The 57,671-nt window shown below is 48.3% G+C and carries 36 protein-coding genes and 1 rRNA gene (1 of these 37 running past the window's edge); 27 read left to right on the top strand and 10 right to left on the bottom strand.

The window, feature by feature from the left end; genetic code table 11:
• Positions 1 to 2,210, bottom strand: partial view of a SusC/RagA family TonB-linked outer membrane protein gene (locus HMPREF9431_RS09390; protein WP_004381023.1) — the 5' portion only. 994 nt of this gene lie to the left of the window's left edge; the window shows 2,210 of its 3,204 coding nt (coding positions 1-2,210); it begins with the start codon at positions 2,208 to 2,210; its stop codon lies beyond the left edge, outside the window.
• Positions 2,211 to 2,632: 422 nt separating this feature from the next.
• On the opposite strand from HMPREF9431_RS09390, the gene HMPREF9431_RS09385 reads away from it, so the two are divergent.
• The 16 genes from HMPREF9431_RS09385 to HMPREF9431_RS12525 all read left to right on the top strand — a co-directional run bounded on the left by HMPREF9431_RS09385 (position 2,633) and on the right by HMPREF9431_RS12525 (position 21,677).
• Positions 2,633 to 3,868: an ROK family transcriptional regulator gene (locus HMPREF9431_RS09385; protein WP_004381022.1), complete on the top strand. Its 1,236-nt coding sequence runs from the start codon at positions 2,633 to 2,635 to the stop codon at positions 3,866 to 3,868.
• Between the two features lie 143 nt (positions 3,869 to 4,011).
• A complete protein-coding gene (locus HMPREF9431_RS09380) occupies positions 4,012 to 5,097 on the top strand; it encodes a DUF4434 domain-containing protein (protein WP_004381021.1) in 1,086 nt (361 codons plus the stop codon).
• Between the two features lie 28 nt (positions 5,098 to 5,125).
• Entirely contained in the window at positions 5,126 to 6,523 is a 1,398-nt protein-coding gene (locus HMPREF9431_RS09375; protein WP_040561515.1) for a sugar porter family MFS transporter, read from the top strand.
• A complete protein-coding gene (locus HMPREF9431_RS09370; protein WP_155813011.1) occupies positions 6,520 to 7,875 on the top strand; it encodes an alpha amylase family protein in 1,356 nt (451 codons plus the stop codon). The genes HMPREF9431_RS09375 and HMPREF9431_RS09370 overlap by 4 nt, the downstream gene beginning before the upstream one ends.
• A gap of 23 nt (positions 7,876 to 7,898) precedes the next feature.
• Positions 7,899 to 8,102, top strand: a complete 204-nt coding sequence (locus HMPREF9431_RS09365) for a Sec-independent protein translocase subunit TatA/TatB (protein ID WP_004381018.1) — start codon at positions 7,899 to 7,901, stop codon at positions 8,100 to 8,102.
• Complete coding sequence (tatC, locus tag HMPREF9431_RS09360) at positions 8,086 to 8,859, top strand: twin-arginine translocase subunit TatC (protein ID WP_004381017.1); 774 nt, start codon at positions 8,086 to 8,088, stop codon at positions 8,857 to 8,859. The genes HMPREF9431_RS09365 and tatC overlap by 17 nt, the downstream gene beginning before the upstream one ends.
• A gap of 217 nt (positions 8,860 to 9,076) precedes the next feature.
• The gene (locus HMPREF9431_RS09355; RefSeq protein ID WP_004381016.1) at positions 9,077 to 9,655 is read left to right on the top strand and encodes a DUF488 domain-containing protein; all 579 of its coding nucleotides are present in this window, start codon (positions 9,077 to 9,079) and stop codon (positions 9,653 to 9,655) included.
• Positions 9,648 to 10,136, top strand: a complete 489-nt coding sequence (locus HMPREF9431_RS09350; RefSeq protein ID WP_004381015.1) for a DUF488 domain-containing protein — start codon at positions 9,648 to 9,650, stop codon at positions 10,134 to 10,136. The genes HMPREF9431_RS09355 and HMPREF9431_RS09350 overlap by 8 nt, the downstream gene beginning before the upstream one ends.
• A gap of 2 nt (positions 10,137 to 10,138) precedes the next feature.
• The gene (locus HMPREF9431_RS09345; protein ID WP_004381014.1) at positions 10,139 to 10,762 is read left to right on the top strand and encodes a dual OB domain-containing protein; all 624 of its coding nucleotides are present in this window, start codon (positions 10,139 to 10,141) and stop codon (positions 10,760 to 10,762) included.
• Positions 10,763 to 11,429: 667 nt separating this feature from the next.
• On the top strand, positions 11,430 to 14,501 hold the full coding sequence (locus HMPREF9431_RS09340; protein ID WP_404827960.1) for a SusC/RagA family TonB-linked outer membrane protein: 3,072 nt from the start codon (positions 11,430 to 11,432) through the stop codon (positions 14,499 to 14,501).
• A gap of 18 nt (positions 14,502 to 14,519) precedes the next feature.
• Positions 14,520 to 16,457 carry a RagB/SusD family nutrient uptake outer membrane protein gene (locus HMPREF9431_RS09335; RefSeq protein WP_404827959.1) on the top strand — a complete coding sequence of 646 codons (1,938 nt, stop codon included), beginning with the start codon at positions 14,520 to 14,522 and terminating at the stop codon, positions 16,455 to 16,457.
• A 22-nt stretch (positions 16,458 to 16,479) separates the two neighbouring features.
• Positions 16,480 to 17,391, top strand: a complete 912-nt coding sequence (locus HMPREF9431_RS09330; protein ID WP_040561513.1) for a discoidin domain-containing protein — start codon at positions 16,480 to 16,482, stop codon at positions 17,389 to 17,391.
• A 495-nt stretch (positions 17,392 to 17,886) separates the two neighbouring features.
• The gene (locus HMPREF9431_RS09325) at positions 17,887 to 18,087 is read left to right on the top strand and encodes a hypothetical protein (RefSeq protein ID WP_004381009.1); all 201 of its coding nucleotides are present in this window, start codon (positions 17,887 to 17,889) and stop codon (positions 18,085 to 18,087) included.
• Positions 18,088 to 18,134: 47 nt separating this feature from the next.
• Entirely contained in the window at positions 18,135 to 19,868 is a 1,734-nt protein-coding gene (locus tag HMPREF9431_RS09320) for a hypothetical protein (protein WP_004381008.1), read from the top strand.
• Between the two features lie 376 nt (positions 19,869 to 20,244).
• Positions 20,245 to 21,132 (top strand): DUF6261 family protein, encoded by an 888-nt coding sequence (locus HMPREF9431_RS09315; protein ID WP_004381007.1) that lies wholly within the window; start codon positions 20,245 to 20,247, stop codon positions 21,130 to 21,132.
• A 332-nt stretch (positions 21,133 to 21,464) separates the two neighbouring features.
• Positions 21,465 to 21,677 (top strand): hypothetical protein, encoded by a 213-nt coding sequence (locus tag HMPREF9431_RS12525; RefSeq protein ID WP_040561510.1) that lies wholly within the window; start codon positions 21,465 to 21,467, stop codon positions 21,675 to 21,677.
• Positions 21,678 to 21,807: 130 nt separating this feature from the next.
• Here the strand turns inward: HMPREF9431_RS12525 and HMPREF9431_RS09305 are convergent, their stop codons facing one another.
• The 5 genes from HMPREF9431_RS09305 to HMPREF9431_RS09285 all read right to left on the bottom strand — a co-directional run bounded on the left by HMPREF9431_RS09305 (position 21,808) and on the right by HMPREF9431_RS09285 (position 34,192).
• Entirely contained in the window at positions 21,808 to 23,109 is a 1,302-nt protein-coding gene (locus HMPREF9431_RS09305; RefSeq protein WP_196794592.1) for a GDSL-type esterase/lipase family protein, read from the bottom strand.
• A 46-nt stretch (positions 23,110 to 23,155) separates the two neighbouring features.
• Positions 23,156 to 27,814, bottom strand: coding sequence for an alpha-N-acetylglucosaminidase TIM-barrel domain-containing protein (locus HMPREF9431_RS09300; RefSeq protein WP_004381004.1), 4,659 nt, complete (start codon positions 27,812 to 27,814; stop codon positions 23,156 to 23,158).
• 27 nt (positions 27,815 to 27,841) lie between these two features.
• Entirely contained in the window at positions 27,842 to 28,747 is a 906-nt protein-coding gene (locus HMPREF9431_RS09295; RefSeq protein ID WP_004381003.1) for an endonuclease/exonuclease/phosphatase family protein, read from the bottom strand.
• Between the two features lie 174 nt (positions 28,748 to 28,921).
• On the bottom strand, positions 28,922 to 30,700 hold the full coding sequence (locus HMPREF9431_RS09290) for a RagB/SusD family nutrient uptake outer membrane protein (RefSeq protein WP_004381002.1): 1,779 nt from the start codon (positions 30,698 to 30,700) through the stop codon (positions 28,922 to 28,924).
• Positions 30,701 to 30,712: 12 nt separating this feature from the next.
• Positions 30,713 to 34,192: a SusC/RagA family TonB-linked outer membrane protein gene (locus HMPREF9431_RS09285; protein WP_231287810.1), complete on the bottom strand. Its 3,480-nt coding sequence runs from the start codon at positions 34,190 to 34,192 to the stop codon at positions 30,713 to 30,715.
• A 1,036-nt stretch (positions 34,193 to 35,228) separates the two neighbouring features.
• Between HMPREF9431_RS09285 and HMPREF9431_RS09280 the strand changes: the two genes are divergently transcribed.
• The 8 genes from HMPREF9431_RS09280 to HMPREF9431_RS09245 all read left to right on the top strand — a co-directional run bounded on the left by HMPREF9431_RS09280 (position 35,229) and on the right by HMPREF9431_RS09245 (position 48,443).
• Positions 35,229 to 35,798, top strand: coding sequence for an RNA polymerase sigma factor (locus HMPREF9431_RS09280; protein WP_004381000.1), 570 nt, complete (start codon positions 35,229 to 35,231; stop codon positions 35,796 to 35,798).
• Between the two features lie 41 nt (positions 35,799 to 35,839).
• Positions 35,840 to 36,763: a FecR family protein gene (locus tag HMPREF9431_RS09275; protein WP_004380999.1), complete on the top strand. Its 924-nt coding sequence runs from the start codon at positions 35,840 to 35,842 to the stop codon at positions 36,761 to 36,763.
• A gap of 128 nt (positions 36,764 to 36,891) precedes the next feature.
• A complete protein-coding gene (locus HMPREF9431_RS09270) occupies positions 36,892 to 40,119 on the top strand; it encodes a SusC/RagA family TonB-linked outer membrane protein (RefSeq protein WP_081463337.1) in 3,228 nt (1,075 codons plus the stop codon).
• 22 nt (positions 40,120 to 40,141) lie between these two features.
• Positions 40,142 to 41,713: a RagB/SusD family nutrient uptake outer membrane protein gene (locus tag HMPREF9431_RS09265; protein WP_004380997.1), complete on the top strand. Its 1,572-nt coding sequence runs from the start codon at positions 40,142 to 40,144 to the stop codon at positions 41,711 to 41,713.
• A 482-nt stretch (positions 41,714 to 42,195) separates the two neighbouring features.
• A complete protein-coding gene (locus HMPREF9431_RS09260; protein ID WP_004380996.1) occupies positions 42,196 to 43,632 on the top strand; it encodes a DUF4832 domain-containing protein in 1,437 nt (478 codons plus the stop codon).
• 2 nt (positions 43,633 to 43,634) lie between these two features.
• The gene (locus tag HMPREF9431_RS09255) at positions 43,635 to 44,777 is read left to right on the top strand and encodes an acyltransferase family protein (protein ID WP_004380995.1); all 1,143 of its coding nucleotides are present in this window, start codon (positions 43,635 to 43,637) and stop codon (positions 44,775 to 44,777) included.
• A 12-nt stretch (positions 44,778 to 44,789) separates the two neighbouring features.
• Positions 44,790 to 46,544: a hypothetical protein gene (locus HMPREF9431_RS09250; RefSeq protein ID WP_004380994.1), complete on the top strand. Its 1,755-nt coding sequence runs from the start codon at positions 44,790 to 44,792 to the stop codon at positions 46,542 to 46,544.
• A 318-nt stretch (positions 46,545 to 46,862) separates the two neighbouring features.
• The gene (locus tag HMPREF9431_RS09245) at positions 46,863 to 48,443 is read left to right on the top strand and encodes a glycoside hydrolase family 31 protein (RefSeq protein ID WP_004380992.1); all 1,581 of its coding nucleotides are present in this window, start codon (positions 46,863 to 46,865) and stop codon (positions 48,441 to 48,443) included.
• Between the two features lie 166 nt (positions 48,444 to 48,609).
• On the opposite strand, the gene HMPREF9431_RS09240 is transcribed toward HMPREF9431_RS09245, so the two are convergent.
• Together HMPREF9431_RS09240 and HMPREF9431_RS09235 are read right to left on the bottom strand one after the other, a co-directional pair.
• Complete coding sequence (locus HMPREF9431_RS09240) at positions 48,610 to 49,020, bottom strand: type II toxin-antitoxin system HicB family antitoxin (RefSeq protein ID WP_004380991.1); 411 nt, start codon at positions 49,018 to 49,020, stop codon at positions 48,610 to 48,612.
• Positions 49,021 to 49,066: 46 nt separating this feature from the next.
• Entirely contained in the window at positions 49,067 to 49,261 is a 195-nt protein-coding gene (locus HMPREF9431_RS09235; RefSeq protein ID WP_004380989.1) for a type II toxin-antitoxin system HicA family toxin, read from the bottom strand.
• Positions 49,262 to 49,926: 665 nt separating this feature from the next.
• On the opposite strand from HMPREF9431_RS09235, the gene HMPREF9431_RS09230 reads away from it, so the two are divergent.
• Together HMPREF9431_RS09230 and HMPREF9431_RS09225 are read left to right on the top strand one after the other, a co-directional pair.
• Positions 49,927 to 53,097 carry a SusC/RagA family TonB-linked outer membrane protein gene (locus HMPREF9431_RS09230; protein ID WP_004380988.1) on the top strand — a complete coding sequence of 1,057 codons (3,171 nt, stop codon included), beginning with the start codon at positions 49,927 to 49,929 and terminating at the stop codon, positions 53,095 to 53,097.
• A 39-nt stretch (positions 53,098 to 53,136) separates the two neighbouring features.
• Complete coding sequence (locus HMPREF9431_RS09225) at positions 53,137 to 54,624, top strand: SusD/RagB family nutrient-binding outer membrane lipoprotein (RefSeq protein ID WP_004380987.1); 1,488 nt, start codon at positions 53,137 to 53,139, stop codon at positions 54,622 to 54,624.
• 504 nt (positions 54,625 to 55,128) lie between these two features.
• On the opposite strand, the gene HMPREF9431_RS09220 is transcribed toward HMPREF9431_RS09225, so the two are convergent.
• Positions 55,129 to 55,671 (bottom strand): RNA polymerase sigma-70 factor, encoded by a 543-nt coding sequence (locus HMPREF9431_RS09220; RefSeq protein ID WP_004380985.1) that lies wholly within the window; start codon positions 55,669 to 55,671, stop codon positions 55,129 to 55,131.
• Between the two features lie 492 nt (positions 55,672 to 56,163).
• Between HMPREF9431_RS09220 and HMPREF9431_RS09215 the strand changes: the two genes are divergently transcribed.
• Positions 56,164 to 56,787 (top strand): Type 1 glutamine amidotransferase-like domain-containing protein, encoded by a 624-nt coding sequence (locus tag HMPREF9431_RS09215; protein WP_004380984.1) that lies wholly within the window; start codon positions 56,164 to 56,166, stop codon positions 56,785 to 56,787.
• Positions 56,788 to 57,441: 654 nt separating this feature from the next.
• Here the strand turns inward: HMPREF9431_RS09215 and rrf are convergent.
• Positions 57,442 to 57,554, bottom strand: a 5S ribosomal RNA gene (gene rrf, locus HMPREF9431_RS09210).
• Positions 57,555 to 57,671 lie beyond the last annotated feature (117 nt).

The following is a 57,671-nucleotide window of genomic DNA, read 5'->3' as shown; positions in this document are numbered from 1 at the left end:
GTGGCATCAAATCCTAAGTTTGTGGTGCGCGTTTTCGACCAAGTAAGCTCTGGGTTAGCCACATTCGAGGTGTAAAGCGAACTATGAACGTTGCCGTTGAAGATGCGGTTACCCCCGAAAGTATAGGTGCTGAGGAACGAATAAGGCGAAACGGCATCATTACCCAACAGACCTACCGAGGCACGCAGCTTCAAATCGCTCAACCACGACTGTGTTTTTTGCATGAACGACTCGCCGGATAAACGCCAAGCTGCCGAGAAAGAGGGGAAGAAACCCCAACGTTTGTTCGACCGGTTACCATTGAAGTTGTAACTACCATCATAGCGACCGCTGAACTCTGCCAAATAAATATTGTCGTAATCATATTTCAAACGGAACACATAACCGGCCGTTCGGGTGTGTCTGCTGTTGCCCGATTGCGAGCCAGCTGTTAAGGGAGTACCATAAGATAGCTCGGGAAGTCGCCCAAAAGGAACATTATCTGCGTAGGCAGCAAAGTTGGAAGACTTGAAGTCGCGCGCCTCAACTAAGAGCAAAGCATCGACATGATGGCGGTCGAACTGATGGATATAGCCTGCGCTGAGTTGACCAATGAGCTGCTCAGTGGTATAGGAACCCTCGCCCACCTTATTCTTATTGATGCTCTCAGGGTCTTGATTGAGCCTGAAAGTTGCCGTAGCCAAATCGCGTGTATAGGTCTGATAAGCCGACCTTAGCTGCTTGTTACGCGAAGAAAGATAGTCATACGACCCCGTAGCCTTCAGCGTTAATCCCTGCAACCAGGGCGCATCATAACTGAAGGATACGTTGGTGTTGAGGTCGGTTCCACGCGTTTTCTGATAGCCCGACTCATAGATGGCAGCCAAAGGACTGTAAACAACCGACGCATTGTTGGGGATGGTACCCGTGTAAAGCCCTTTCCATTTCTCAGGAAGATAAGGCCTCATCATGATTGCTTGGTGGCCAATAGAGAGCCAACCGGTCTCCTCTTCCATGCCCAACGCATCAGAACCGCCCGAATTGAAGCGCGGTTGCGACTTTCGAGTGATGGTAGCCACGGTGCCAATAGCGATGTTCCAATCTTTACTCGGTTTGAAATTAAGGTTGGAACGCAGGTTGTAACGGCGGTAATCAAAGTTGGCAATATTACCTTTTTGGTTCATAAAACCGCCACCGACATAATAGTTGCTGTTGCTGCTTCCACCCGAAACGGCAACATTATGCTTGATGAGCTGACCCGTTCCAAACACCTTGTCGATGTAATTCACGTTGTCCCAGCCATCGTTGGGGTCGTCGTTGAGCATTTTTTCAATATCGCCTTGCTTAAAAGTGGGCACATAATCCTCACGACGGCGAATGGTTCCGTTGGCTAATTGGTCCATCATTTGCGCCATGTTATAGTAGTGAGCATATTCAGGACCATTCATAAATTCGGGGAAGTTGGCATTGAGCGACACGCCAAACTGGCCGTCATAGGCCACGCGAGGCTTGCCTGCTGTGCCCTTTCTTGTCGTCACAATAATCACGCCTCCGGCCGCATTCAAACCATAAACAGCCGCAGCCGCACCATCTTTGAGCACCGAAATGCTCTCAATATCATTGGGGTCAACGTCGTTAATCGAGCGTGGAATGCCGTCGACAATGTATAAGGCTTCCATGCGCGAACCACGAATTCGAAGTGCCGCCTGGTCGTTTCCGGGCTCTCCCGAAGTCTGAACCGACGTCACACCGGGCATCTTTCCGCCCAACAAACTCGACACATTGGTAGAGGGTCCCTTCAGCAATTCGTCACCTTTCATGGCGGTTACGGCACCGGTGAGCGATTGCTTGCGGGCCGTTCCATAACCAATCACCACCACATCTGCCAAGTTAGTGTGGTCGTCTTGCAAGGTAACATCGATAGAGGTTCGGCCATTGCACTTCACTTGCAGCGGCTTCATGCCCACGTATGTGAACGTGAGTGTGGAGGCTTTTTGGCTTCCTCCATTCAAGACATAATAGCCTTCCAAATTCGTTACGGTGGCGTTCTTAGGATTATTGTTCATGATCACGGTTACACCAGCCAAGGGTTCGCCGGCAGCATCATGCACAAAACCTTTCACAGTCGTTTGGGCTTGTCCACGCAAGGCGGGGAGAGCCAACATCAATACCACGAGCCAAACGAAGCGGCTCACAGCACAACGGTACTCGTTTTTCGCTTTTTCTTTCATAGAACGTACATTGTTTAGACCGCACAAAGTGCAGAAATAGTCTTTACTTCATGACGCTGCAAATATAAAACAATTTTAAATATGTTCCAAATTAAATGCTATTTATTTTCATTAGCAACGATAAATAAATTATTTTAATTATTTTGATAGAAATAATAGTGAAATCATTTATTTTTAAAAAGCTGCTGTTTTATGCTGTAATCTCGTGCATATTACAGGGCAATCGCTATGCTTTTTGTCCCTAATTTGCATGCTTTTACGCGCGCGTACCTATTTATATTATCCACCAAATAGCGCACCTGCGCACAAAGCCCTTTGCAAAAAAGACGGCGTTTTTAAAATAATTAACAAGCAAAGCCATAGTAAAATTTATTTATTTATCTATATTTGCAAAATAAAATAAATTATTTATTACAACTATAGTGAAAGAAGTTGGCAACCCATCTGTCGCAACCTGGACCGAAGCTCAACGTGCGTTGCTCCACCAATTCATATTGCGTGGCCGGCAAACCATTGCCGAATTGGCGCAAAACTTAGCCGTCAGCGTGCCTTTTGTCACCAAAGCGCTCAACGAACTCATTGCCTTAGGCTGGGTTTGTGAGGTGGGACGAAAAGAGAATTACGCACGCCGCGCCCCGCGATTATACTATTTAAATGCCACCAAAGGCTACTTTTTGGGCATCGACATGGGGCATCATTGGCTCAGTCTTCGCATCAGTGACTTCTGCGGAACGATGGTCTATGAGCACACACGCGTGCCTTTTTACTATGAAGACAGCCCCGCTTGCTTCGACCATCTCCTGTCGATTGTCCTGGATTTTTTGCACGCAACGCCCCTTTCTGCACAGCAAATCTGCAGCGCCTGCATGACGGTTGGCGGGCGTGTTAACCCTGAAGCGGGCACGGCTTACAACATTTTCACCTCTTTAGATGGGGCATTAGCCGACGCCTTAACACAGGGTTTGGGCATCGAAACCACCATCGACAACGACACACGCTGCATGACTTATGGCGAATGGCTGCAAGGTTGTTGTCAAGGTTTGCGCCATGTGGTGTTCGTAAACGTGAGCTGGGGCATCGGTATTGGCATCATTATCGATGGCAAGCTCTATGCCGGCCGGTCGGGTTATGCCGGCGAAATGGGCCACATGCACTGCTATAACAACGACATTATTTGCCATTGCGGCAAGACAGGCTGCATGGAGACCGAGACTTCCGGCGTTGCTCTTCAGCGCAAAGTGATGCAACGTTTGCGCGATGGGCAGGTGTCTATCCTGTCGAACACCCCCGAAGACGAGCTCTCTTTGCAAGCCATTTTGGAGGCTATTCAGCGCGAAGATGTAATGTGTATCGATGTGTTGCAGGAAGTAGCGGCCGAGTTGGGCAAGAACTTAGCGGGCATGATTAACATTTTCAATCCCGAAATGCTCGTCATTGGCGGCGAACTCTCGACGACGGGCGATTATCTTTTGCGCCCCGTTCAGATGGGCATTAAGAAATATTCGCTCAACAAAGTCAGCGAAGACTCCATCATTGCGCTGTCCTCCTTGACCGATTGCGCCGGCTTGGTGGGTGCTTGTCTCACGGCAAGAAGCCGCTATTTGCACATTGACAACTATCCGTCGCATCCCAAACAACGTCCCACTCACAGCACATAAGATGAAGAAGGGCACAGCAGCTACGCAGCGTGGCCATGCAACGTCCCATTCATTTCCATATAGTATCTATCAAAACAGGTCAACATGGCAACGGCCCATTGGGCAAAAGCTGTGGAAACCTTCAAATCAACAACAAGTAACACATGGTTAACCGCAGAGGTTTTTTAAAGCAGTTAGGTTTAGGGTGTGCCGCATCATTGCTCGCCCCCTCTTTGTTATGGGCTAAAAACAAGCGCCCATCGTCAGCATCTGTCGGCGCATTGTCGACCGACAACAGTCATTATCTCGTGCCCAAAGCCAACGGGTTGCCCATCACAGGCACCTTCTTAGACGAGATTTCGCACGATATTCCCCACCAAAACTGGGGCGAACGCGAATGGGATGCCGATTTCAAAAACATGAAAGCCATCGGCATTGACACCGTCATCGTGATACGTTCGGGCTACAGAAAGTTCATCACTTACCCCTCAGCTTATCTGCTAAAGAAGGGATGTTACAAGCCATCGGTCGATTTAATTGACCTCTTTTTGCGCTTGGCCGATAAATATAACATGAAGTTTTATTTCGGACTTTACGACTCCGGGCACTATTGGGACACAGGAGATATGTCGCATGAAATACGCGATAACCGCTACGTTATCGATGAAGTGTGGAAGAGTTACGGCCACCACAAGAGCTTTAAAGGTTGGTATATCAGCACAGAAATCAGCCGAAAGACCAAAGGAGCCATTGAAACATTCCACACGATTGGCAAACAATGTAAAGACATTTCCAACAATTTGCCGGTGTTTATCTCGCCATGGATTGACGGAAAGAAGGCCGTTATGCCCACCGAAGGGCTCACAAAAGAGCAGGCTGTGAGCGTAGAAGAGCACGAAAGAGAGTGGAATGAGATCTTCGATGGCATTCATGATGTGGTCGATGCCTGCGCTTTTCAAGACGGACATATTGATTATGACGAGTTAGACATGTTCTTTTCGGTCAACAAAAAATTGGCCGATCGCTATGGAATGCAGTGCTGGACGAACGCAGAAACATTCGATCGCGATATGCCTATACGCTTCCTTCCGATTAAATTCGACAAACTCCGTCTGAAATTAGAGGCGGCTAAACGGTGCCATTACGATAAAGCCATCACCTTTGAGTTCTCACATTTCATGAGTCCTCTGTCGGCTTATCTGCAAGCCGGGCACCTTTATGATCGCTATAAAGAATATTTTAATCTCTAACCCTCACCTTATTCTATTGCATTGCACTATGAATTCAAGAACCGTACACATGGGCTATCTCTTCTTTTTAGCCCTCATCGCCGCCTTAGGTGGTCTGCTTTTTGGCTACGACACGGCCGTTATCTCGGGCACTATCGACCAAGTGAACACGCAATATCGCTTAGACGTGGTGCAACAAGGCTGGTATGTGAGCAGCGCTCTTGTAGGATCGATTGCCGGAGTGGCCGTTGCCGGCTGGCTAAGTGACCGCTTTGGCCGCAAACCCATCATGTTTTTATCGGCCTTTCTCTTCACCACTTCGGCCTTAGGTTGCGCCGTTGCCGCCAATTTCTCCATGTTAGTGGTGTTCAGAATCGTTGGTGGTGCAGGCATAGGCATCATCTCTATCGTCGCACCTATTTATATATCGGAGATTGCTATTGCGCAATACCGGGGTCTTATGGTGTCGTTATATCAGTTAGCCATCACGATTGGCTTCTTAGTTGCCTATGCCATGAACTATGGTTTGCTGCTCATTTCGCAGCAAGGCGCAATAGAAACGGGCTGGCTTCGCTTCATTTTTGTCGACGAAGTGTGGCGCGGCATGTTGGGAATGGAGACGCTTCCGGCGCTATTCTTCTTCATCATTATCCTCGCTTTGCCCGAAAGTCCGCGCTGGTTGGTGGTGAAAGGCCGACTAACCGAAGCCGAAACCATCTACCAACGCATCTATGTGGCGCGTGAAGCCATTGCCAAACAGATTGCCGAAACGCAGGAAACCATTGCCAAAAGCGTCGAGACATCGTGGCGTTCACTCTTGCAACCGGGACTGTTGAAGGCCATTATCTTAGGCGTTTGCATTGCTATTTTGGGACAGTTCATGGGCGTTAATGCCGTGTTGTATTATGGTCCGTCCATCTTTACCAATGCAGGTATGGACGATCCGCTCTTTTGTCAGGTGTTAGTCGGTAGCGTTAACATGCTGACCACCATCATTGCGCTGTTCATTATCGACCGCATTGGCCGCAAAAAGCTCATCTATTATGGCGTTTCGGGCATGATTTTGTCGCTCATTCTCATTGCCCTTTACTTCCAATTCCACGACCAATGGCAGCTTTCCTCCTACATGATGCTGGCGTTTTTCCTATTCTATGTGTTTTGTTGTGCCATCAGTATCAGCGCCGTTGTGTTCGTTTTGCTTTCCGAAATGTATCCCAATCACGTGCGAGGTATCGCCATGAGCATTGCCGGTTTAGCCCTTTGGGTGGGCACATTCCTAATAGGTCAGCTCACACCTTGGTTCCTTTCGGCCTTCACTCCCGCAGGCACTTTCCTGTTCTTTGCGCTGATGTGTCTGCCCTATCTGTTCATTATCTGGCGCTTTATCCCCGAGACGGCGCGCATGTCGTTGGAAGATATTGAGCGTTATTGGAGGAAAAACGCATGAAAACCATTGCGCAGCGGCCTCCACAACGGCAGCTCTCATGGCGCAGGCTATGGCAAAAAGGGCTGCTTATGGTGCTGCTTTTAGCACCGATGGGGAGGCTTATGGCGCAAAAGAATGCAGAGAAGCCAACCGACAACACCGCCAAACACATCATCATGTGGGTGGATGCGACGGCCAATTTCCAAACTTTCAGCCACCCCGACAGCATCGATTACTACGTCAGGAAGCTCCATCTATTGGGTTTTACCGACCTCGTTGTCGACGTTCGGCCTGTGAGTGGCGAGGTGTTGTTCAACACTTCGTTGGCTCCTAAGCTGCAAACTTGGAAACAATTCACACGCCCCGACTTCGACTACTTGGGGCGTTTCATCACCATTGCCCACGCTTTTGGCATGAAGGTGCACGCCGCAATGAACTGCTTTTCAGCAGGACATAACTACTTTGATCGCGGTCCTATTTACACCAAGCATGCCGAATGGGCTTCCGTTCAATACACGCCTGCCGGGCGATTGCCCATTACACAGCAGAAAGAGAAGTATGCTGCAATGGTCAATCCCTTGGCAAAGGGCTATCTTCCCCACATGAAAAAGCTGTTAAAGGCTTTGCTTTTGGCCTATCCAACAGTAGATGGTGTGGTGTTAGACCGCGTGCGTTATGACGGTATCGAGGCCGACTTCTCAGACACTTCGCGCCACGCTTTCGAAAAATATATTCACCATCGCGTGGAAAAGTTCCCGCAAGACATCTTCACTTGGGTGAAAAACGATGCCCAACAGTGGGTGGTTCGGCCCAGAAAGTGGTATGCTTTGTGGATAGAATGGCGCGCGAAAGTCATCCATGATGTGATGGTTGCGCTCCGAAAGCAGGTGAAACAAGTGCGTCCCGAGGCGCTTTTCGGCACCTATACCGGCGCTTGGTATCCCACTTATTATGAGGTTGGCGTGAACTTTGCCCATCCTTCTTATCATCCCGAGCGCGACTTTGCATGGGCCACACCACGCTATCACACGACAGGTTATATGCCTCTCATCGATTTTTACATGGCGGGTAACTACTATCCCACGATAGAACAGCCCAAGAATGCCACCGATGAGGGCGCGCAATGGTACTCTGTTGAAGGCTCATGCCGTCAACTACGCCGCCTTTTATGCGGTCATCCGTTCTATGGTAGCGTGCTCATCGACCAGTTAGCGCCACAACCTGAAAAGATCAGTCGCGCCATTCAAACGAACCTTTCGCTATCCGATGGCGTGATGCTTTTCGACATTAGCCATCTCATTGCCCATCCACAATGGTGGAACGAGGTGGAGAAAGGATTGCAAGGCTACATGCAACAACCCTCAAAAGAATAAAAATCATTCAAAATCAACACATTATGTTAGGAACACAAGAAATTATTATCATCGCCATTATCATTCTCATTCTGTTTGGAGGCAAGCGCATTCCCGAACTCATGAAGGGCTTAGGAAAGGGCGTTCGCTATTTTAAAGACAGCGTGAACGGCGTGGATGCGTCTGAAGAGCAGCACTCTTCAAAAGACAAACCAGCGGAGACGCAGCACGATGAGCCCACGCGATGAGATGACATTTTGGGAGCATTTGGAGGAGCTCCGACGCGTTTTCATCAAAATCATCTTGGCCATCGTTGGGTGTGGTCTCGTGGCTTTCTTGCTGAAAGACGAGGTGTTTCGCCTGATTTTAGCCCCCCATGCCCCCGATTTTCTGTCTTATCGCCTCTGCGAACAGCTCCATTTGCTGTCGCAAAACGACATAACCACCACGGCATCTGCCATTCAGTTGGTCAACACCACGCTCACAGGACAGTTTGCTATGCATGTGAAAGCGTCGGCCTATGTAGGTTTCATGGTGGCATCGCCCTATGTGTTCTATCAGCTTTTCGGCTACATTGCGCCCGCTTTCGAGCCCGCTACGCAACAACGTGTGGTGCCTATTGTGGTGAGTAGCTTTGTGATGTTCTGCACAGGTCTTGCGTTTAACTATTTTGTTATCTTCCCTTTAACGTTCCATTTCTTAGGAACCTACCAGGTAAGTGGCAGCGTTGAGAACCTCATCACGCTCAACTCCTATGTAGACACGCTGTTAGTGTTGAGCCTCCTGATGGGCATTCTCTTCGAGTTACCTTTAGTTTGCTGGCTCATGGGGCGTTGTGGGCTGCTCACAGCATCCACTATGCGCCGTTATCGCCGCCATGCGGTGGTAGCAATCGTGGTCGTTGCAGCCATCATCACCCCCACTTCCGATGTCTTCACCCTCGCGGTTGTCTCCCTCCCCATTTGGCTTTTATATGAAGTCAGCGTGCTGTTGGTGCCCAAATAACGGCACAATATCAGGCAAATGACTACAGATGCGCGTGCATGACGGGCTCTTTCGCCCCACATGTGCCGTTCACATGGCAACCTGATGGGGCTAAAATCGACCATAAAGGCTCAAAACGACAAGCCTTTTTACTTTTATTCTATGAAAAACAAAATTATCTTTCCAAGGGGAAGACATTTTGTTTTTTTTCTGTATTTTTGCTGGAAAATAGCCTGATATGGAATCATCCTACCTATTTTCTATCGGACATGGCAATAAAAGCATCGCGGAGTTTATTGCTGAGTTGGCGCAATTTGATATTCAATATCTGATTGATATCCGTTCAAAACCCTATTCAAAGTTCTATCCTTGGTTCAATCATTACGAACTAAAGCATGCTATCTCTGAAACGCATCAGATTACTTATGCCTACATGGGCGACGTTCTTGGAGGGCTACCCAAGGAGGATTGCGGTTGTTATACCGATGGAAAAGTGGATTATAGCAAGTTAGCACAGATGGATTTCTTTCAAAAAGGGCTGCAAAGATTAGTGAATGCCCATCAACAAGGCTATAAAACCTGTATCATGTGCAGCGAAAGCGATCCCTGCATGTGCCACAGAACGAAGCTCATTGGCGAGGAATTGCGAAAGTTTGGCATCACACTGCAACATATTTATCGCACCAAAGACGGACGAGTTATGCTGATTTCTCAGGCGCAAGCGATGGCCAATGTGCTCAACAATGATGGCAGAAAGACCGACTTATTCCATCAAGACGAAGAGATAAACCTCACTTCACGGAAACAATATGTCTGACCTCGCCCTCTATACCATGGGCGTTTATGGCTCTACCGAAGCGTCGTTCTTTAAGAAATTGGGGCAAAACAACATCGACACCTTTTGTGATATTCGGCAAAGGCGTGGCGTAAGGGGGAGTAAATATCGCTATGTCAACAGCTTATACCTGCAAGAGAAGCTCAAAACCATGGGCATTGCTTATCATTATGTGAAGGCACTTGCACCAACAAATGAGATTAGAAGCATGCAACATGCCGACGATTTTGCAAAGGGTGTTGTGAAGAAAGACCGCACAACATTAGGCACAGCATTCATCCATGCCTATCAATCGCTCATCTTGCAGCCCTTTGATTGCGAGGCTCTATTGGCCGATTTAAAAGCAGCGCATGCACAAAACGTTGTCTTTTTCTGCATAGAAGAATGGCCAGAGGCCTGCCATCGCTCGCTCGTTGCAACCGAACTACAGCAAAAATTTCATTTAAAACTTAAACACTTATAAATATGAACACCATATTAATCGTGTCAAGAACACAAATGTCGCATGGTGTTTGTGTGGGTGGCATCGTGGAAGAGACAAACGAATTTATCCGTTTGCACACCGATACTGGTGGCAACCTTCCCACAGAAGCACCTTATCAGATTGGCGACCGCTGGCACATGCTGGTTGAACCTGCATGGAATGCACGCCCGAAGCCACATGTCGAAGACCGACAAACCACCGCCGTTCAACATCTTGAAAATGTTGGCATGCAAGGCGTAGCCAACTTCATCAGGCAACATTGCAGCATCACCGAAGGCTGCATCACACAGTTATTCAATCACACACTTCAATTTTCCGGGCCTCACTTCTTAACGGGGTCTGTTGGAAAGGACCATGTTCCCGACCACAGTGTGGCCTTTTGGGTGGCCGACAAAGACCTCATGAAGCACGACAACTCCTTTCAAGGTAAGCCGGGAGTATACTATTTGTATGGCAGCTATCGCATCAAATACGTTGGTTTTCAAACGCCTTTAGACTGCATTCCGCAAGGAACAGTGCTTAGAATGTCGTTAGCCAACTGGTGGAAGAAAGGAGATAGCGACGAGGAACGATGCTATTTGCAACTGTCGGGCTGGTATGTATAGGTTTTATTTAGGGTGATAAGACTCCCCATCACCCAAGTTTTATCGCAGTCAGCCAGCCTGACCTTCAGCACACTCATTGCAGCCTTTCTGTAGTTTTATACCACCCTTGCTACCTAAAAGCATCGTAATTACGCCGCAATTAGCACCAAATTGTGAAGTAATCACCATGAGATTGCGCGGTAATCTATGCTATATTGTGTGAGCCTTTCTACCCCATCAGGGCGCGATGAAGAGAATATTCCGAGTTAAAATAATTTAAAATTATTGTAATGCTAAAAATATTGTATAGCTTTACACCCATATTACTAACTTAATTGTCAACCTTTAGAAAAATGAAAGGAAACATCATGAAAGGAACTTTCCTGCATAACGGGCAGTTCATTTGGATGGAAACAGACAGCAGTCCTTCTTAAAAGAAGCCTGATGTGGCACATCTGTGTCCAACATGGATTTGCCCCCAACACCCCACTAATCAACAACAAAGAACTATCCATCTGCCTAAAATCTAACGATGCAGTCAAAAGATCTTTTAAATCAGATGCTGTTCCGATCACTCTCGGGCGCAGCTTTTTTGCTCCTATCGCCCACTTTACCCGCTAAAGTGTACGCTTTTACGCCGCGATTGGATGCACATTCAACTATTATTCACGCCATTTCGCCTGCCGATATGGCCAGTTTATCATCAACTCCTCACAACACGGTGCCGAAAATTGTAGGTATTGTGACCGATTCAAGTACGGGAGAACCGCTCATTGGCGCTACCATTAAGTTGGTAGGCAGCACTACCGGCACTGTAACCGATACTGATGGGCGCTTTGAAATTCGTGCTGCGAAGGGTGCAACGCTCGAAGTTTCGTACTTAGGTTACACCTCCAAGAAGGTGAAGGTGACCGATGTGAAGGTGCTTTCGATCACCCTTTCAGACCAAGCGCAAGTGTTGGAGGGTGCCGTAGTCACAGCCTTTGGCACGGCACAAAAGAAAGAAACCGTCACAGGATCGATTCAAACCGTTCGCCCAAACGACCTGAAAGTGCCCGCAACCAACCTTTCTACGGCCTTTGCCGGTAGACTTTCGGGTGTGATAGCCTATCAACGCAGTGGCGAGCCCGGCAACAATGGCGCCAATTTCTTCATTCGTGGTATTTCAACCATGAGTGGTGCCACCTCGCCTTTGATTGTGATGGATGGCGTAGAGATTTCGCAAGGCGACCTCAACGCTATCGACCCCGAGATTATTGAGAGCTTCTCGGTGCTGAAAGATGCCACCGCCACCGCCATGTATGGTACGCGTGGTGCCAATGGTGTGCTGATTATTAAAACCAAATCGGGTGCCGACCTCGACCGTCCTATCATTGGATTGCGCGTGGAAAGCTGGGTTAACACGCCGACAAAACGCCCGAAGATTGTCGATGGCGTGACGTTTATGCGCATGTATAACGAGGCTGTGACCAACCAGCAGTCGGGCGATTTGCTCTACTCGGAAGACAAAATCAACGGCACCCTCAAAGGGCTTAACCCCTATGTCTATCCGAATGTGGATTGGTATAAGGAGCTATTCAAGTCGGCAACATGGAACCAACGTGCTAATTTCAATGTGCGTGGCGGAACGGCGAAGATTACTTATTTTATGAATATCAACGCCAGCCACGAGACAAGCATGCTGAAAAACGTGTCGAAGAAATATTTCTCGTATGACAACACGACGAGTTTCATGAAGTATGCTTTTCAAAACAACGTGGATTTTCATCTGTCGAAGCAATCGTTGTTGTCGTTACATCTGAACGTACAAATGAGCAACATGCACGGCATGCTCACCAATTCGAATGGCGGTGGTGTGCAACAAGTGTTTGGAGCTATCATGGGAACCAACCCTGTTGATTTCCCTATTATGTATCCGAAGGGCGATGATGATTGGTATCATTGGGGTGCTTTGCAAGCAGGCAATTACAATCCCGCGAACCCTATGGCCGCAGCAACGACAGGTTATAAAGATGTTTTCGAGAGTACTGTAGTGGCTAATTTGAACTTTGAGCAGAAATTGGATTGGCTGACCAAAGGGTTGGCATTCAAAACACTGTTCTCTTTTAAGAACTGGACGCAGAATTCAAAGTACAGAGTGCAAGACTACAACCACTATCAGCTCACGAGTTATGCTCCCAACCCTGCGGCAGAGGGTGGCTATGACTACACGGTTGCGCCTATTGGTGTGCCACAGAAATACTTGTTAAGTAATTATTTTTCCACGAATGGCGACCGCAAATACTATTTTCAGGCCTATTTAGACTACAATCGCACGTTTAACGACCACACGGTGAGTGCGATGGTGCTGTTTAATATCGACGAGTATAACCAGAATGTCAACAGCAACTTCCTGTCTTCGTTGCCCAAACGTCGCATGGGATGGGCCGGAAGACTCTCGTATGACTATAAGCATCGCTACATGGCTGAGTTTAATGCGGGTTACAATGGTTCAGAGAGTTTTGCCAAAGGCCATCGTTGGGGTTTCTTCCCCGCCGCTTCTTTGGGTTGGAATGTGGCCGAGGAGCCGTTCTTTAAGCCGCTTAAGAAAGTGGTGCAACAACTGAAACTACGCGGTTCTTATGGTTTGGTGGGTAACGATCAAGTGGGTAGTGCCCGCTTTGCCTATCAGGCAATCGTCAACTTAACAGGTGGTGCAGGCTACAATACGGGCTATGGTAACCAGCAAAGACTGTTGACAGGCCCATCATTTACGCGCTTTGAAAACAAGAACCTCACATGGGAAGTGGGTCGCAAACTTAATCTCGGTGTGGATTTAAGCATCTTTGATGTGCGCCTCACGGTGGATGCTTTCCGCGAAATACGCAGTCACATCTTCCAGGCCAAAGGCTCTATTCCTAACTATTTCGGCACGGCCAATACCGTGATTTATGGCAACTTGGCCAAGATAAAGAACTGGGGTGTTGACCTTGCAGTGGATTATGGCAAGCAAATCAACAAGAATTTGTCGGTGGAATTCCGTGGCACATTCACCTTTGCCCGCAACAAAGTGCTTGAATATGACGAGGCAGCCGACACGCGTCCTGCATTGCGTCAGGTGGGAAGAAGCCTCAACACCTATTTAGGTTATGCGGCTGATGGGCTTTATATCGATAAGGCCGACATTGCAAATAGCCCACGTTCGACCTTGGCCAATATCACAGTGGCACCGGGTGACGTGAAATATGTTGACCAACCCGACCAATATGGCGAGCGCGATGGGAAGATTGACGCCAACGACCGCGTGCAGATTGGCCACCCCTACGTGCCCGAAATTCTCTATGGTTTCGGCCCTTCTATTGCGTATAAGAAATGGGATTTGTCGTTTTTCTTCCAAGGTCAGGCCAACGTTAGCTTGATGATGTCGGGCTTTGAGCCTTTTGGTACGCAAAGCAAAAACAACGTGTTGCAATGGATTGCTGACGATTATTGGCGCAAAGACTATCAAAATCCGCATGCTGCTTATCCACGCTTGACGAAATACAACAACAATAACAACATGCAATGGTCGACCTATTGGTTGCGCAATGCTGCTTTCCTGCGGTTGAAAAACCTCGAGGTGGGCTACAAATTTAAATTTGGTCGTGTGTATGCCAGTGCCAACAACGTGTTCTGTTTGTCAGCCTTCAAGCTTTGGGATCCCGAGGCTGGCGGTGGCGCAGGCATGTCTTATCCACTGCAACGCACGTTCAACATTGGTTTACAACTAACTTTTAAATAACGCATTCTTATGTCTAAAATAAATCTATTCTATCGTTTTCTCATCGCCGCAACAACCGTTTGCAGCTTTACGGCATGCGACTTCTTAGATATTGTGCCCGATGAGAATGCTACAGAGAAGGACACTTACTCGGATAAAGACAAGGCCGAGAAGTATCTTTACTCTTGTTATGGCTTCTTGCCTCAATGCAACATAGCGCAAAACTCGCTCGACTTGCTCACGGGAGACGAGGTGGTTTCGTCGTTTGAGCACGAGACATTTGCATCTTTTCCGAAAGGAAATTTCACGGCCAGTAACCCTGTTATCTCCTATTGGAATTGGTTTTTCCAAGGCATTCGCCAAACCTATATGTTCTTAGACGCTATCGATAAGACCCCGGGATTGGACGATGCCATGCGCACAGACTACAAAGCGCAGGCTAAATTTCTCATTGGTTACTATCATTATTTGTTGGCACGCTGCTATGGTCCGATTATCTTGGTGAACGAAACACCTGATTTTGAGACCCCGGTGAAGAACTATGCACATCGCAGACCCTATGATGAATGTGTGGAATGGATATGCAACAAGCTCGACGAAGCGGCGGCTAACCTGCCCGCAAGCCGCCCACAAGTGCAATATGGATTGGCAACCAATGTGGCAGCCAAGGCGATAAAGGCGAAGATGTTGCTCTATGCGGCATCGCCACTCTTCAACGAACAGGCGCCCACTTTGTTTGGTAACATGAAAGATCCCGACGATGGTACGCCACTCATGCCCGCAGCTTACGACCCCAATAAATGGGTGAAGGCGCGCGATGCCATGAAGGAAGCCATCGATTTGGCCGAGGCTAACGGCTATCATCTCTACACCAAGCAAGACCGATATATCGGCGATGCGAGCAAAAATCCTTATCCTGTTGCCGGTCCCGAACGCTGCATGCGCTTGCTTTCGTTGGACTATCAGGAGGTGAACCCCGAAGTGTTGCTGGCTGAAACGCGCGGCGAGGGCTGGTATGGTGTGCAAAACAAGTCGATGCCTTTCAACAACTCGGGCTCGGCTTGGAATGGCATTTGTCCCACATGGGCAATGCTCAATCGCTTCTATACCAAGAATGGACTGCCTTGGGACGAAGACCCTGCCTATAAAAACAACGACAAATTGCAGGTAGTGACGATTGATGCGGCTCACGAAGACGAAGGGAAAGTGGGCGAACAGACCATCGCTTTCAACCTCGATCGCGAGCCACGATTCTATGCTTGGGTAGCTTTCCAAGGTGGTTATTATGAGCTTCAAAACGATCCTACTAACCCTGCTTACACCATGAGCAATGGACAAAAGAACACTTCTGACTCGCGTTTGGTGTGCGACTTCCTGTTAGGAGGCAACTGTAGCCGCGGAACTGTGTCACAACGTCGCCCGGGTAACTATTCACCCGGTGGTTATCTCAACAAAAAGTTTGTGAGTCCCAACACTGTTGTTGCCTCATCGGGTGGTGGATCGCGCGAATATGCTCCCTTCCCGGTCATTCGTTTGGCCGACCTTTACTTAGGTTATGCCGAAGCATGTGTGGAGACGGGCGATCTGCAAACCGCTAAAACCTACTTGAATAAAGTGCGTGTGCGGGCCGGTATTCCCACGGTTGAGACCTCATGGGCACCCACAGGCATTGCCCTTAACCAAGCCAAATTGCGGCAAATCGTGCGACAGGAGCGCATGGCCGAGTTCTATTTGGAGTGTCAAAACTTCTGGGATATGCGTCGTTGGATGTTAGCCGAGCAATATTTCAACGTGAAAGCAAAGGGATTGAACATTGATGCGACAACCATGCCACAGTTTGCTACGCTGAAAGATATTCAGTTTGAACGCAAATTCGAAGCGCCCACGCAATATCTTTTGCCCATCCCCATCGACGACATCAATAAAAATCCACACTTGGTGAATAACCCCGGTTACACGGGCGACCACCGAAAGTAATCACTTAAAGCAACGAAACAATATGAAAAAAATAAAACTTTCGCTCATGATGTTGTGCGTCGCAGCTTGCTTCTCGGCCTGCTCTGACGACGACAAAGGGCCTGCACCCACCAACATTGATGGTCAAACACTCACCTATGACAAGCGCCCCGGTGGCCTTGTCATTCGTTGGACCATCCCCGAAAATCCTACTTATAAATATATTCGGGTGACCTATCAGGTACCAGGTGAGTCCACACAGCGCATGCGTTTGGCGAGTGTCTATAGCGATTCCATTCTCATCGACAACCTTTTGGCACGCTATGGCGACATTGTCTATCAGCTGCAGCCCGTTTCTTCTGGCGGTGCTGAAGGAAATACCGTCAGCATCACAGCACAAGCGGGTGAGGCAAAGAAGACCATTCTCGAAACCTATAAAGACCGCATCGATTTCGATATTCACCACGTGTGGACCGATGATGCCGAAACAAGCGAAGGACCACTCTCGGCACTCATTGATGGAAACGAGAACAATTTCTTCCACATGAGCTGGACTGCACCGAAGCCTTTCCCCCATTACATCGTGTTTGACTTGGGCACACCGCGCAAAGCGTTGCAATTTCGCTACGTATGTCGCAAGGGAGGTGGCCGCGACAACCCCAAAGCCATCGATGTGTTGGTGAGTGATGCCTTCACCGAAAGCGCTGCTACCTATGCCAACGAAACGGGAACGCGCAAGTTAGCTTCGTTCACTAACCTGCCTGCTGATCAGCATGCGACGTATGAAACCAACCGAACTATTAAGAGCGAGACACCGTTCCGCTACGTGTGGTTCAAGATTAATGGTTCTACCAGCAACCAACAGTGGGTGGCTTTGGCCGAATGGCAGGTGTTCAAAGTGCGCGAAAAGGTGATCGACCCCGAGCTCAACGACACCACCATCATCGAATATTAAAGCGCGCCTATCAACAAATTACGTCGGCACTTGCAGTGAAGCAAGTTGTCGACGTTTTTCGTTTGCGCGAACCCATGAAAGCATTCCGTACAAAGATAAAACATGTTTTTGACCATTTTATTTGTTGTTTTGCGTAAAAGTTTATAACTTTGCACCCGATGGAGTTACACAACATAACATATAGTATACAGACGTCGCAAAGAAATCCAAAATTCTTTGCATCTTTTTATGCTATTTATTTGGTCAATCCAAATAATTGTGTAAACACACACACACACACACACACACACACACACACACACACACACACACACAGGAGCGAGACCAATATAAAGGTACGCGCGACGCGCGCGTAATATACAATATAATCTCTTATAAACAAAGGGCATGCAAGAAGTTTTTCATAAACTTTTTGCACACCTTTTTCGTGCCTATAAATGAACGAAAAAACAAGGAAAAGATAGTCGTAAATGAATCATTTAAAGCGAAAAGGAAATGAAAAAGAAACAAGTGTATGAGGCTCCTCGCAGCCAGATTGTGACCGTCGAAACAGAGTTTCATCTTTTAAAGAATTCGCCACATGTAACGGCGAATAAGCATAATTTATATTCTCCATGGGAGGATGGTGGCGATTATAATGGCACAGGAAATGGTGACGGAGACTGGTTTGGAGAAGATGCTGATGTCGCACCATAACACTTAACCGTAACTTGAAATAAGAAACGAAATTAAAACAGCAGAAAATGAAATATAAATTAATTTTAGTGACACTTTTTTATGCCATGTTATTATCCGTAATGACAGCTTGCAGCCACGACGACTCAGCCGGCAGCCCCCAAAAAGTAGACATTACCAAACGAACTCTCTTTAAACTCACTTTCGTCGACTACAACAGCGAAGACACCATTGAAGGAACGCGTGCTGCAACAATTCCGCCTAAGAAAACGATCATCCCTATGGGTGACATTTTTGCAGAAGTAAGCATTGAGCGCGACACTACACACTTCTCTGCTCAAAAGCAAGTTGTCAAAACGCGTGCTGATGAGGATAAACGATATAAAATTTTTGCCTATCAGGGCTCTTTGTTGATTGGTAGTATTAGTGGTACGTATGAAGGCGGCAACTTTACGCTTGATGGTGGGATCGACGGTTTACCACTTGATCCCGGCACCTACACTTTTATTTGTACCAATGGCTATGTAAACACCTCGGGGCCACTATGGACCGTTTCGCGTGAAAACATTTCAAATGCTCAAATCGGTATCGTCGAGAATTTAGTTATCAGTGCAACGCCAAAACTTAGAGAGATCGATTTTCCGATGAAGTATCTGGGAAGTCGAGTGACCCTATCAATTAATAACGAAGCTTTATCGGTTTCTCCTACCGTTAAATTCACATTTGCTTCAACAAAGAATATTGTGCAGCAAGCAACGTTCAATCCTTTGACCCATGCTTTTACCTATAGCAATGCGGCACCCTTTTCAGCAAATGAACAAGTTACTTCTTTCACTGGCGTAGAGGGCATGTTCTATAAAGCATACTATTTTTTACCGGAGACGAACCTCGCCAATTTGAAGTTGGCCTTCACCGAAGGCACACTCACCAAATATCATTATCCGCTTACCACACGCTATTGGACATTCCCGACGGCACCCGTAGCGAAAATGAACACATCGTACCGGCTTAACGTCAGTTTTCATTTTAACTATCTCTATCTTTATAGTGATGGCACAACCGGAAAATATACGGATGCCGATTTTGCTTCGCACACACCGGTTGGCATAGTGGTGAGCCGCAGCAAACGGTTGGCTGTAGCATTAAATGATGCTGCAAATACCGACTACGATGCAAGCAATATTAGACCCTGGGGACCCTCTTCGCAATATAGCAACACCACAGCAAGTAGCAATTTGGCCGACGCGCTGAATGATTTCAACGGAGAGGACTACACCTATAACACCACCTATAGCACGGACGGCTTGGTGAGAGCCAATGAGCAAACAAAATACAAAGCCTTTTATGTGGCTGCCCATTATAATCCCGGCGTGATACTCACGGGGACGCTTGCTGGCAAACGCTGGTTCTTACCTTCGGCTGGTGAATGGAATTTATTTCATAAGAATGTCCGGTTAAGTAATAACGATTTGACAACTAGCGCTACAGACGATTTGCATTCGTATGATGGAAACATTAGGCGTTTAGTATTTCCAGATGCTTATGGCATAGCACGTGGCGGCGGCGAGCCATTCCACTATCAATTCCGAGACTACATGTATGCAACAAACTGCTATCTCTCATCATCAGAATATAGCTACAATGAGTTTTGGGGATATTATACGAATGCAATGAGAATAGATAACGGAGTAACATTTGACTATTGGATTTCAAAAATATGGGGTATGCGATCTGCTGACAAAAACTTTCCCTATGATGGTGGTAGTAAGTATTATTTTGTTCGTCCGTTCATTCATTATTAATAGATGATGCACATGGTAAAGTCGTTGCCTATCAGAATCACGTTAGATACAGTGTTTCTAATCGTTTTTCAAGTAGAATCATGTTAGATACACTGTTTCTAATCGTTTTCAGAGCAGAATCACGTTAGATACAGTGTTTCTAATCTGTTTCAAAGAAAAATTGCGTTAGATACACTGTTTCTAATCGTTTTCAGAGCAGAATCACGTTAGATACAGTGTTTCTAATCGTTTTCAGAACAGAATCACGTTAGTTACACTGTTTCTAATCATTTTCAGAGCAAAATTACGTTAGATACAGTGTTTCTAAACGGTTTCAGAACGATACGTTTTAAAAGACTATTTCATTAACAACATGTATAATTAAATTCTAATAAAAATGAAGCAAATTAATTCAATCAGTTTGGAGCGCATGAGTAATGGCTCCCATTTTTTGTTCATCACCGACACGGTGGGGCTCGCCACGGCCGATACCAAAGTAAAAACAAAAGTGACGGCCGAGTTGACAGCCTTGCAAACGGCGCTGAAGGCCGAGGACGATGCGCTGGCGTTGTCGAAAGCCAACCTGCTGAGCGGCGAAATCAAAACGCTCGATACGGAGCGCGACAAGCACTACAAGGCGCTGCGCAAGGCCATCACGTTTTTTCTGAACCATCCCGATGCCCAGCTGGTGAAGGCCGCCGCGCGGTTGGAACAGTTGCTGAAGGACTACAACATCGACCCCAAGATGCAGTTGGACCGCGAGACGGGCCTGTTGCTCAATCTCATCAGCGATTTGGAAACGAAATCGGCTGCCGATGTCACGGCCCTGGCTTTGACGCCCGTGGTGCAGGCCATGAAGCAGGCCAACGATAAGTTGCGCGAGGTGACGCGGGCGCGTGCCAACGACCGTGCGGTGCAGATTGTGGGTCAGTTGAAGCAGGCGCAACACGCCTCCGACGAGGCCTATCGCACGTTGGTGCAAAAGGTGAATGCCTTGGCGGTGGTCGAGGGCGAGGCCGATTATGCCGATTTCATCAGCAAGATGAACGAGCAGGTGAAGCACTACAAGCAGGAGGTGCTGCCCAAAGCGAAGAAAAAGGACGGCGGCAAGCAGCCCGGCGACGGTGGGAAACCCGGAGAGGGGAAGAAACCTGGTGACGGCGGGAAGACGCCCGATGGCAAAAAGCCGGGTGACGGTGCTGCAAAGCCGGGCGACGGTGGCGACGGCAAGGATAAGCCGGGTGGCAAAGGTCAGGGCGATGCCACGGTGACACCGAAAGAATAACTTGTTTTAAAATAAATGACGTCATCCATGGTGACGCCAAAAGAATAACTTGTTTTAAAGCAAATGGCGTCATCTACGGTGATGCCGAAAGAATAACGATACACACACTTTTTTATTTTAAGAATGGGGGCGGGAGTGCGCGATGCATTTCCGCCCCCGATGTGTGTGTGGATTGTTTACGCGTTTCGTTTGGGTGGTTGATGTCGTTGGGGAGGATTGTATGCGGATGTATAACGGAGATTGGTAGGGGCGGTGCCTGTGTGCCCGCCCGTGTCGCCCTGCAAGGGCGCATCCATCGTCATCCCCCGCACACAATGCGTGTATTTTTGGGTATGGAAACGCCGCTGCGCGAACGTTCGGGCGGGCACATAGGCACCGCCCCTACGGCTTCGTTTGGGTGGATTGCGCATGGGACGGTTGATTTCGTTTGGATGGATTGTGTGCAAATGGTTATTTTGTTTGTGTGGAAAAATATGATGGAGATTGGTAGGGGCGGTGCCTATGTGCCCGCCCGTGTCGCCCCACAAGGGCGCATTCATCGTTAAATTCCCCGCACACAATGTGTGTGTTTTTGGTATGGAAACGCCGCTACGCGGACGTTCGGGTGGGCACACAGGCGCCGCCCCTACGCATTTTGCTTGAGAGAATTGCGCGTGGATGTTCGCCCCTACGGTTTCATTTGGGCAGATGGCGTGTGGATGTAGAATGGCGTTCTTGCTTGATGAATGGATAGATTGTTTCGGCGATGCGGGCGGCTCCTGTGGCTGTAGGATGGATGCCATCGGGCTGCACATCGTTGGGGGTGAGGCCTGCAAGCTGGTGCAAATCGATGAAATCGCAATGCTTTTTCCGTGCCACTTTGGCTATGATGGGCGTGATAGCATGCACGAGCACGCTGTCATTGATGTTCCATGTGGGTTTGAAGGCGGGGATAGGTGTGGCTAAGAGGATACGGGGATGCGAGGGAAGTTGCTGCAAGGTGTCGACCATGGCTTGCAAATCATGTTCAAAGGCAGCACCATGTTGCCAATTTTCGGGTTTACTATCGTTTGTTCCGAGCTTGATGATGACGATGTTCGGTGCGAAATCGCGTGCCATCTGCCAGGCCTGTTCACGCATATAAGGCCGATCTCCGCTATTGAGCAGCGTGCGAGCACTCACGCCAAAATTGCGCACATAGTAGTCCTTGCCCAATAGTTGCTGCAGGCGTGCGGGGTAGCTGTGCACATCGTTGAGGTCGATGCCCATGCCATCGGTGATGCTATTGCCAATGCAAGCCACACGGATGGCTCCGATTTGAGGTGAGGGAAGGGCTTTGAGCCAAGCCGAAAGGTTAGCGATGAGCTCGCTATGCAACGTGTCGGCAAACGCTTGCAGCAACGCTTTGCGCTGTCCCGGATAGATATGTAACGCACAAGGATTGCCTGCTTTTCGCATGGCTGTGTAATAAGCCACACCATTGTTAACAGGCGAAACCTCGGCATCATCGTTGGCTACCAACACAATAGCGGGCGGCGTGAGATGGTTTTGCACTGTGAACGGCAACTTTTTCTGCGGTGGTGTTGCCAACAGGGGTGACAGCATGATGGTGAAATTTGGTCGCACAGCCCACGGCGCTTCGCACGATTGGCGCGCCACAAGAGCGCCCTCTGCCCCGCAACCCATCATGCCAATGTCGTCGGGATTGAGATGCCACACGCGCGAACTATCGCATATGAGTTGCATGGCACAGTCGACATCAGCCGTGCTTTGGCTGTTGTTGAGCACAAAGAAAGCAATGCCTCGTTGCGTGAAATAGACGGCCATGTGGCGCTCTTCGGGTGTAAACACCGTCGTATGGGGCGCCGTTGTGCAATAGAGCACAGCACGTCCTGAGGGATGTTGCGGCAAAAGGAACGGCATGCGGAAGGACACTCCCTGATGAGCGCTCGCAGATAGACCCACCGCACACCATAGAATGATAAAAAGATGTTTCATTTGCATGGTTCAATCCTATTTAAATGGCGTTCGAAGTTCTATACGATCAAGGCGTTTCGGCCGAAAGTTCTACGTCGAAGATGCCGTCCTTGCGAAGGACAAGTGTCTCTGTGCGATAACCTTTCAGCGAGAAACGCAACTGCTCTCCCTCGTGGGCTGTGATGCGATAAACACCGCGTGCGTCGGTGAAGACCGTTTGTTTACCGGCCTGCACCTTGACACCTGCCATTAAGAAAGCTTGTACATTGCGCACCACACCCTGCACACTGATGCGTTTTCCCATGGGTTGTGGATGCGTGTCGTTCTTATTTTCTGAAGTTTTCGGCATATTGGCCGCCCCGACATGCAGCGTGTCGCGCAGCAGAATGTCGGCCGAAGAAGCCCCAATCTGCACTTCAAAATCGCCGGGTTCAACCACACGTTGCATGACAGCATTGTGCAAATAGAGGTCGGCAATGGGCAGTTGCTGCGTGATGGTTTTCGTTTCTCCCGGTTGCAACGCACACTTTTCAAAGCCAAAGAGCTGTTTGATGGGTGTGGCTACCGAACTCTTCATGTCGCGTATATAAAGCTGTGCCACTTCTTTTCCAGCGCGTTTACCCGTATTTTGCACCCGGAATGTAACCGCAATGGTATCGTTCTCGTTGGTTTGTTTCTTCGAAAGGGCAAGCTGACTATATTTAAATGTAGTGTAAGAAAGGCCATAGCCAAAGGGATAAGCAGGATAAGGGTCGGCAAACACATAATCGCGTCCGGGCTTGTCGGGCGTACCTTTCTTATTATAATAGCCCTTATCGGTGGGCAGATGATTGTAATAGACGGGCAACTGTCCCGTAGCTTTGGGGAACGAAATAGGCAGACGTCCCGAGGGATTGAGCTGTCCAAACAGGGCTTGTGCCAAGGAAAGGCCGGCTTGTTCGCCGCCATACCATTGCACAAGTAGCGCATCGGCCTTATTTTTAAATGCCTCAGTAAGCAACGGACGCCCCGTAACCATGACCACAATGAAAGGCTTCCCCGTGGCAGCAATGCGTTCAATGAGTTGTTGTTGCACACCCGGCAATATCAAATCGGATAAATCATAGCCCTCACCACTCGTTGAAGGTTGCGACGGACGCGCCAACAACATGCTCTGTGTGCCTACCACTACCACGGTAACATCGCTCTGCTTGGCCAACGCCACCGCTTCATCTATAGAGTCAGTGTTTTGCGAATAGTAGTCGCATCCCTTGACATAGCGCACCTTTGTTCGCATGCCAGCCACCTGTTGTATGCCGGCCAAGGGGGTGATGCCATGCCGGTTGTCGGCCGTCCATGAATAATCTCCGAACTGCACTTGCGCGGCATTGGGGCCCACCACTGCGATGCTGTGCAGACGGTTGAGGTCTAACGGCAGGAAATGGTTGCGATTTTCCAACAACACAAGGCTCTCATCGGCCAACTGTTTGGCTACAGCTACGGCCTCGGGTGTGTGGATTTGTTGCCGCCAATGCAGTGTGTCGCTTGCCAATTCATCGAAAAGTCCTGCCTCAAATTTCGTGTAGAGCACATGCGCTGCAGCACTGTCAATGCGCGCTTTATCCAACAGTCCTTGTGCAATGAGCGTGGGAGCCGTGCGGTAATAATCGCTCCCTGCCTCGAGATCTACCCCCGCATTGATGGCTTGTTGTGCTGCTTCAGTCTCACTGTCGGCTGTGTGATGGAAGTAGCGTAGCATAGGAATTGAGCCCCAATCTGAATAGATATAGCCTTTAAAATGCAAGCTATCGCGCAGCAATGTGCGCAGAAAAAAGGGCGAAGAAGTGATGGCTTCGTTGTCGTAGGCACTGTAACAATTCATCACCGAGCCGGCTTTTGTGTGGCGAATGACATATTCAAAAGGCTTGACATACACATCGAACAGCTCGCGCTGTCCACCTTTTACGGAAGCCAGATTGAGTCCACCTTGCGGTGTTCCGTGGGCAACAAAATGCTTTAATGTGGGTATTCCGCCACGGCTTTGAATACCTTTCACATAGTTATACCCCATGCGCGAAATGAGATAAGGGTCTTCACCAAACGTTTCTTCCACACGGCCCCAGCGCTGTTCGCGTGCAATATCGAGGTCGGGTGCCAACACTTGCCTTGCACCAATCGCACGCATTTCGGTACCAATGTGCTGTGCCATGCGAAAAACGAGTTGCGGATTGAACGTGGCACCCTGTGCAATGGCTTGTGGAAAAATGGTGCAACCGTCCTGCACAATGCCGTGAATACCCTCGATAACGGGGATAACAGGAATGCCAAAGCGCGTGCTGTCGGCGGCATTTTGTTGGATGGTGCTCACTGCTTGCCGATATTGTGTGGAGCTATAAGGAAAGGCTTCAAAACAACCAAAGGACATGCTGTGGGTGTAGTTGTTGCGCAACTTGGTTAAATCAACATGCCCGTCGGTGTTATAATGCTTGAAATGAATGTGGCGCATTTGTGCAAGTTTCTCGTCAAGCGTCATGCGTTGGAGCAAATCGTGTACGCGAATAGCAGATGGTAGCGCCGCATTTTGATAAGGAAGCAACACAGCTTTCAGCACACTATCTACCTGTTCGAGATAGTTTCCCGTGGGTGTTGTAGATGCTGTTTGTGGAGAATCGGCCCATTGTTTCTCCATCGCAAAGAAATCAATGTGGGGCATTTCGCCTGTGTTAACCGATTGATAGAGCGCATAGAAGAACTTTTGCCAGCGCGGTTCATAATAGCTTTTCAGCAAACCCGCCCACTCTTTGTTGGCATAATCGTGCACACGAGTGGCCGCACTATCGGGTCCCCAATAGGTAATGAGCATCTTGGCGTTGTGTAATGCCTGCTGCTTGTCGGCAGCGGTGACACCATAATTTGCTGCCTGCGCTAACCAGTTACCCAACAAAAAGTGGGTGTCGGTCTGTAACAAGCGGTCTTGTAATTGCAGCAAATGCATAAACTCCTGTCCTTTCTCGTGCAACAGCGCGGCATCTTTGTTGCGATAAGCCTGCATAGCTGCTGCATAAACGTCACGCGCATGATTGGCCATTACCTGCCGAGCAAGGTCAACTAAGTCATATTGGTAGGTGGCACTTCCCTTATATTGGTCGGCCACTCGACGGAAAAGTCCCAATGCTTTCTCTAAGTCTTTGGGATTATATTGCATTTGTTTTGGCCCCCATGTCGACACACTGGTGACATGAAGTCCCGGTCGTGCACAGAAAATCGACTCGAAAGTACCTTCGCCTTTGATTTTAAACTCGCCGTAGACCGAGTGCGAAAGGATGTGCCAAGCTTGCACAAGCGACTCATCAACATGCCCATAACGATAGGCAATGTAGTCGCGCAACAGACGATCTAAGTCGGGTGTAGTGGTATACCATGCTGTTTTGAGCGCCAAATCATAAACCACAGGATTGCTGTTAATGCCTTCGGGCAGAATGCCTATACCTTGCATCACACCATTCTTTGTCTGCGAAAAAGCACGGTGGGGCTCAGCAACCAACACCGGAAGTTGCCCTCCCATATCGGTCTTTCCGCCGAAATGATTTACACTTCCCCACAACCAAGGCGTGCCACCAAACTCGTTTGAGCTTTCCCATGAAGCAGCAATCTCGCCACTAAGATTAATCAACAACACATGTTGCTTGTCTAATTTCGATAGCAACGTGGGCGAAGGGTTGTTGTTCCAACCTTGCAACACCCATTTTGCGGAGGGGAAATAACGAAGCATGGTCTGCTGAACAGCTGCGGCAGTGGCTGCCACATCCACACCCTTTGTGTTGCCTCCTTCATGGAAAAGGTCGCCACCAAGGAATTTAAAATCGCGTCCATAGCAACGTATTAGGCTCTCATAATAGGCCTTTGCCACTTGCTGGAACAGGTCTTTATCAGACGGAAGCAACATCGGTGGACGATTAAAATGTCCCCATCGCCCCTGCAAAACAAGCTGTGCGGCAGGGAATCTCTCCTTGAAGAAAGACGGAACCAAACCTGGGAAGCCTTGAACAACGGGTTGAATGCCCAGCGCTTGCATGCGTTGTAGCATCTTTCGTTGCAGCTGATAGCGTGCTTCTATGAGGGCTTCACTCATCGGTCCGCCCCATCCTTCGAGATTTCCCATGAGCCACCAGGCCGTATAACCTGGCCCGGGGATGAAGCGTTGCGCTTCAGTTTTGCTAAATCCTAATTGCGTAAGCGTCTCCATCCACACCTTTTCCATTCCCATGGGTGCCAACATTAAGTTGATACCATTGAGTGCCATCCAGTCAAGCTCACGCTCAAAATCGCTCCAGTTGTAAAAAGAATATGTGTAATTGTAGGTGCAATAGTTGAGCGCATAACGATATTTAAATGGCGTTTCCATGCGCACTTCGCCCTTGATGGGCACCAGTTGGAAGGTAGGAGGCAAGTTGTCAGCGTTGTGTGACAAACTAACATGGCAATAGGTGTTGAGATAATGATTCAAAGCCATGGCCGCTGCTGATGTCGTATTGGCTCGAATCAGCAACTGCCCTTTTTGCATTGTGAGCACAAAGGCCTCTTTGTCGGAATGCAGCAAAGGTGCAAACGCCACCTTATTCGTCAGCATGGGGAAACGACGTGCAACCAATTGGCGAACACCTGTGAAGTCAATTGCCGACACAGATAGTACAACTATCCAGCACAGCACAAACAGTGTGCAAAATCTTTTGGCTTGTTTTATCATTGTTTATAGACGCTTGGGATAAATCTTTTATTTTAGTTTCACATCAACAAACACAGGATAGTGGTCTGAAACGGTCTTTGTTTCCTTCACGCTCCCATTCATATAAAGCTGTTTTACCACATGTGTTTGCTTCACTTCTACCTTGTTTTGATGTGCCTTGTCTACCAGCACATAATCAATAGTCTCATTGGGTTCATCGGGCAGACTGCCTGTTGTCGCACTGAGAATGGTGAAGTTTTGAAGCAATTTAGGGAAGGCCGAGACCTCAGCTTTCCACATTGGACTGTCATTTAAATCGCCGGCAAAGAACACAGGCGCATTGGGAAGAGATGGAAGTTCGTGCAGCAACAGGTCAATACTGCTCTGACGATGAGGTGTTTCCAAATCAAGGTGTGTCCCAATAAAGTTGAATTGTGGGAATGAAATAAGAATCAATTTGCGCTTTTCATGCCCCGGGAGTGCCACTTGACGAATGGCAGTAGGCTGTAAAGTCTTCTTATACATCACGCCACATCCAATTTTTCCACCATCAAAAGGAGCCGCAGAACCGAAAACAATTTTATAATCATCTCCTGCAGCCTGCTGAATTTCTTGCAACAGATAGCGTTGAGAGCGCCCATTACATGCACTGTCAAGCTCCTGAATGGCAATCACATCGGGATGGAGAGCCTTAATCACTTCACCAAAATTGCGTGTATGCTCTTCTGTAAATGTTTCACTACTGGTGTGGCTTTTACAATAAAAACTATTATAGGTCATCAGCCGAATCGTGCCCGGAGCCTTTGCATACTTATAATCTTCTGTCGGCTGTGGCTGAGGCTTAAAGTCAGGAATATTGGGATTGGGGTCGTTGTTTCCACCACATCCCAATATGGGCAGTGTGCTGAAGACAAGTGCTGTGAGTACCAATAAATGATGAAAAGAATATCGCATATTATTTTATAATTTTATTGTTTCAATACTTTTGTCAGCAACAAAGTAACAATAAATAACTGACAAACGCTTATTTTAAAATGATAAACCGAGTTAAATAACTCGCTGACGAATTCCCTTCGAAGAGAAATGTCAGCGAGTGTCTTATCAAAATACTAATTTAACCTTATGAGCCTACCAATTTGGATTCTGCTGTATTCTGCCACCATACAGCGTAATCTGATCTTGTGGAATTGGATAGAGATAATCTCTGTTCTCATTCCATGAGCGACTATTACCTGCTATGTCATGCACAATAATGTTTCCACCACTAACACCATTGGCAAGTTGAAGGTTAGAACCCAATTTTAAGAAAGTTCTAATAGGTAGAAGTTCTGTATAAACAGTTTTGCTTGGCGTCGCACCATCGTAGACACATACATCTTTACTATCAATAATGCCATTACCATTTAAATCACATATCACATAATGTCTTACGGGATCTAAAGCTGGAATATACATTCCTTTAAACTGTTTTTCGAAAGCTTTACCTTCCTTCCAACGCATAAGGTCATCATAACGGAAACCTTCATCAAATAACTCGACTGTACGCTCACGACGAATCTCTAAGATAATTCCCTTATTAGAACCCGTCACATTAGGATAACCTGTCTCTGCAGCAGCTAAATAAGGATCAGGATTAGCATTTGCTGCAGCAAGATTCATATTGGGCATCCCCACACGATCTCTCAACTTCTTTACAGATTTATCCAAATCTCCTTGCGTTAATGTACCTAACTCGGCTTTAGCTTCTGCGAAATTGAGATAAACTTCACCTGCACGGAAAAGTATCATGTCGTTAGAAGACTTGTTATAACCGTCCGAAGCAGCACTGGTAACCCACTTCGTTATTTGATAACCAGTTGTTGCTGAAGAGAAATCTGGGGAGAGAACAGTAGCTCCACCAATGCGTTTGTAACCTGGAGTCACAATAGTTTGTGAAAGACGTGGGTCACGATTTTGCATCTCATCGTAGAACTGTTTGGTTTGATAACCGGGTTGATCTGTAAACCTTGTCCCATCATTCATCAAATAGCTATCCACAATCTTCTTATTCATACCAGGAGAAGTACCTGCCGAAAAGAAATATTGATTGGCACTATGTACAATATTAAGACCCAAGTTGTAGTTGCGAGCTAAGATAACTTCCGTGCTCTTTGCATTGTCAGCAGCAAATAAATCCCTATAAGGCTGTGCCCCTGTAGCGTAAATAGTATAAGGACTGTTATCTATAAAGTCTTCTGCTGCATTAGCCGCTTCTGTAAGATAGGTTCCAAAACCAGCAATGCCATGATACTTTCGATAAGTCCCTTCATAAAGGAACACCCTTGATTTGAGTGCTAATGCTGTCCATTTTGTCACACGATACGTATTTTGAGCTGTTGGCAAATTATTGATAGCATAGTTCAAGTCATCAAGTATTTTTGCCATTAACTCATCACGTGATGTGCGAGGTTCATAGAGACGATCGTCTGTAGAGGATAGGGGAGCATCAAACCATGGCACTTCACCAAAACGCTTTACTTTATCGAAATAGAAGTATGCGCGAAAGAAACGTGCCAATCCTTGATACTCTTTGCGGGCAGCCTCATCTGTGCATCGATTAGAACTTTGCAAGAAAGTGTTTATATCAGCGAGTGCACTCCAACTCCATCCACCACCGGATTCGGGCACCGTTCGTGTGCCCAACACTTCCATAGTGAGGGTTGTTGGAATAATAATATCAGCACTTTCGCCATAGAGTGTTGCAGCAGCTGGGAAGTTACCATAAAAGCCATTTGTAAAAGCTTCTAACTCCGTTCGATTGTTGAAATAATTGGTATCAGCAAGTTTATCTTGCGGATCCAAATCCAAATTGCAGCTTGTCACCAATACTGCAACGGCTACATATTGTATAAAGAATAACTTTTTCATAATGAGATCTTGTTAAAAGGAAACGTCAACACCAAAAGAGAATGTTTTAGAGAAAGGATAAACACGACCATTTCTATCGGTTGTCATCTGCTCTGGATCTAAATAATCACTCTTTAATTTTGTTGTTGTAAAGAGATTCTCCCCACTAAAGTAGAAACGAACTTTATCAAGATAGATTTTTTTCGTTAACATCTTCGGGAGTGTATAACCTATAGTTAAATTCTTTAAACGACAGTATGCCAAATTCTGCAAATAGCGATCGTTCACTTTACTCATAGCAAACCAACGTGCTTGGTCTTGTCCTGCACGTGGGAAATAGGCATTTCGATTATTCTCTGACCATACTTTTCCAAGGAGGTCAGCAGGGATAAATGAACTATACGCGCGTGAATAGGGTCCCCAGAACATCATGTTATTATCACCAGGATATATGTTTTGACGACCAATTCCTTGCCAGAACATAGACATATCAACTCCATACCATGACAAATTAACGGAGAAACCATAGTGGTATCTTGCTTGGGTATTCCCTAATTTCACCAAATCACCATGATCATCAAGCGTTCCTTTACCATTATTAATCTTATGGTTACCATCGATATCCTCAAAGATTAAGTCACCAGCTTGGTTTGAAAATTTGCTACCTAAGAACGATTGGTCAACACCACGAGCTGCTACTTCAGCATTGGTTTGATAGATGCCTTGGACTCTATAGCCCCAAATTTCACCCCATTCCATGCCTTCATAGTTCTTCCCCAATATCTTCGTTTCGTTGCCTCTAAACTTGGTTAGCTTCGATTTGCTATCGGCAAGCGACGCTGTAACACCATAATAAAAAGGTTTTCCTGCCAAAAGGAACTTGTCATTCCAGCTAAGGCTAAGCTCGAAACCGCGTGTACGAAGCTCTCCATTGTTCTCCAAAGGCACAGCATAACCATAGACAGCAGGCAATGTGAGCGACGTTGCCAACATGTCTTTAGTGTTACGTTGGTAAACATCAAGTGTCAATGCCAGGCGGTTATTGAGCAACCCTAAGTCAAGTCCCACATTAGATGTTACAACTTTCTCCCATGTCAAACTGCCTGATACAGGCGAACCAATCTTAGCATACATAGCTTGTGCATTATTAAAAATGTAATTCAACTTCGTCATATTATCCAATGAAATAAGACGAATGTAGGGATAGTAAGGATTGCTATATCCATCTGTTACTTGGTTTCCCAAAGAACCGATAGAAGCACGGAGTTTTAAATTGCTGACAACAGGAAGCAAATGATGGAAGAATTTTTCTTCACTAATGCGCCAACCTAAGGCAACTGAGGGGAAGAAACCCCATCGGTCACTACTCTTAAAGCGAGAGGTCCCATCATAACGCATGTTTACTTCAGCCATATATTTACCTAAATAATCATAGCTAATACGGCCAAAGTAGCCTAATAAAGCATATTCATGCTGTGCACCCTTTACACTCTTGGCACCAACCGACAGATTCAAATCGTTAAGTGTTTCTGAAAGTAAATCTTTTCCTGAAGGCTCAACCCATTTATAAGAACCTCTTTCATAGTTCATACCAGCCATAATGGCAAGATTGTGTGCCTCAGCAAATGTCTTATGATAATTGCCATAAAGGTCATAAACATACACATCTGTCGTCGCACGACCATCTTTCAGGCGATTACCAAAGAAGCCAGAGTTGGCTGTTTTCATTTCGTTAGGACGCTCTGAATATTGGAAACTCGCCATACGGAACAACTTATCTTTGATGAAAGTGCGATAAGTCATCTTCCCTGTCAGTTCTAATCCCTCCATTAACTTCAGCACACCACCAATGGCATAAGTATGTTCTGTCTTCTTAACGGTCGAAAATCCATTCCCTGTACGCAACATTGCTGCAAAACCATCCGCAGGTTTATCGCCACTGTTGGGCAATGTATAAACATTCGTACCGTCAGGATTGACAGGAACTATCCACGGCATCGCATGGAATGTCAGGTTACCCACATTACCACCATCTTCAAAATCATAACCCGGTTGTGTATATTTTGATTTAAAGAGTGATGCACTACTGAAGATATGGAACCAAGGAGTTACTTCTGCATTGAACTTTGCCATCAAGTTTCGTGTGCGGTATTTATCGGTGCTAAGTGCATAAACGCCATCATGATCGTTCATACCACCACTCAACATATAATTCATCTTGTCGTTACCACCACTAATACTCAGATTGTGATTCCAAGTTGGTTGGGTAAAATCAAAGAGATAGTTATACCAATCGAAGTTTCCATAATAGTGATAACGGCCATCCGAACCAACAACCGTCCATGGACGAGCTGGGGTCTCGGTCGTATCATACTGGCGAGCCTCTAACTCCTTATAATCATCAACGGTTAGTTTTGAATAACTACCACCCGATGTTGCATTAAAAAAGGTATCAACTAATTTAGCCGTTTGATAACCATTCGTCATAAAATTTGTCTTCGTGGTTGGAGCCGACCAACTGAATCGCCCGTTATAAGTAATGTGTGCCTGTCCGTCTTTATTCGATTTTGTCGTCACAATGATGACACCAAAGCCGGCACGGGCACCATAGATAGCGGCCGAAGCAGCATCTTTCAACACCGAAATCGACTCGATGTCGTTTGGATTTACACGGTCGAGATCGCCCTCAACACCGTCAATCAACACCAAGGGCGCACCGCTATTCACGATTGAAGTCGCACCACGAATGTTCATTTTTGTGCTTTCTCCAGGTGTTCCTGATGAGAAAGAAATGTTAAGGTTGGGCACCTGTCCTTGCAACATCTGGCCAGCACTGCTCACCGGACGGTCTTTCAATTCATCGGCGGTAACTGTGCTTACGGCACCAATCAAATTGGCTTTCTTCTTCGTGCCATAACCAATCACCACCACTTCGTCCAATCCTTTGGCCTCTTCGGCTAAGGTGATGTGCATCGCATTGCGTGCTTTCACCGTCTGTGGTGCAAAACCTACATAGGAGATGGTGAGCATACTTTCCGGATTAACCTCTAATGAGAACTCACCATTCACATTTGTTGTTGTCCCGTTGCGTCCACCTTTTTCAGAGATTGTCGCACCAATAATCGGCTCACCTGCGGCATCGGTCACCTTTCCTGAGATGGCTCTGCGACCCGCTTTAGCCGTTGTTGTTGATGCACTTGCAGTTAGAGTAATTTGATTACCTGACGTATGCGAACTCAGTCCGACAGCTTTACACAAGTCGTTCAGAATGTCTAACATCGGACGATTGCCCAAAGTGACAGACACTTTGTTTTGTAAAAGCTTTTGAACATCGGCGCCATAGAGAAAAACATAATTGCTGTTTTTCTCGATAAAGTTTAATACGCCACCCACTGTTTGCTGCTCAGCAGCAACCGAATAATTCACATTTGTCACCCGATAGTTACCCAAAGGCGATGCAAGCATACCCAAAGGTGCCATCAGTAACAAAGCCGACAACGAACGTTGCATCATGTGCACGCGTCTTGTCTTTTGTCTTGATTTCTCACGCATATAATAAAATGTGGTTTAATAGACCTTTGAAAGAGTACTGCTTTGTACAGTATCAATACACTATGAAAGACGAACCATTTTTTAAAATCTATAGGTTACAATTCAATTTTTAACACTTTAATTTCATTTTAGGTGCACACTACCTGCCGGAAGAGTGTTAAATCGATTTAACCCTTAGCACAAAATCAAGGTCTTCATGGACTGTTTTTTACACGAAATCAAGCTTTCTGTGCCTGCAAAGATACACGAATTCAAAGGGAAAGGCAAGTAAAGGTTGCCATCAATGGCCCTTTATTTTGCAACATCAGCGTTTTGAATAGAGAGCACAGCGCTCTTCCCTGTCCCCGAACCGAATAGATAAATCCTCCCTGCAACCACTTGCTTTCCTACCATCCACAAGTAACTGAAGAAGAATTCGGTTTCGGTTGTTCATTATAAATAGGTGTAAATGCTTTTTAATTGCTACTGAATGATGCCACAATTTCTACTACTTTACTCCGCAATCTCTACCACTTTACTCTGTAATCTCTACGTTTTTGTGTGGCAATCTCCATCATTTTGTTTGATGATAACTGGGCGAGTGGTGAAATCATAGGGAAAGATAGGGAAGTAACGCGGCATGAGTGGTGCGTTTGATGGCGCCATGTGGGCGAATGCAATGCGGCTACATCGGGTGAGAAGCGTGCACGGAATCAATCCCAAATGGGGTCGCTTTTCCGCATTTGCAGCGTCATGAAAGCATGCAATGCGCCCATGTGAGGGTGGATGTGAACGGCAAGGTCTTTTTATTCTTTTCAAAAATAATTTACTTTTATGCTATAAAATAAAAATTTTTATTTATATTTGCATCGCTAACTTAAGCTATGCAGCGCAATCTGCATGTGCATTAAAAGTGAACAACCATCGACTAAGGCCTGTTAGACAACGCTCTCACAGCGGAAAGAAGATGGCACAGAGATCGACCTTTTGGTCAAAAAGCAAAAAACTATTGAGAACTATGGATGCGCCTTATCATGAACTGTTGCTGGCTGCTGCCGGCAGCGAATTGGGATTTAATAGCTTGATACAACGTTTTTCGAGCATGCTCTATTCCCATGCCTATGGCATTTTGGGCAATAAGGAGATGGCCGAAGAAGTGGTGAGCGACGTTTTCTTTGAAACTTGGAAACGGCGTAAGCAGTTGGTCGAGCTCAACAATGTGCGCAGTTGGCTGTGTCGGGTGGTGCATCGCAAAGCCATTGACTACTTGCGGCGCGAGAAACGGCGTGGAAACACCATCAGTGTGGATTATTTCGGCATGCAAGATTTCTTGTTTCCCGAGATGTGTACGCCTTGCGACACGCTCATTTCCCGCGAGGATTTGACTTTGCTGAATGCTGCCATCGAACGTCTTCCGCCTAAATGCCGCTACGTGTTTTTCTTGGCAAAGGTAGGACACATGCCCTATATTGAGATTGCCGAGCTGTTAGACATCACGGTTTCGACGGTGAATTATCACGTGAATTTTGCCATTAAAACGCTCCGCAGCACGCTGATGCGCACGCAACATTTTGCGTTGGCACGGTAGATGGTGCTCTATTTTCTCTCCACAAATACTTAACGATAACGATGAACAAGAAGATTGATGACATCAAATTTGAAAGCACCAACGACGAAATGGTGTTAGAAGACTTTGTGTTGCGTAGCGAACCCGAGGCGATAGATGTGGCAAACATCATGCAAAAGACCTATGCCAAGGTGTCGGTTGAGCGTCGTCATCTGCGCAAAAGGCACCTTCTGCGCGTGGCTGCAGTGGTGGTTCCATTGCTGCTTTGCGCCCTGTGGAGCGGCATTGTGTGGATGGAGCGTGCGCAAAAGCCCGTGCAACAAGTGGCCGAACAGCTGCCAGTGATGCGGCAGATTGTCGTAGGACGTAACGACACGTTGCACGTAACCTTGCCCGATGGCAGCCGTGTGATTGCCAATTCGCGCACCGAGCTGTCCTATCCCTCCGTTTTTCGGGGGCACACACGCGATGTTTCGATTAAAGGCGAAGGTTATTTCGAGGTGGTGCACAATGCCAAGCGCCCCTTTATTATCCACACCGATAACTTTGATGTGAAGGTGTTGGGCACCAAATTCAGCGTCGACAATTATGACAGTCATGCAGCAGGTGTAACCCTTTTAGAGGGATTGGTGGAGGTGGAGACGCGCAACAACGACCGGGTGCGCATTCATCCCAACGAGCGTTTGAACATCTCGGGCGAGCAATTTGTGTCGCGCGAGCAAGTTTCGCCTGCCGATTATTTCGCCCATCTGCAAGGCATCTTGCATTTAAATGGCAACGAGTTGGGCGACGTAGCCTCGCGCCTGACCCACTATTTCGGGCAAAAGATTGTGGTAGATGGCAGCTTGCAGCATCAACGTCTTTATGGAAAGCTCATCATTCGTGACTCGATAGCGACGGTCATCAGCAATTTAGCCACCATCGCCGATGCACGAATGCAGGTGGGTGCCCACCAAATTCATCTGAAACGCCGCGCCGAAAGCTAATCCTTCATGCGGCATTTTGTTGCTGTTGCGCCCATAGGGCACAAAGCGGCACTACTTTATTCAGACTATTAAACTTTATACCAACTTATATGCTAAAGAAAAGAAGACAAGAGACAAGACGCGGGCACATGATGCATCGCTCTTTGTCGACCTTGCTACTGCTGGCTCCTTTGGGCATGCTCGCATCGCCCTTCACGCCAAACCAGGTGGCAAACGTGGGTACAATCAGCACGATGCAACAGCAATCGTCGAAAGTAAACCAACGCACCCTCACAGGAACAGTGACTGATGAGCACGGCGAACCCATTGTGGGTGCTACCGTGATTGAACGGGGAAAGAAGACAGGCACCATCACCAATGCCGACGGTGTGTTTTCGATTGCCTCCACACCCGGCAGCATGTTGACCATCTCCTACGTGGGCTTTTCGTCGCAAACCGTAAAAGCGCACAACGGCATGCGCATCACACTGGCCGAAGAAGCGAAAGGCTTAGACGAAGTTGTGGTGGTGGGTTATGGCACGATGAAGAAGCGCGACCTCACGGGAGCAGTATCCAGTGTGAAAGGAACCGACTTGGCTGTGGCGGGAGTTGCATCGGCAGCCCACATGCTTGCGGGCAAAGCTGCTGGACTTTATGTGCGGCAAAACTCGGCACAACCCGGTGGAGGACTCGATATTCTCATTCGTGGTGCCGGCTCAGTGAATGCCAGCAACGAGCCACTTTATATTGTTGACGGTTTCCCTATTGCGAAACTCGATCAACAAAAGGGTGGAAACGACCGCATGGATCCCGGCACACAAGGCGTACTCAACTTCCTCAATCCCAATGATGTTGAGAGCATTGAAGTGCTGAAAGATGCTTCGGCAACAGCCATTTATGGCGCACGTGCGGCCAATGGTGTCGTGATTGTGACCACCAAACGCGGCCGCGAAGGCAAGGCTGTGGTGAACTATTCCTATAACTATAGCTATCAACATTACAGCGATAAATATGATGTGCTCTCGCTACGTGACTGGATGATTGAGAAAAACAAGTCGAGTTGGGAGTACTGGATATGGGAAAACGAGGTGGGACCTTGGGGCACAAAGACCCTCGAAGCAGCGTTGGCCGCTCCGAAAGGCGGATTGGCTTACGCGCGTCCTTATACCGATGCGCAGATTGCTGCCGCAGGAGAAGGTACCGATTGGGTGGGCTTAATCACACGCAATGGTCATGTGCAGGAGCACAATCTAAGCATTCAGGGCGGTTCGAAAGACACTCAATACATGATTTCGCTGAACTATTATGACAACAAAGGCATCATACGCAACTCGGGAATGAGCCGCTATACGTTGAAAAGCAACATCGATCAGCGTTTCCTCAACGTGTTTAAAGCGGGCGTAAACCTGACACTCACGCGCATCGACAACGACAATACACAGTTGGGTTCGGCACAATATGAGAAGTCGGGCATCATCCGTTCGGCCGTACAAATGGGTCCAAACATCTTGGCTTACGACCCTGCGACGGGCACTTATCCCGTCAATCCGCTCTTAGGAACGCAGCCCAACCCCTACTCTTTGTTGAACAACATCGACAAAGGGCGCACTGATCGTTTCTTAGGCAATATCTATGTGGAGGCCAGACCGATTGACGGTTTGACCCTACGCGTGAATGCCGGCTTGGACAGAGCGAACATCAGCCGCAAGACTTACGAGCCAAAGAGCACCTTGTATGGTCGCAACTTGCAGGGAAATGCCGACATCTACACCCGAGACAACAACCAATATCTGTTGGAGGCAACAGCCACATACGCCAAAACCTTTAAGGATATACACAAGGTTAACTTGCTGGCCGGCACGTCATACGAGCAATTTAATGTGGAGAGTGTGAACTCGGGCAACAACAATTTCTTGCTTGATGGTTTCGGTTATAACAACTTAAATGCCGGAACGGGCACAAAAAGAGTGGGCTCAGGCTTCTCGAAAAACAAGATGGAGTCGTATTTCTTCCGCGTGAACTACATCCTTAAAGACCGTTATTATCTCACGGGAACGCTTCGTGCAGATGGTGCTTCTGTGTTTGCCAAGAACCACAAATGGGGCTATTTCCCATCAGCTGCCCTTGGATGGACCTTCTCCGAAGAACCCTTTATGAAATCTCTTGCATCGTGGTTGACGATGGGTAAGCTGCGCCTCAGCTGGGGACAGACGGGTAACTCGGACATTGGTGCGAATGCTTTTGCAAGCTATTATGCCCAACCCGCCTACAACCGCGGCGATGGAACGAAGCTCATTGGCGTGTTCCAAGGTAAATTAGAGAACCCCAACCTGAAGTGGGAGACGACCACTGAATGGAACCTTGGTATGGACTTTGGCTTCCTTGACAATCGAATTTTGGCCAGCGTAGAGTTCTATCATCGTGTGATTTCCGATTTGCTCAACTACAAACCGCTCAACTTTTACCACGACATTTCGCAGGTGATGGCCAATATTGGGAAGACACAGAGCACGGGATTGGAACTCACCCTCAACACAACGAACGTCAGCACGCGCGATTTCAAGTGGACAACCAACCTCACTTTCACCACATATAAAGACCGTTGGAAAGAGCGTACACCCGATTGGAAGCCCGCAGTATATGAAAAAGCCGACGATCCCATACGTCCTATTTATGCACGTCGCGCCGATCATATCTTGCAAATTGGTGAAGCTGCGCCGGCAGCACAGCCCGATTTGCGCCCCGGAGAGTTGGTGATTAAAGACCTCAATGGCTACAAACGCGACAGCAACGGGCAGCCCATGGTCGACGAGAACGGCCGCTTCATCCTGACAGGAGCACCCGATGGCAAGATTGATGATGCCGACACGGAGCTGATTGGCTCACAAGATCCGGGCTGGATGGCAGGTATGGTCAACACGCTTACTTATAAAGACTTCGACTTTAGCTTCCAACTCAATGGCATGTTCGACCGCCGAATGGAAGATCCTACCGAGATGACCTACGGCTTAGGCGGCGGCGATGTGGCACGTTATGGCTACAATGCACTGAGCATTATTAAGAAACGCTGGACCTGGGACAACCCTTCGACCAAATACCCTTGCTCGTTTAACGGTTGGAACAACACCTACACGCACGGCGATTGGTATTATCAAAAGGCATGGTTTGTACGCCTGTCAAACATCACATTGGGCTGGAGCATGCCCAAAGCATGGCTGACGAAAACAAAGTACATCTCGCGTGTACACCTTTCTTTGAGTGCCAGCAACCTCTTTTGCATGACACCTTATAAAGGATTGGATCCCGAAACCGACTATTACACGGCGGCCTATCCCAACGCACGCACCTATAGTCTTGGGGTGAATATCACATTTTAAACCACTTTAAAGTATTCCAAATATGAAAAGAACGAAAATAATATATGCGTTGTTGCTGGCTTGTGCGTCGATAACGCTGCCGGGTTGCTCGGACTTAACGCCCGTAGACTACTCGGAAATCAACCCCTCTAACTTTCCAAAGACCGAGAGCGACATCCAATCGCTGGTGCTTTCGTGCTACTTTCCGTTGCGCGGCAGCTGGTGGGATGGCATCTTCTCGACCTCAGAGCGCGGCGTCATGTTCTTGAACGATGCCACAACGGGCATTCTAACAGGCACTTTTGGCGAACAAAAGATGTGCTCGCAACTGAACTATTTCCCCGAATCGACGGGCATTACATGGTTCTATTACACCCGAAGCAAGGCCTATGCCGAGGGCTATTCGCAGAAAATCAGCCGTTGTACCTTGGTGCTTGATGCCATTGCCAACAGTACTTTGGACAACACTACCAAGCAACGCTACGAAGCTGAGGTGCGTTGTGCGCGGGCTTTCCTCTCGTATATTCTCTACGACATGTATGGTCCGTTGGTCGTAGCACCGTTAGAAGTGCTGAAAAATCCGTTAGAAGAGAAACCGCTTCCACGTCTTTCGCGCGCCGAAATGGCCAAATTCATTGAAGATGACTTGCTTTTTGCCGGCCAACATCTTCCGCTTCCGGCCAACACCGAGTATGGACGCTTTAGCCGTGGCTTAGCCAAGATGTTGCTCATTCGACTCTATTTGCACGAAACGGCCGATTATAACTATCCCGAAGGCTTGACCCATGGCGACAAAACCAATTATGACAAGGTGGTGACGTTGACGCGTGAGCTGAAAGATCCGCAATATGGTTACGCCTTGCAGAGCGATTATAATGCGATGTTTGCACGCGGAGGACAGGGCAAAGACAACAAGGAAATCATCTTTGCGCTACCATGTTCGTATGAAGGTCCGTCGCTCAACCAATGGCACATGATGGTGTTGCCCACCGATTATGCCGGCCATGGCATGGGCTCGGGTTGGGGAACGGTCACCAGTACGTGGTATTTCTACGACTCATTTGAGTCTGGCGACGTGCGTAGACAAGGCCTTCTCACCTCCTATACAACCTCTGGTGGAGCCACTGTCGACCGCAATACACCATCATCACCATTGGCTGCAGGGCCAATTCCTCTGAAGATAGGCTATGATCCCGGCGTGAAAGGCTCGGGAGGCTACACCGATATTGACATAGTGCTCTTCCGTTATGCCGACGTTTACCTCTCTTTGGCCGAAGGACTCTGCCAAAAGCAGGGCGCAACAACTGCCGATTTGCACGAAGCCATCGACAATGTGAACGTCGTTCGCAACCGTGCCGGGCTGCCAAGTCTAAGCTATGCCAACTACACGCAGGCCGAAGATGTGCTCAATGCCATCTTGAAAGAGCGCTGGCATGAGTTCTGGTGTGAGAATGGGCAGTATCGTTCGGACATGATTCGCTATCATCGTCTCGTGCCATTGGTGCGCGCCATCAACCAATCTCCCTACGCAGCCGATTACAAAGAGCTCTATCCGCTGCCCTTAGAGGTGATTACCGATGGCAAAGGACAGGTGAAACAGAACCCCGGTTACTAATCCCTGGCCACATCCATCACATGCCGTTGCGACGGAAAGGACGCAAAAATATTTTGAAAGGCTTGCCGAACACTCGGCAAACTTCAAAAAAAGAATTTGCAACTTGCCGACGCTTCGGCAAACGATAAAAAAAGAATTTGGGACTTGCCCAACGCTGGGCAAACGTCAAAAAAATATTTTAAGACTTGCCGACAATCGGGCAAACGACAAAAAAAGATTTTGAGACTTGCCCAAAGCTGGGCAAACATCAAAAAAATATTTTGAGACTTGCCCAAAGCTGGGCAAACATCAAAAAAAGAATTTGAGACTTGCCCAACGCTGGGCAAACGTCAAAAAAATATTTTAAGACTTGCCCAAAGCTGGGCAAAGGCCAAAAAAAGATTTTGAGATTTGCCCAACCTTGGGCAAGGACATAAAAAAGATTTTAAGCGAAATTCGTTCGAAAGGGCGGATGGAACAACATTAATTTTAAACATAACAAGATGAATAAATTGCTGAACATAGCGCTCTTGCTGCTCGCACTCTCGTGGGTTTCGTGCAGCAGTAGCGGGAATGACGACCCCAATCCTACGCCCAATGGCGGCGATGGGAGCCAAAACTTGCAGACGGTGAAATATACTTCGACGAAAGAAGATTTCTTCAATCCCGAGCGAGGCATGTACACCATGGTTGAAAGCAACCTGACAACGCCACTCTCGGCTGCACGCCTCAACACGGCAAAAAGTGCAAAAGAGTCGCTCGTGCAGATTGTTTACTACCTAAAGGACCGCCGCAATCAGGCACTCTCGACAGCCGATTTAAACAAAATCACCACCGATTTGGCTACCGTTCGCCAAGCAGGTTTGAAGGCTATTCTGCGCTTTGCCTACTCTTCGGCAGCCACAGAGCCCGACGCTCCGCTCAACATCATCGAGCAACATTTAAACAATTTGAAGCCCGTGCTCGTGCAAAACAAGGACGTAATCGCCTGCGTGCAAGCCGGCTTCATTGGTGCTTGGGGCGAATGGTATTACTCTACCAACGGTTTAAACAACACCGCGGCGCGCAATGCCGTGCTGCAAAAGTGGTTGGAAGTGTTGCCAAAGGACCGTTGTGTGCAAGTGCGTACGCCGGCTTATAAGCAAACTTTCACGGGCATTGCTGCGCCACTCAACGCCACAACAGCCTATAAAGGCACGTCACAAGCACGCATCGCCCAGCACAACGATGCGTTTATGGCCGACGAAACCAACATGGGAACCTATGTTGATGTGGCCAAGGACAAGGCGTTTGTGGCCGAAGAAGCGCTCTATACGCCTTTAGGTGGCGAGACAGCACGCCCCAATTCGAGCACACCTCCCAGCAGAGGCTCGGTCGCTTTGCAAGAGTTGAAGACGCTGCATTGGTCGTTCTTGCACGATGGTTACGACCCTGTGGTGCTGAAACAATGGGAACGTGACGGTGTGATGGACGAAATTCGCACCCAGTTGGGCTACCGTTTGGTGCTCATGCGTGGCCAATATTCCACGCAACATGCCCCAGGAAGTGAGCTCATGGCCAAGCTTTCTATCTATAACATCGGCTTTGCTGCGATGTATAATCCCCGCAAAGTGCAGCTCATTTTGCGCTCCACTTCGGGCGATGTTTACGTGGCAACGCTGCCCGATGACCCACGCACTTGGAAGCCACGCCAAGCAACTACGCTCACCGCTAAAGTAGCTTTGCCCGGCAATCTCCCTGCCGGCGACTATCAGTTGCTGCTCTTCTTGCCCGATGCCGAGCCTTCCTTGGCGGCGCGTGCCGACTATGCTGTGCGCTTAGCCAATAAAAATATGTGGGAAACCACCACGGGCTACAACAATCTTGGTGTGAAGATTAAGGTCGATGCAGCGGCAAAATTGCCACAAAGCACGTCGAACATCCAATTCATCAAACAATAGTTATGGAGACAACAACCCAGTCCTCGCAACCGCAACGCTTGCTTTCGCTCGACATTTTGCGCGGCGCCGACTTGGCTATGTTGGTGCTCATACAGCCCATTTTGTTCAGGGCGCTCAAGACAGCACACCCGGCTGAGGGCACCATTGGGCATTTCATCATGGGGCAACTGAGCCATTTGCCGTGGGAAGGATTTTGCTTTTGGGACATCATCATGCCCTTGTTCATGTTCATGTCGGGCATCACCATCCCCTTTGCCATGTCGCGTTACAAGCGTGGGGCACGCATCGACGGACAATTCTATTGGCGCATCATCAAGCGTTTTGTGGTGCTTTGGGTGTTAGGCATGGTGGTGCAAGGCAACTTGTTGGCCTTCGATTTGCGCCAACTGCACCTCTTTTCCAACACCTTGCAGAGCATTGCCGTGGGCTATGTTGCGGTGGCTTTCCTCTTTGTATTTTGCTCGTTGCGCACGCAAATCGTGGCTGTGAGCCTCTCGTTCATAGCCTATATCGCCATTTTTGCCCTTTGGGGCCACTTCGATTTCACCATCGATGCCAACATTTGCGAGGCCATCGACCGCGCAGTGTTAGGGCGTTTCCGCGACGGTGTGCAATGGCAAGGCGACACATGGCACTGGGATCCCACCTATCATTACACGTGGATCATGAGTTCTTTGAACTTCATTGTCACCGTTTACCTCGGCACTTTGGCGGGCTATCTGCTCAAAAGCACGCGCACAGCCATGCAGAAATTCCGCTGGCTCATGTGGGGTGGCGTAGCAATGATTGCTGTTTCGCTGCTCATGCACCCCTGGATTCCCATCATCAAGCACATCTGGTCGAGCTCTATGACGCTCTTTGCGGGTGGCATCTGCTTTGTGTTGATGGGCCTCTTCTACTATATCATCGACGTGAAAGGCTGCCGTCGTGGCTGGATGTGGCTGCGCTATTACGGCATGAATTCGCTCGCTGCCTATTTCATTGGCGACTACATGAACTTCAAATCCATCACCGACTCGCTCTTCTTTGGCTTTCATCAATGGATGGGCGACTACTATGCCGTGTTGCAAGTCACGATGCACGGCATCTGGGTGTTGCTCATTTTGAAACTCATGTTCCGCTTAAACCTTTATATTAAAGCTTAAAACCCATTGATTATGTTTAAAAAATTATCAACTATCATGCTGGCAACTGCCCTGTTGGGGCTTACAAGTTGCAGCAGCGACGACGACAAGTTTGTGTCCAATGACAAAACAGGTCCGAAGCCAGGTATCGACCTGATGGTCGTTCCCGACAACTATAAATATGGCGATAAAGTGAGCATCACCGGCCTGCTCACCGACGATCGCAACCTCGAACACTACGAGCTTCTGCTGCTCAACAGTAAGGGTGACACCTTAGCCACAAAGTATCAGATGTTGCTCGGCAAGCAATTCAACATGGATGACTTCATTCAAATTCCGCTGCCGAAGAATGCATCGACCGACGATTTGCGGTTGGTGGCGAAGTTAGACAACACACGCAACGGCGAAGCGGTTGAGACATTCGACTTGCCGGCCGTAGCAACTCCCTCGTTTGAGACGCTCAATTTGGTGCTCGGCAATGGCAGTATTGTGGAGCTTACCAAGCAAGGCGATGTCTTCACCATGCCCACCGAGCAGGTGTTTCCCGCCAAAGTAAAGGGTATTATCTCGACCACCACGAGCAAAAACGGCATCTACTGGGGCACGAAGCATGGCGAAATTGCCACCATGACCAACGATTCGATCACGATTGGCGGCGATGTCGAGTCATCGTTCACCGTCACTTTCAATCCCAAAACCTTTGAGCTTAGCTTCAGCGAGCGCCACGTTTGGAAACCCTTACCTGCCGCCGATTGCTACTATCTGTTGGGCACCATCTCGGGACACTGGCAAGATGGCGAGATTAAGACCGAGAAAAACAAGATGCGCATGAAGGGCTTCGAAAGTCAAAACGACAGCTACTACACCTGGACAGCACCCGAAGGCGACGACCCCAACGTGGGGATGTGGGGACAAACGGCCGCAGGTGTGTTCCGCATGAAGCGCGGTGCCCAGCAAGGTTACATCCTTTGGGACGGCCAACACATTGTGCAATCGGCCACCGATGATGCGACAAAGAGCTTCCCTCTCACAGCAGGTGGCGCCTTTACCATCAAGACCAACTTCACAGCGGGCACGTGTACGAGCGTCGAAGTGACGGGAAGTGGCAAGTCGTTGCTCTTCACCAACAACAAAGTGGTGGTCAATGGCAATGCTGTTACGCCAACTATCGGCTTCTGTGGCCAGCAGTTGCATTTGAAAGCAGGCACGGCCTATATCTATGAAGGCACGATGACGCTGCAAAAGGGACAGAAGATTTCGTCGGATTTCGACCTCTCTTCCTACACATGCAACCCCGATTTGTTCACCGGAGGCGGCAACGCTACCTGGACATTGAAGGCCAACACGGGCACCTACTATGTGCGTATGGATGTGTTCAGCGGCGCGTTCTATGCGTGTCCTGTTGCGGGTTATCCCGATGTGCTCTATATGGATGGTTGGAGTTGGGCACCCACTCAAAACTCTACGGCTGTGGTATGGTCCGACGACAACGTGCTGCCCGTGGTGCATACCACCGGCCAACGCTATGAAGCCACCTTCTATAACTTTGGTTGGGGCGGCGATGTGGCCTTCTATGTGGTGCATCCTTCCACCGGACACAAATATCGTTTGCCCAACGCTTTCTTCCCAGCCAGCTTGCGTAAAGACGCCGATGGATTCCACATTCCATCCGGAGCGGGCTACTATAAGGTGGTCATCGATTTGAAAGACGGCATCCATGTGGCTGCCGACGGCACGGTGACGGCCAAGGGAGATAACCATTTCGCGATGGACTTTGTGGCGCAATAGCCCCACATGCACAGCAAACGCTCTTTCTCATGTATAAAGGTGTTCCGGCAAGTCAGAACAGTTGTTGCAGCGTTGCAATAGCTGTTCGGGCGCGCCCGAACACGTTTTTCATGGCGCAACAACGCTTCGGGTGTTCCCAAACATGTTTTGCAAGGATGTAAAAGGGCTTCGGGCGCGCCCGAACACATTTTGCATCGCGCATCAGCTCTTCGGGAACGCCCGAACGCTGTTTTCACTTTCGATGGCGCTTTTGGGCGAACTTCTCCCCCGCGCCACATCCGTTTCACGCCCTCCATGGGGGCATTACACATTCAATTTATGTATTTACGTTCTTATTTCCTATTCTTTTTAGGGCTTTTCTGCACCGCGTTGCAGGCACAACACCACAGCGACATTCCCGTGTTGGCGGGCGAATCGTGGTGGGGAGGCGCCACCGCTTTAGGCACATCCATGCCATTCACGTCGCTTTCGCCCTTCGACCTCTCGTGCCGAAATGACAACAACCAGGTGTCGGGCATGCTCATTTCCAACCGTGGGCGCACCATCTGGAGCGATAGCCCATTCAAATTCTCGGTCGACGGGCAAGGCATTCACATCGATTCGCGCTACGAAAAGGTGGGCATCAAGCAGCAAGGCACGACCCTGCGCGACGCTTATCGGGCACTCATGCAACAGCATTTCCCTGCCGAAGGAGCACTGCCCGACACCCTGTTTTTCTCACATCCACAATACAACACGTGGATAGAGCTGATGTACAACCAAAACCAACACGACATTTTGACCTATGCCCGCCACTTGCTCGACAATGGTTTGCCCCCCGGCATCTTGATGATCGACGATAATTGGCAGCGTTATTATGGCAATTTCGATTTCAAATGCGAACGCTTTCCCAACCCTCGCGCCATGGTTGACAGCCTACATCGGCAGGGCTTCAAGGTGATGTTGTGGATCAGTCCGTTTGTCACGGCCGACAGTCCCGAATATCGTGCGCTGGCCAAACAAGGGCTGTTGCTGCGCGATGCCACAGGAAATCCGGCCATCATTCCTTGGTGGAACGGGCAAAGTGCCTGCTTCGACCTCACCAATCCGGCCGCTCTCGACTATTTGGAGCACACGTTGCGCGGCATGATGCACGATTATGCCATCGACGGTTTCAAGTTTGATGGCGGCGACAACATCTACTATGACCGTGCCGACTTGCGCCCTTATCGCAAAGATGCGCGCTCGGTTGACCAAACGAAAGGCTGGGCCGAATTGGGATGCCGCTTCGCTTTCAACGAATATCGCGCGTGCTGGCAGATGGGCAACCGTCCGTTGGTGCAACGATTGGGCGACAAAGACTATTCGTGGAAGGCGGTGCAGCAGCTCGTTCCCGACATGATTGCCGCGGGCTTGCTGGGCTATGGCTATGCATGTCCCGACATGATTGGCGGCGGTTCGTTTGCTTCGTTCCTCGATATTGACGCCGACAAGTTCGACCAAGCACTCATTGTGCGCTCGGCTCAGGTGCATGCGCTCATGCCGATGATGCAATTCTCGGTGGCACCCTGGCGCATTCTCAGTGCCGAGAACATGAAGATTATCCGGGCCATGGCGCAACTGCACGTGCAAAAATCGCCCTACATCCTGGCCTGCGCCCGCGAAACGGCACGCACCGGCGAACCCATCGTGCGCAGTTTGGAATATGAATTTCCCCATCAGGGTTATGAAAAGGTGCACGACCAATTCATGTTGGGCAGCCGTTTGATGGTGGCTCCGATGACAACGCCGGGCACTTCGCGCACCATTCTGCTGCCTCCCGGCCGCTGGCGCGACGATCAAGGGCGCGTGTTCCGTGGGCGTCGCACCATTCAACAGCAGGTGCCGCTCTGGCGTCTGCCTTATTTTGAGCGCCTCTGAATGCCGCAAAAATCTATTTTTGGCGGATAGCAATTCTCCGAAATGCGGTTCTATTGCTGCAAATAGAGCAGTCACGGTGACAACACCGCAAAACAAACATGTGCCGAACAGCCTTCAAAAGCTGTTCGGCACATGTTGTTTTTTGAGGAAATCGGGCGATGAAACGCTATACAACAGACATCAAATGCCGCCCAATTTTATGTAATCCCTCAACAATGCGTTGGCGTTGTGCCGGACGTGGTTTCTTAAGGCCGTTGGCATAGTGGCTCAACAGGCGTGCATTCACACCCGAAGCACGAGAAATGGCGGCAAGACTGGCATATTGTTCGCACGACCGAATCAATGCGGCCGTGTCAAGATGGTATTCAAATTCATACGCTCCCTTTGCCAACCACTCGGGCACAGCATCGCCATCAGCCAGCAATCCTTCAACATGAAACTGGAGTGTTTCGGGAATGGCCTTCATCAATTCCTGATAGGTCTTTGCCGTCAGCGCGATGGCTCCAGGCACATTGTCGCTCAAGGTTGCCCCAAAATTGTGACCGCACCACTGAATTTCAACTCGTATTTTTTCCATTTCCATCCTATTTTAAACCATTTATCTTTGCCATGCAAGCAGCATGTCATCTCCATCCCGCTTGTTTCCATATACTATTTAAAAGAAACTGACTCAGAACTTCACTTTGCTGCCCCCGAACCGTAACTTTCCCGGGTCGCGTGGGATGCTTAAATTGCCGATGATCGCCTTTGGTTGCAAAGAGCACCCATCCATCGGCTTCTAACAGTTTAATCACCTCTTTGACTTTGTACCGTCTCATCCCATAGCACACTTTAACACCTTGCAAAGATATTAAAAAGAATACTATTTAGCAAGTTCCGCCCTAAAAAACAGTATTATGATGGATACTTTTCCGTGTTCCACAGCCCCTCGCGACGCCTGTTCGCCCTTTTTACGCCCGTCTGCCTATTTCTTGGCATTAAAAAGTGGACTGGATTGCGGGATAATCTCAATGAGATTATAGGGAAAAACGGTAGAGATTGCCGCACAATACCGCCGCTTTTACAGATGCACTCAAAAGAGGGTGACCATGAAGGGACGGTGCATGTGGCTGGAAAGGGTGCTGCAAGAGGTGACGCTTCATAACACCTTTTAAGATAGGCAAACCACCATTCAAACAAAAGACAGATTGTGCGGCGTTAAACCCTCTTAGACATTTACATCCTTTAAGGCTTGCAATTTCACAAACTGCATGCCTAAAAAGATTATAAAATAACTGTATAATCATTCATTTTACAATCAAAATAAAATAAAAACGCATTATTTTGCTATAAAATGAAAAATTTAATGCAAAATGTTTGCGAATAAATTATATATCTATTAACTTTGCAGCCGAATAGTATTGATGTTTTTTAAGTTTATATTGCTGAACGTAATCGTCGTACAACGATCATCGTTTTATTTTTAATCTAAAGAGGGAAGTTTATGAAAAAGAGACTTTTGATGTTTCTCGCAGGGCTATTTCTGAGCATAGGAATGGCCGTAGCGCAAACGCAAGTGAAAGGAACTGTGGTTTCAAGTGAAGACGGAGAGCCTGTAGTTGGGGCCTCTGTAATGGTCTCAGGAACGAAAACGGGTAGCATTACCGACGCAGATGGTAAGTTTGCTTTAAGCGCACCCGAAGGCACAAAATTGGTGGTTTCCTATTTAGGCATGCACCCCAAGACGGTGACCGTGCCCCGTTCGGGCGAGTTGAAAATTAAGTTAGACCCCGACAACAAGGTGCTTGATGAAGTAGTTGTCACGGCAATGGGCATCACGCGCGAGAAGAAAGCTCTCGGTTATGCCTCACAAGTGCTCAACGCAAAGGACTTGAATACGGCCGGAACCTCGTCGTTGGCCAATGCTATGCAGGGCAAACTTACGGGTGTTGACATTCGCACTTCCTCGGGAGCACCCGGTGCTTCGGCACAAATTGTTATTCGCGGCGCACGTTCTTTCGATGGCAACAACACACCGTTGTATGTGGTTGACGGCATGCCTATCGCTTCAAGGCCCGACTTTGACACGGAAAAGTCAGTGACAGGTTCTGACTATGCCAGCCGAACCATTGACCTCAACCCTGACGATATTGAATCGATCAACGTGCTGAAAGGGCAAGCAGCCTCGGCACTTTATGGTATTCGCGCTTCAAACGGTGTCATCTTGATTACCACAAAGCGCGGCAGCAAAGAGTCGACCAAGCCTGTTATCACCTTTACAACCGACTTGAGTGCACAGACCTTGAGCCGCAAGTTTGAACGACAAGATGTGTATGCGCAGGGCACAACACTCTCAAAATATAATCCAAATGCTTCGATGACGTGGGGACCGAAGATTGCCGACCTGCCGAATGACGCTACTTATGGCGGCAATAAAAACAACGCTTATACCAACGGCGACCTCACTTCGCATGCGGGTATGTACTACAACCCGAAGTATGCTGCCGCAGGTTTGAGTGGTTGGACTACGCCACAGACCTATGACAACGTGGGCGATTTCTTCAAAACGGGCTTCACGCAGAACTCAACGTTCAACATTTCGCAACGCAAAAACGACGTGAGCTATTCGTTCAGTCTCAGCGATACCTATCAGAAAGGCATCATTCCTTCAACGGGTATGACCCGCACGGGGGCACACGGTGCCGTTGACTGGAAGGTGAACGAGCAGTGGAAGACCGGCTTTTCGGCCAACTACAGCTCGGTAAAGATTACCTCTGCGCCGGGTGCCAACAGCGGTATTGTGAACGTGGTGTACTCGGCTCCGTCGGAATATAACCTCAAAGGCACGCCCTATCACAAGCCCGGCGACCCCACTGCGCAGGTGCTTTTCCGTGCGACCAGCTTCAACAATCCCTATTGGTGGGCTGCAAACGATGAATATTCGCAACACACCAACCGTTTGTTTGGCAATGCCTACGCCGAATTTACTCCGAAACTGAACTGGAGTGACCGCTATCATCTCGTCTTTCGCGAGCAGGTGGGCATGGATATGTATACCACCAACAACGCTACTATTGCCGAGATTGGATCGGCCTACAACAAGAAAGGTGAGGTGGAGAACACCGGTGTGCAGGAGAATATCTTCAACAACCTGATCACAGCCAACTTTACTGCCAAGTGGGGTGCCGATAGAGAATGGGACTTTGGCTTTGTGCTCGGTAACGAGTTCAACCACGAATATCGCCGCAAATGGGATTATGACGGTTCGGGATTGGCTTTCTACGGTCAGCCTACGATTGGCAACACGTCGTCGATGGATGTGCACAAAGAGTATCATCAGCAAGAACGCACGGTGGGAACCTTCGGTCAGTTGTCGCTCTCTTGGAAAGACATGCTTTATCTAACCGTGACGGGTCGCAACGACAAAGTGTCGTCTATGCCCCGCGGTCACCGCTCGTTCTTCTATCCTTCCGTGTCATTGGGCTGGATTTTCACCGAGCTTCCGGCATTGAAAGAAAACAAGACACTCTCGTATGGAAAGCTCCGTCTGTCTTACGCACAGGTGGGACAAGCCGGGCATTTCTACAACAATTATATGTATGTGCCCGTGTATGGCAGCGGCATGTATATCTACACCCCCATCAGTTATCCCCTCGGTGGTGCGCGCGGCTATGCGCCCTACTTCGTGAAGTTTGATGAAAAGCTCAAGCCTCAGAACACTTCTAACTGGGAAGCAGGATTGGATTTGGGTTTGTTTAAGAACCTTGTGAAGTTGGAATACACGCTGAGCTATCAGGATGTGAAAGACCAAATCTTCGATGTTCCCACAGCAGGCACGACGGGCTATCAGTCACTTCGCACCAATGCTGGACAGATGGTGACGTGGTCGCACGAGTTATCGCTGAATGCTACTGTGCTCAATCATCAGGACTATGGTGTGGACTTGGGTGTGAATTTCACCAAGGTAAGGAACAAGGTGAAGAAACTTGCGCCCGGCGTAGAGAGCATTATGCTTGGCGGTTTCGTTACGCCACAGATACGAGCACAGGCAGGTTACACCTATCCCAACATCTATGGTAAGGCATTTAAGCGCACCGCCGACGGCCAGTTGCTGCTCGATGCCAACGGGTTGCCCCAGTCAACGGCAGCCAATGTGAACTTGGGTGAGTGTGCACCCGACTTCAATATGGGTTTCAATCTCCACGCACACTATAAAAACCTATCGCTCTCGGCCACCATGGATTGGCAGAAAGGCGGTTGCATGTACAACGGAACCCTCTTGACGATGAACTATTTCGGCGCTACGAAAGAGTCGCTCCCCTATCACGAAGGGACGATGGTGGCCGAAGGAATCAACGAAGCTACGGGGGCAAAGAACACGGTAGTGGTGAGCAAGCAAGCCTATTATCAGGCCTATAACGACGTGACCGAAGCCGGCATCTTCGACACCAGCTTCCTCAAGTTGCGCGATGTGACGCTGAGCTATCAGTTCCCCAAACTGGCCGGCATCAACCTTTCGGTCTACGGTTTTGCACGCAACATTTTGCTATGGGCAAAGATGCCCAACCTCGATCCCGAGAGTTCGCAAGGCAATAACAACATGGGTGGCTACTTTGAGCGCTTCTCAGTGCCCAACACTTCCAGCTTCGGTGGCGGCTTCAAAGTCACTTTCTAAGCGTCGACAAACATTTGATAAACGAAAAAAGTATTGATTATGAAAATGAAATATATATTCGGAGCTGCGCTGACGGCAATGCTTTTCACGGCTTGTTCGGAAGACACGATGGATCGCATCAACGCCGACGAGGCGCATCCGGGCCAAAATATCAACGCAAAACTGCAACTCACCGAAACCGAGGTGTCAACGGTCTTCTCTACCCTTTGCGGTGCCTATGAATGGTATGTCAGCTCGTATACCGAACAACTCTTCGGCACAGGCAACAACCAAATGCGCATGATTGAGAAACGTAATATTGCCGAAGTGGCCGGAAGTTCAACGTTTGGCAACGAATGGGACAACACCTATCTCAACCTCAACAACCTGAGATTGATGCGCGGGAAGTGTCAACCCGGTGGCGTGAATGCCGGAAACTACAACCTGTTGGGCATGGCACAAACGCTCGAAGCCATCAACTGGGCCACGCTGACCGACCTTCATGGCGACATTCCCTACAAAGAATGTTTCGTGACTTCGGCGCCTAAGATTGACAAACAAAAGGAGGTCTACAGCCGTGTGTTTGAATTGCTCGACAGCGCACAGATTAATTTTGCACGCGGAACCGATGACAACAGCTCCAACGATGTCATCTATGCCGGCAAACAGGCGAAGTGGGCGGCATTGGTTCACGCGCTGAAAGCACGCTATCTGCTGCGCACCTATGGCGTGAACCGCACCACAGCCCAGTTGCAAAAGGTGGTCGACGAGGCACAGGCTGCCCTCAACGCCGGCTTCGCAGGCTGTGAATTGGCCGTGTTCAACGGTCAGACGGCCGACAACTCGTGGTATGCTTATGCCCAAAGCCGCAAGTACACAGGTTGCTCTTCGACGGTTGAAAATTTGCTTACGGCACGCAACGACCCCCGTGAACCCATCTATAACTTCAACAGCTTTGGCAAAAACGTTGTGGCCAATCCCGGAGATGATGCCATGGCAGCGCAGACGGAGGTGGTCAACTGGCCGGCCTATTTGGAGAACGGTGCCGCAACCTTGCATGTGTTGAGCCTTTCAGAGCTCTATTTTGTGCAGGCCGAAGCACAGGCACGTTTAGGACAAAATGCACAGACAGCGTTCGAAGCGGGCGTGAAAGCGTCTATAAAAGATTTCTATGCGGCTGGCGGAAGCGTGATTGAAGCCAACGTGACCGACGCGCAGATTACCACCTACGTTGCCTCGTTGAGCACGCGTTACACGGCCAATCCGCTGAACGAAATCCTCATTCAAAAGTATATTGCCCAAACGCGTGATGAACAGTTGGAGACTTATAACGACATGCGCCGTTGCCGTTACATTGACGGTAGCTATCCCGTTGCCATGACCAATCCCAACAACACGCTGGGGGGTGCCAACCGTTGGCCACTCTGTTTGCCTTACGGTGAGAGCGATGTCACCTCCAACCCCAACGTAGCAGCCGCTTTCGGCAGTGGAAACGAAGGAGGTATGTATATCTTCACCAAGAAAGTTTGGTGGGCAGGCGGCGAATAGGCGAGGCATCGATGACACTGCTATAAAGGCAGAAAAAGTAACAATAAACTTCATCCATACGTGGATATTTTAGTTTCTATTTCTCTTTAGGGTTGGCTTTTGCCAGCCCTTTTTGCTGGCTTTGTTCCCATTTGCATTTTTAAACGCTCGTTTTTAAGAAAAACACTTCGACGGGACTCCCCGAACACTTGTTTTTAAGAAAAATGCTTCGGCGGGACCCCCCGAACGCTTGTTTTTAAGAAAAATACTTCAGCGGGACTCCCCGAACGCTTGTTTTTAAGAAAAATGTTTCGGCGGGACTCCCCGAACACTTGTTTTTAAGAAAAATGCTTCAGCGGGACTCCCCGAACACTTGTTTTTAAGAAAAATGTCCTTCAAAAGAGTTGGACGATGAGAAAAAACGGCTTCCAAGGGGTAGCGGTCTGCTTTTGAAAAATGACAATGCGATAAACGATGGCCCATTCAATCCCAATCGTTCGTTAGAGCCTATACGAACGGGGCATGCTATGCCCACAACAGCACCAACAATGGCAGTGCATTTTGCAAGGCTTTACGCAGTTTTTCGTAGGCAATGCCCATTTGGGTTTCCACGGTGTGGCGCGAAATGCCGAGCGATTCCGCAATTTCTGCCTGCGACCTGTGATGGAGTTTGCTCATGACGAATATCTCGCGGCAACGCGGAGGCAGCTGGTTGATGGCCGCTTCTATGCGACGTTGAAGGTGGTTTTCGTCTTGAAAATCGGTGAAAGCCTGCGACAGCGCCGCTTCATAGAGTTGCAGCTCTTGTCGGTCGCTGAGGTTTTCGACAGGCGTTGGAAGGCGCGTGCGCAACCGTTGACGCAACACCGACAAACAAGCATGCTTCAAGGCTGTGAAGAGATAGCCCACTTCGGTTTTGGATTCATCTAACAAGTGGCGCCGCTCATAGATTTTAAGAAACACATCTTGCACCACATCTTCGGCCTCTTCGGCATCTCTCAGATAAAATGCGGCAAAATTTCGGGCGCGCGTGTACCACACACTATAAAACGAATCGAAGTCAAACATGGTGGGATGGCAGCTTATCTTTTTCGGGGTTTCATGGCTACAAATTTACATAAAAACCCCGAATTAAGCAGCCGTTCGGCAGAAATTGCCACCCACATGTCGACAAGTTGCCCCATCGTCGTTGGCAACTTGGTTTGAACAATGGGCCACCCTGCTACAACATCATCAGTGCTTCGTTATTCGCCCCCCCCCGTTTTCAGCATACGCTAACAAGATGGGCCGTCTGCGGTAAAACAGCCGGATAAAGGCAAAAACAATGTTTCTCAGAGGTGGAAAACACATAGAGAAATACTGGAAATGGCTAATCCCAATCTTGGGAACAGCTAAAAATGCAGAAAAAAGTCATACCTTTGTAATGTCAAAATTTGAAAGAGAATGAAACTTTGGTTAAGAACTCTGCTATGGATAGTGATTTCGTTCATCTTTGCTCAAATGGCTTACTGTAAGTGGAATGAGAAGATGCAACCATATTCATCAAAACAAAATAGAACAATGAAAAGAGTCTTTTTATGCTCATCTTTCGCTGATGTAGCTGAAATTCTATCAAAAACTGCTTCCTCACCATTAAGAGGAAACACCGTAGCATTTATACCCACGGCGAGTATCCACGAAGAATATACCCAATATGTAGAAGACGGAAAGAATGCACTCCGTGCACTTGGCCTCCGCATAAAGGAAGTAGAAATTACCCAATACGATAAAGATAAAATTGCAAAAATATTGAGTGATTGTGACTGTATCTACGTCTCGGGCGGAAACACATTCTTCCTTATGCAGGAATTAAAAAAGACCGGAACAGATCAGTTGATTAAAGAGCAAGTGGAAAGGGGCAAACTTTATATTGGAGAATCTGCTGGTGCCATGATTCTCGCACCTAATATAGAATATGCAAAGAGAATGGATAATCACCTTGCGCTAACTCCAAACTTCAATGATTTTACAGGACTGGGCATCATCGATTTTTATCCTGTCGTACATTTCAACAGCTTCCCCTTTGAAGAGGCTACGCAAAACATCATCAAAGAATATAGCAACCTGCCATTAAAACCCATTTCAAATCAACAAGCCATCCTCATAACAGGAGAGGACGTGGCAATATTAGGTAAGAATGAGTAAACGGTATACAACTAAAAAAGCGTTCACTTGATTACTCAAATGAACGCTTCGGTTTAAAAAAAGGCAACTACCTCTCTCCCGCATTGCCCTATTTGACACGGTGTACCATCGGTGTATGGACGATACGGTGACAGCAATTTTCCATATTGCACAAAATGAACAACTAAAAAAGCGTTCACTTGATTGCTCAAATGAACGCTTCGTTAAGAAAAAAGGCGGCTACCTCTCTCCCGCATTGCCCTATTTGACACGGTGTACCATCGGCGTATGGACAGCATGGTGGCAGCGATTTTCAAGACCTCTCAAAACGAAAAAGACCTCAGAGATTTCTCTCCAAGGTCTTCGTTAAGAAAAAAGGCGGCTACCTACTCTCCCGCATTGCCCTATTTGAAACGGTGTACCATCGGTGTATGGACGATACGGTGACAGCAATTTTCCATATTGCACAAAATAACAACTAAAAAAGCGTTCACTTGATTGCTCAAATGAACGCTTCGTTAAGAAAAAAGGCGGCTACCTACTCTCCCGCATTGCCCTATTGAACACGGTGTACCATGGTGTATGGACGGTACGGTGACAGCAATTTTCCATATTGCACAAAATAACAACTAAAAAAGCGTTCACTTGATTGCTCAAATGAACGCTTTGATTGAAAAAAGGCGGCTACCTACTCTCCCGCATTGCATTGCAGTACCATCGGCGCAAGTGGGCTTAACTTCTCTGTTCGGAATGGGAAGAGGTGGAACCCCACCGCAATAACCACCTGATAAAGGGGTTGACATGATTTTCACAAGCTGTAAACTGTGGTGTAAACTCTTCTGTGTTCTTTCCTTTTTTTTCTTGAACAACTCAAAGTAGAAGCGAGGGAAGAGAAGAAAGTTTCG

It is taken from the genome of Segatella oulorum F0390 (genome assembly GCF_000224615.1).
Taxonomy (GTDB): Bacteria; Bacteroidota; Bacteroidia; order Bacteroidales; family Bacteroidaceae; genus Prevotella; species Prevotella oulorum.
This window is presented reverse-complemented; position numbering and strand designations above follow the sequence as displayed.

Excerpts from the sequence above, each read along its gene's own strand:
- HMPREF9431_RS09380 (WP_004381021.1), top strand. The coding sequence starts at position 4,012 with ATGGTTAACCGCAGAGGTTTTTTAAAGCAGTTAGGTTTAGGGTGTGCC.
- HMPREF9431_RS09375 (WP_040561515.1), top strand. The coding sequence starts at position 5,126 with ATGAATTCAAGAACCGTACACATGGGCTATCTCTTCTTTTTAGCCCTC.
- HMPREF9431_RS09370 (WP_155813011.1), top strand. The coding sequence starts at position 6,520 with ATGAAAACCATTGCGCAGCGGCCTCCACAACGGCAGCTCTCATGGCGC.
- HMPREF9431_RS09365 (WP_004381018.1), top strand. The coding sequence starts at position 7,899 with ATGTTAGGAACACAAGAAATTATTATCATCGCCATTATCATTCTCATT.
- tatC (WP_004381017.1), top strand. The coding sequence starts at position 8,086 with ATGAGCCCACGCGATGAGATGACATTTTGGGAGCATTTGGAGGAGCTC.
- HMPREF9431_RS09355 (WP_004381016.1), top strand. The coding sequence starts at position 9,077 with ATGGAATCATCCTACCTATTTTCTATCGGACATGGCAATAAAAGCATC.
- HMPREF9431_RS09350 (WP_004381015.1), top strand. The coding sequence starts at position 9,648 with ATGTCTGACCTCGCCCTCTATACCATGGGCGTTTATGGCTCTACCGAA.
- HMPREF9431_RS09345 (WP_004381014.1), top strand. The coding sequence starts at position 10,139 with ATGAACACCATATTAATCGTGTCAAGAACACAAATGTCGCATGGTGTT.
- HMPREF9431_RS09340 (WP_404827960.1), top strand. The coding sequence starts at position 11,430 with ATGGCCAGTTTATCATCAACTCCTCACAACACGGTGCCGAAAATTGTA.
- HMPREF9431_RS09330 (WP_040561513.1), top strand. The coding sequence starts at position 16,480 with ATGAAAAAAATAAAACTTTCGCTCATGATGTTGTGCGTCGCAGCTTGC.
- HMPREF9431_RS09325 (WP_004381009.1), top strand. The coding sequence starts at position 17,887 with ATGAAAAAGAAACAAGTGTATGAGGCTCCTCGCAGCCAGATTGTGACC.
- HMPREF9431_RS09320 (WP_004381008.1), top strand. The coding sequence starts at position 18,135 with ATGAAATATAAATTAATTTTAGTGACACTTTTTTATGCCATGTTATTA.
- HMPREF9431_RS09315 (WP_004381007.1), top strand. The coding sequence starts at position 20,245 with ATGAAGCAAATTAATTCAATCAGTTTGGAGCGCATGAGTAATGGCTCC.
- HMPREF9431_RS12525 (WP_040561510.1), top strand. The coding sequence starts at position 21,465 with ATGGAAACGCCGCTGCGCGAACGTTCGGGCGGGCACATAGGCACCGCC.
- HMPREF9431_RS09305 (WP_196794592.1), bottom strand. The coding sequence starts at position 23,109 with ATGAAACATCTTTTTATCATTCTATGGTGTGCGGTGGGTCTATCTGCG.
- HMPREF9431_RS09300 (WP_004381004.1), bottom strand. The coding sequence starts at position 27,814 with ATGATAAAACAAGCCAAAAGATTTTGCACACTGTTTGTGCTGTGCTGG.
- HMPREF9431_RS09295 (WP_004381003.1), bottom strand. The coding sequence starts at position 28,747 with ATGCGATATTCTTTTCATCATTTATTGGTACTCACAGCACTTGTCTTC.
- HMPREF9431_RS09290 (WP_004381002.1), bottom strand. The coding sequence starts at position 30,700 with ATGAAAAAGTTATTCTTTATACAATATGTAGCCGTTGCAGTATTGGTG.
- HMPREF9431_RS09285 (WP_231287810.1), bottom strand. The coding sequence starts at position 34,192 with ATGATGCAACGTTCGTTGTCGGCTTTGTTACTGATGGCACCTTTGGGT.
- HMPREF9431_RS09280 (WP_004381000.1), top strand. The coding sequence starts at position 35,229 with ATGGATGCGCCTTATCATGAACTGTTGCTGGCTGCTGCCGGCAGCGAA.
- HMPREF9431_RS09275 (WP_004380999.1), top strand. The coding sequence starts at position 35,840 with ATGAACAAGAAGATTGATGACATCAAATTTGAAAGCACCAACGACGAA.
- HMPREF9431_RS09270 (WP_081463337.1), top strand. The coding sequence starts at position 36,892 with ATGATGCATCGCTCTTTGTCGACCTTGCTACTGCTGGCTCCTTTGGGC.
- HMPREF9431_RS09265 (WP_004380997.1), top strand. The coding sequence starts at position 40,142 with ATGAAAAGAACGAAAATAATATATGCGTTGTTGCTGGCTTGTGCGTCG.
- HMPREF9431_RS09260 (WP_004380996.1), top strand. The coding sequence starts at position 42,196 with ATGAATAAATTGCTGAACATAGCGCTCTTGCTGCTCGCACTCTCGTGG.
- HMPREF9431_RS09255 (WP_004380995.1), top strand. The coding sequence starts at position 43,635 with ATGGAGACAACAACCCAGTCCTCGCAACCGCAACGCTTGCTTTCGCTC.
- HMPREF9431_RS09250 (WP_004380994.1), top strand. The coding sequence starts at position 44,790 with ATGTTTAAAAAATTATCAACTATCATGCTGGCAACTGCCCTGTTGGGG.
- HMPREF9431_RS09245 (WP_004380992.1), top strand. The coding sequence starts at position 46,863 with ATGTATTTACGTTCTTATTTCCTATTCTTTTTAGGGCTTTTCTGCACC.
- HMPREF9431_RS09240 (WP_004380991.1), bottom strand. The coding sequence starts at position 49,020 with ATGGAAAAAATACGAGTTGAAATTCAGTGGTGCGGTCACAATTTTGGG.
- HMPREF9431_RS09235 (WP_004380989.1), bottom strand. The coding sequence starts at position 49,261 with ATGAGACGGTACAAAGTCAAAGAGGTGATTAAACTGTTAGAAGCCGAT.
- HMPREF9431_RS09230 (WP_004380988.1), top strand. The coding sequence starts at position 49,927 with ATGAAAAAGAGACTTTTGATGTTTCTCGCAGGGCTATTTCTGAGCATA.
- HMPREF9431_RS09225 (WP_004380987.1), top strand. The coding sequence starts at position 53,137 with ATGAAAATGAAATATATATTCGGAGCTGCGCTGACGGCAATGCTTTTC.
- HMPREF9431_RS09220 (WP_004380985.1), bottom strand. The coding sequence starts at position 55,671 with ATGTTTGACTTCGATTCGTTTTATAGTGTGTGGTACACGCGCGCCCGA.
- HMPREF9431_RS09215 (WP_004380984.1), top strand. The coding sequence starts at position 56,164 with ATGAAAAGAGTCTTTTTATGCTCATCTTTCGCTGATGTAGCTGAAATT.